This window comes from Enterovibrio norvegicus (genome assembly GCF_002876705.1).
GTDB lineage: Bacteria > Pseudomonadota > Gammaproteobacteria > Enterobacterales > Vibrionaceae > Enterovibrio > Enterovibrio norvegicus_B.
Genome location: NZ_MDAG01000057.1, coordinates 580,780 through 637,826, shown reverse-complemented (window position 1 = coordinate 637,826; position 57,047 = coordinate 580,780). Strand labels below are relative to the sequence as shown.

Below are 57,047 nucleotides of genomic sequence, written 5' to 3'. Positions count from 1 at the left end.
TATCTCGTATCTCGTATCTCACGCCAATAAAAAAACCGCCACAAGGGCGGTTTTTGAAAACATGATGATGTCGGCTTAGAAAGAAGAAGTATCTTGGAAAAGGCCGACCTTCAGGTCTTTTGCTACGTAGATTTCTTTACCGTCTACCAATACGCGACCATCAGCAACGCCCATAACCAGCTTACGGTTGATAACGCGCTTCATTTGGATTTCGTAGGTCACTTTCTTCGCGGTAGGAAGAACTTGGCCAGTGAATTTCACTTCGCCAACACCCAATGCACGGCCTTTACCTTCGCCGCCCATCCAACCAAGGAAGAAACCAACAAGCTGCCACATTGCGTCAAGTCCCAAACAACCAGGCATGACTGGGTCGCCAGGGAAGTGACAATCAAAGAACCACAAATCAGGGCTGATATCTAACTCAGCGACGATGAAACCTTTACCAAAGTCACCGCCTTCGTCAGTGATGTTGGCAATACGATCCATCATTAACATGTTTGGCGCTGGCAACTGTGGGCGACCTGGGCCAAAAAGTTCACCTTGGCTTGAAGCTAGCAGGTCTTCCCTAGTGTAAGAATGGCGTTTCATTTGCATTATACTGTTCCTTCGAAAAGATAGTGGCACTTTAGCGTACACGTGTACGCTAAACAACTCGGATCAGTGAAGGAGCCAGCTTTTAAGCTTAGAAATTAGTGATATGTGACGATGCTCACCGTGGTGAAACGCCTCAATACGCTCTGCTATTTTGTCTAACAGGGTCTCTTCTTGTTCTTCCTGTTCTTCTTGAGCACGTTTTTCTTCTGGCTGTTCATTGTCGCCACTGAAGCGAAGTCCAGTAATGAGCGGAAATGCCTCTTCAACATCTTCAATCGCCCAAAGGTGGAATTGGCCTTCGCGAATAGCCGTTGCCACGTCGTTACTTAGGCACAAAGCGTTGAGGTTCGTTTTCGGCAAAATCACGCCTTGAGAACCGGTTAGGCCACGGTTTTCACAAATGTGGTAGAAGCCTTCAATTTTCTCATTGATCCCACCAACAGCCTGCACTCGGCCAAACTGATCAACGGCACCTGTAATGGCAATACTTTGGTTGATAGGTTGTTGAGCCAACGCACTGACAAATGCACATAGCTCGGCAAGAGAGGCGCTGTCACCATCGACTTCACAATAAGATTGCTCAAACACGATAGAGGCGGCGTAAGGTAGAGGCTCATCAAGATCAAGCGCTGCGCTGACGAAGGCTTGCATGATCATCATACCTTTGGCGTGAATGTTGCCTGCCAAATCGACTTTGCGTTCTACGTCGGAGATGTCGCCATCACCAAAGTGAACCACACAAGAGATACGTGCCGGTTCGCCATACGCCATCGGGTGTCCTGGCATTTCAACAACGGTTAAGCCATTAACCTGACCAATGTGCTCACCACGGGTATCAATGAAGACTTGGCCTTTATGGATGTCGTCTACGGCGCGAAGCGGCAGGTAAGATTCACGGTAGTATTTCTCGCTAATGGCTTTTTGTACATCGTCTTCAGTGACGCTGTCACCTTTAGCTTGGTAATCGGCTTCACGAAGCAGTGACTGAATCCATAGCGGGCACAGTGGCATGCGGTCTTGGTCTTCCGTAAAGCGCACGCCTGCTTGCATCACGCGTTTTACTGCGCCAGATGTCAGAGGTTTTACCCCATAGGAAGATTGAAAGCCTTTTAACACAGAAAGGTAATCGTCGACGCTCTCTGGCGTAAGCAGCATGTCGGGTTCGTATTCGGTATAGATGCCTAAACCATGCAGTTCTGGCTCACCATCTTCGAAATCATTCATCAATGAGCGGTCACCGATAACAATCAGGCGTACTGATAATTCTGATGGGTTAGGCAGTTCGCAATAAGTGTCTGGCTTTGCGCTTTTCCAAGGTAGGTTGCCGGTGCACAATACGTGCTTGAGGCGGCTCCAGATATTGGGTTGGCTGATGACGCCTGTTAGAGAAATGAGAAGTACACCGCCATTTGCTTTGTGAAGCAGCCCTTCAACGCTCCGTGACATTGTCACATCTTCGTTGGTGGGATACACTGCGCCAAACAATTGAGTTTCATCGAAATTCTCAGCGACAACCACTGGCATATCAGTCGATGGGAGTTTGTTGACCACGATATCTTTCACAATGGAAAGGTAGTCATGGACATCTGGCGCCGTGACGAGCAGCAAACGTGGAAAGTGCACTTCATGCACAAGACGCTGAATGCTGTTTGTTAACCTTGGTTGCAACGCACAAGGGGTCATTGCGGTTAAGGCTGAGTAGTTTTCAATCTGTTGTTCAACATTCGAAAACTGGGGAACTACGGACTGCCAGGTAACTTCTTGCATACGTCTGGGATTCAACTCTTGGTGTGTTATTTACCGAGAGTATAAAGGAAGAAGACCCAGCAAAGTAGATAAGATCATCCCTTGATACACGGTTATCGCGACGTTCGGCGAAATAAGTTGCTGAACGTCACGAGTTTGAAAATGATATCGCCGAAATCAAAGGGATAAGCCAAGATGAGTTTGATTAAAAAATAATCTACTGTTACGCTGTCACTGTATTAATGTCTTTTATTGCTCTCAACTAAAAACATACTAAGAATATGAAATATCAACAACTTGAAAACCTCGAAGCTGGATGGAAGTGGGCCTATGTGGTCAAAAAGCATAAAGAAGGGGCCAACGTTACGCGATATATCGATACGAGCGAGGCGCAAGCCGCTGTTAACAGCTTGATGTCAATAGAACATGAGCCAACAAAAGTGATCGAATGGATCACTGAACACATGTCTCCTGATCTTGATAACAAACTGAAGCAAGCCATTCGTGCGAAGCGTAAGCGTCACTTTAATGCTGAACAAGAACACACACGCAAGAAATCAATCGATCTTGATTTTCGTGTTTGGGAAAAGCTGTCCATGAAGGCGCAAGACTTAGATGCGACATTGTCTGACACGATTGAATACTTGTTAGGTGAAGCTAACCGTTCTCAAAACGCCAATAAAAAGGTAGATGCGCTCAAGAAAGACTTGAGTAGCTTGTTAGATATGTAAGGTGAGATCATGGAGTATTTCTTAGCCGTTAGCTTCATTGCTTTGTTTGCGTTTATCGCGGTCGATCGTCCCATTGTTTATATTCGCTTTAAAGATGGCGAGGTGACGAAAACAAAGGGTAAAGTCCCGCACGGCTTTCTGCATGACTGTGCTGAGATCTGTAAACGCACGCCGTTCACGGGAACGGTGAAAGTGTATAGAAATCGTTTCAAACCCGCCAAATTGGTTCTCTCCAAAGGGATTGATAGCAAAGTTCAACAGCGCATCCGCAATGTTTTCCCGCATAAATCTTTCAAATGAATTCACAAGTATCTCCGATAGCCTTTCGCTTAACGCGAGGGGCTGATCTAAAACAATCCGTTCTCGCATCTGTGCAATCCAACAATATTCAGGCCGGTTGTATCGCCTCTGTTGTGGGTTGTTTATCAAGGCTCTCGTTACGCTTAGCTGACGGTCGCTCTGTTGTCACACTGGATGGCGCGTATGAAATCATCGCCGTGTCTGGCACGTTGACACCTGAACATGTGCATCTTCATCTATCTGCTGCAGATAGTGAGGGGAAAATGATAGGTGGGCATTTGATGGAAGGCAGTATCGTCAGCCATACGGCAGAAGTATGCTTACTTTCTTTTCCTGCCATGGCGTTTACGCGAGAGTATGATGATGACACGGGGTACACCGAGTTAGTCGTTAGCTAGTCATTGCCGCTGATATCACTTTTGTAGGCATGCGCTGTGTGCTAAATAGCTGTAATAAATAAAAAAGGGCGCATTACGCGCCCATTTTCGTTTTAGCTTGGGTTGTTGTTTACCCAGTCAGTGACTTAACACGGAGTAGTGCGTTATTTCACTTCCATGGATTGCGGCCTTGAGAAATCAAGATACTGTCCATTTCGTGCTTTTACCGATTTAAGTTCTTCATTTGTCATGCTTTGGCTAAAGGTCGCCGTTCGGTGGTAAGACAAGTTTGGCCAATCGCCTAAACGAACCTTCACGCCTTCGTCGGCATAGACATACACCTCGTGTTTTCTGATCCAGCTTGGAAGTGCATAACCAGAACGCTGATTGGCGGCTAGGCAGTATTGCTCACGGGTTTCTAAGCTCACAATGCAGCCAAGCGGGGTCGCGCTTTTTTCAACACGCATAGAACGTGGTGCTGAGAAATCGACGTAATCGCCACTTTGTGCAAGCACATTTGTGAGTTTGTGGTTTTCAACCGTTCCTTCAAATGCTGCAATGCGGCCGTAGGAGAGGTTCTCGTAATCAGACAACACGACTTTCGATCCTGGCTCTGATTGAACATATACCTCATGGCGTTTAATCCAGCTTGGCAATGAATAACCCGCACTTTTCCCTACCGGCAAACAATACCTAGCGCCTGATGACAGACTCACGATACAGCCTTTTGGTTTGGTGACGTTGTCACCTCCGATGGTTGTTACGGTCGGCTTCACCGTTGAAGCGTCTATTTGTCGCGTGGAAAGAGTGCGTCCATGACACCGCACTTCGGCCCTTGTTACACCAAAGGCGCGTTGAATATTCACATTGAACTGGTTCATTTGATTTGCAGAGAAACGTTTGTCTGCAAGCGCAAAGTGTCGGGTACCTTTTTTGCGTGTTTCAACGACTAACTGACACGTAGACTTCGCACCATCTTGGGCGTAAGTCATGCCATAGGCCCCATGCGTGGCCGGGTAGATGTAACTTTGCAATTTGTTCTCGGGATCGTAGTAACCAAAGAGCGTCGTAACAGGTATGCCTTGCTTTTTGGGGATGCGAGCAACACTCAAGTCTGGCTTATTTGTGCGGTTCCAAGTCTTTCCATTCGAAACATAGTGCCATGTATTGCCGTTTTGAATGGTTTCAACAGTATTGTTCACATGCACGCTAGAGGTATAGCCCGCACGGTGCGAGATACTGATCACTTTGCCGGTATTCGAGCGCTTCGCATTGGGCAGATAAATATCGCGCGTCCAATCGCCGTTGCTAAATGAAATATTGATCAGCGTGTTCGTCGATAACAGGGCGGTTAAGCTTGCTTTCGACACCTGAGAAGGACCCGCAGTTGCAGTGGTTGCATTGTCGACCTTTAGTGTCCACGCTTCCATCGCTTGGGTTTTGTTATTCCACGTTGAAAAGCCCGTTGGCGACGACGTATCAAATACGGCTTTGTTTTCGAGAAAGCGCTGAATACGCTGCGCAGTATACGGTGTATGGAGCGTGTAATTGTTATAGGTCGCATCGTAGATCCCACCGCCAGCCATCGCATCCTTATTGAATGCAAAGCCTTCAAATGCCTCTTGGCATTGATCGTTAAGGCACGTTGCTTTGTCCGTCTTCACTCGTGAAAAATTTGGAATGAACGTATTGGTATCTGCGTCCCAGCCCCATGTAGAGTTCACAGCATTTGGAGGACGGTGAACTGAACCATTAAAGCCGCCCGGATAGTGGCCCATCCCATAGTTATGGCCGAGCTCATGGCTGAATTCGTTCCCTTTACTGTTTAGCAGTGTCACGATGCCAGCACCGCCAGAAAGACCATGCACCACGACACCGTTTTCATAACGCCCTAGTGTGTTATGTGCGCTGATTTGTGCGGTAGCGTAAGGGTGGCTTCCTCCGGGGGCGGATGAATGAATGCCGTAGTTGGCGTTATTGATGCCGAGCGACATTAAGCGCTTCCCAATGGTTTCGCGCATGCTGCCTTTGTGCACGCCGCCAGTATCAGGGGCGAAATCTGTTAGCAGTGTGCCATCAGGCATCATGACTTCTTTAAAGTGCAGTGGTGTGAAATTGTTAACGATAAGCTTGCTGGTGGGCAATGTTTGGAAATACTCGCGAATCAACTCAGGCTGCGTTTGCATCTCGAATTGATCGCGATTAGGCGTCAACATACCCACATCGATTGTGTTAAGAAAAACCTGAGTCGGCGCGCCGACGTTCACACCGTTTAATGTGCCTTGCTTGCCATTGGCAGTAAACGTAAAGGAAACACCGGGCTCGATGAATTTCGCCTCCAAGGCCACTGACCAAAAATCACCGTATTTCACTCGACCAGCATTCGCGTCTACATCGCTGAACCAGCTTCCATTTAAGTAACGAAAAACGCGCGTATCGCCACGATTAACGGATAAGCGTTTACCCGAATACTTCACCGTAGAACGGTAGCCAGCATCAGAGGACACAACGACAGTGCGGCCATCAGCCACGTTTGCGTCGGGCAGTGTGAATGTGTCGACCCATGCACCATCGGCTGTTTTAAGCTGAATGGCCTTAAACTGCGCTAATTGTGCAGTGAAGAATGAGGCGTCTTCAAACTTCTTAAGGGTGCTTGTGCCTGAAAATGATCGGTCATAAGCGTTTGGTACCACAAAGTCACCAGCGTTTAGCCCTTCAGAAAGCCCACTTCCAGCGATGCTAGGAAGTGCGTCTGGAGATGCCATGTCAAACTGTGCTTTCAATGTGTTGTCTTTATCAAACACAGACACACGCACTTGATCCGCGTTGTTTCTATCGTGTTGAGATAGCTTAATCATCACCAAGGTTTTACGTGCACCAGTGAGGTGAGGTTGCGTGTCGCCTTGAATGTGTTGTTTAGCAGGAATAATGGCATGCTGCGCAAACATGACATAGCCAGGCAATGCACCATCCAAGTCGTTAAAAAAGTTGTTGTTGAATGTCGCGACTGAGCTAGTGGCCGTGTCAGCCAAAGAGTACGGAGAGGCAAAAGCGAGTGCGAAGGCTAAGCTCGTTGAAAGCGTTGTTCGGTGAAAGGAGCGTTTTCCCATGATTGATGAGCCTTATGAGAGTTAAGTGGCTCATTAATATATTCATGTGTAGTAGTGTTGTTTGCATCAATGATTGGACATGCGAATGTATTTACAGTTGCGTAGATAAAACCGTGAGTGATCTTATCTAATGTTATGATTAATAATCACTAATTTGGGTTATTCATATTAATGATTGTTTACGCATTAAAGTGAGAGAATCTTCGGGGTGAGTACAAAATAATATGCATAACCAGCCAATTTGATGAATGAAGCGCCCAAAGAGACAGCGTCTAGCACTTCATCACAGACGAATTTTTCATTCACTAGCCGTTTTTCAGAGCTTTCCAGTTTAGACCGAACTTGGCCAAGTATTTTTGAAGCCTTGAGGAATCATTGGCTTGTGTTTTTTTCGTTCGGCTAACGTTAAACAATTCTCGTCCAGCAGCTGCCATCGAATCATGCCGTGCGCAAATATCGAGGACGAACTGCAACTGGTGCTTATCGAAATCATCAAGATCCATGAGCACGTCATCCCTCAGCACGTTTAAGGAGGAAGTGGCCAATGACGGTGTATCGCTTGGTGACCAAGACGCTGTGAGTCGTTGCACTTCGTCATTCACGTCTTCGACAGAAATCCGAGAAGAGTCCGCCAATGTGCCTAAACGTGTAATGGCAGAACTCAGGTCGCGGAAGTTACCTTGCCACGTCGCCTTGCTTGAATGGGCAAATTGGAGAAAGGCATTTCTCGCTTCCTTGTTGAATCTGATCCGGTGTCCGTGGTTTTCAGAGAAAGATCGCAGCTCATATTCAAGGTTAGCGTCTAGATCTTCTTTTCTGTCTTTTAAAGCGGGGAGTTGATACGTCCAAAGGTTAATGCGCGCCAGTAAGTCATTACGAAATTCGCCACGTTCAACCATGGCTTTCAGATCGCGATTGGTACCGGCAATCAGTTGGAAATCACTTTGGGTTTCGTTGTCACTGCCTACAGGGTGGAAGCGTTTATACTCGATAGCATGTAACAGCATGGCTTGTTCTTCCAAACCCAGTTCACCAATTTCATCGAGAAACAATAACCCATTGTTAGCCCCCATTAAGAAACCGTCACGCGCTGACGATGCGCCAGTGAATGCGCCCTTGGTATGCCCAAACAAGGCAGCCATTGCATTCATGCCTTTCAACGTCGCACAGTTCACCACAACGAGTTGTCCTTTCAACATCGAGCGCATTTTCTTGAGCTGATAAATACGTTGAGCGAGCTGACTTTTCCCTGCGCCTGTCGGGCCAGTGAGAAGAATAGGGGCGGTGGAACGGATGGCCACTTTCTCAATCTGAGTAATAAGCTGATTAAAGGCGGTATTCTTGGTTTCGATGCCCGACTTGAGAAAGGTTTCGCCTTGCAGGCTCGCGTTATCAAAGCGCGTGGCGAGTTGGTCATAACGCGATAAATCCAGATCAATGAGTTGCACACGACCTATGGATTTGTCTTCCTTACTGTTGTCAGGGGCGGTTTGAATGAGCTTACCGGGGAAATGACGACTTTCCGTTAAGAGATAGCTACAGATCTGCGCGACGTGCGTGCCCGTCGTAATGTGGAAAAGATACTCATTGTTCTCGATATCAAAATCCATCGATTCACAGAAATCGTAGAGCTTGGCGTAAACCTCTTCGAAATCCCATGGGTCATGGAAGTTCATTTCGCACACATGCACTTGAGTATCACTCGACACCGCTTTAATGTCTGATGCGACAGTTTTGGCAAGACGCAGGTTGTGATTGTCATGAAGCAAGTACACTTCATCTATCGGTAACGCTTCTTGGCTGACAAGGCTCACATTCGGTCGCCAACGGTGGAGACGATCAACGTGTTTCCCAATTCTGTCTAACTGCGTCCCCAGTAAGCTCAGCGCAATCGTCTTCATTCTATCTATTCCCTTCGCCTGTCATTCAATCCTATCTATATGGATAGAAGGCATATCCGTACTAATCAAATCGTGTGTTTATTTTTGAAGGGTAAGCAGCACTCTTTTTTGTTTTTGCGTTTTTAAAGTACGAATAAACAGAGACATAAAAGTATTTCTTCGCCTTTAACCGTTTTTGGCATGCAACTTGGAATACTGAGTCTGTGATTAGCGGTGGTGACTCAAACGCTCACGCTGGTGCACATCACACTGTGACTGTGTATTCCGATCACACACCTCAGGAGAGGGACAGTTTCCACTGTTATGGGTTCGATTCCCTTATTGACTAGATAGCTCAGGGGTAGAGCGACGAAACCAAGTTTTGTGTGCGTAGGTTCGATTCCTACTCTAGTACCCAATTGGTAGCTCAGTTGGTAGAGCGGCGAAAGCAATTTCGTTTGTCGCGGGTTCAATTCCCGTCCAATAACTTTATGTATCGAACCACGGCGTAAAACGGGCTGGCCACTGCCAGTCAGATGCAAATGAAACAGCGTGATTCAGCAGGCAGGACGCCACCTGAGGCACAAGTTTGGTTTGCCCCTGAACGGCATGTTTGTCCTTTTTATGCTCAACACCTTGGCAAAATTGCTCGTGATTAGACGAATGATTTAGCACGGTACTTTAAGGAAGAAAATGATGTTTAGAAAAACCATTAAAATTGCAGAAAATGAGCGCGCACTGGTATTCAAGAACCAACAACTTAAGGATGTGCTCATGCCGGGTACCCATAAGGTATGGGATATTTCCGATGAGGTTAGCTTTCAAATCTTTGACATTGATTCGCTGTATTTCTCCCCAGTAAGTGGTGAGCGCTTGTATCAAAGCAATGCTGCGTTGCGTGACCAGATCACGCATGAAAAGCTGGACGACACGGAAGTGGGCTTATTATTTGTGAATGACATGCTCAGAGGCGTGGTTGCGCCGGGCGAGCGGCTCTTTCTATGGAAAGAAGCAGGTAATATTCGTGTTGAGCGAATCGACATTAGCACGCAACTGCAACTCGCCGAACAAACCTTGTTCCTCGTGAACAAGGCGGGCGCAAATACCGCCTCAAGACTGATTCGAAGTGCAGAGACAATCGCGATCAAGCCGATCATGAATGCCGTGGTGAAGAATAACCATGTTGGATTGCTCTATGTGGATGGCAAGCTGGTGGAAACACTCGAGCCGGGGCAATACGGCTATTGGCAGTTCAATCGCGACGTGACGCTTAAGACGTTCGATACGCGTACTCAAATTTTAGAGATCGCCGGGCAAGAAATCATGACGAAAGATCGTGTGAGCTTGCGGATTAACTTAACGGCGAGCATACGCGTTATTGATGCGAAAACGGCTGCGTGTAACGTCGAGAAGCTCGAAGACTATGTGTATAAGCTGCTTCAGCTTGCGCTTCGGGAAGCCATTGGCACCAAGACATTGGATGATCTTCTGCTGGATAAACTCTACGTCGGCGAAACAGTGAAAGAACTGGTGACAGAACAACTTGCTGATATTGGCGTCGCGCTGGGAAATGTGGGCATGAAAGACATTATTCTGCCGGGCGATATCAAAGGGATCTTGAACCAAGTGGTGGAAGCGCAGAAATCTGCCGAAGCGAACGTGATAAAGCGTCGAGAAGAAACCGCGGCAACCCGAAGCTTGCACAACACGGCCAAAGTGATGGAAAACAACCCAACGTTAATGCGTCTCAAAGAGCTAGAAGCGCTGGAAAAAGTCGCTGAGAAAATTGACAGCCTGACGGTGTACGGCGGGTTAGATGGCTTGATGCAAGGCGTCGTAAGAATAACGTAAATATTGGGCTTCTTTCTGCTTAAACAAAGAGCACCGAAAAGAAAGAAGCGCGAACTGAATAGGGAAATCATGATGTGTACTGAGAACTACATAGAAATTAAGCAAGACGATAAAACAACGATCAAAGCGTGGACCAAAGGTGTCACGTTTGAAGATAAAGCACGCGCACAGCTCGATAACATTGCCAGCATGAATATTGTGCATTCGCATATTGCCGTCATGCCCGATGTGCACCTAGGCATGGGGGCAACCATCGGCAGTGTGATTCCTTCTGTGAATGCTGTGATTCCTGCGGCAGTTGGCGTGGATATTGGTTGTGGGATGCTCGCGACAAAAACGTCGCTGGTGGCGTCACAACTTCCCGATAACCTCAGAGATATCCGACATGCATTTGAATCCGCGATTCCTCACGGTCGCAGCTTGAGCAGAGGAAAAACTGACAGAGGTGCATGGCACAACGTGCCCGACATCGTGGCGCAAGAATGGAAGAAACTGGAGGTGCGTTTTGAGGCCATTTGCCATAAACACCCAGCGATCCGAAAAAGTAATCATGTTAAACACCTAGGAACCATGGGAACGGGGAACCACTTCTTGGAGTTGTGCCTCGATGAAAACGATTCGGTTTGGATCATGCTGCATTCCGGCAGTCGTGGTGTTGGACATCGTATTGGTACGTATTTTATTGATTTGGCGCGCAAAGAAATGGAACGTCATCAAATCAATCTGCCAGACAAAGATCTCGCTTACTTGGAAGATGGCAGTGAGTACTTCAATGACTATGTCGAAGCAGTAGAGTGGGCACAGGATTTCGCCGCGAAAAACCGTGAAATCATGATGATCAATGCGATCTCTGCACTTAAAAAGCAGATACCGATGACCTTTGAGACTGTAGATGTTGCCGTTAATTGTCACCACAATTACATTTCCCGTGAGCAGCATTTTGGCAAAGCCTGCTATGTGACGCGTAAAGGGGCGGTACGGGCAGAAAAAGGCGAACTCGGTATTATTCCAGGTAGCATGGGGGCGCGTTCTTTCATCGTGCGAGGGTTGGGAAATCCTGACAGCTTCAACAGTTGCAGTCATGGCGCAGGGCGAATCATGTCGCGTACTCAAGCTAAGAAGGTGTATGACATTTCCGATCAGATTGCCGCGACAGAAGGCGTTGAGTGCCGAAAGGATGCATCGGTCATTGATGAAATCCCTCATGCTTACAAAGACATTGATAAGGTCATGGAAGCCCAAAAAGACTTGGTGGAAGTTGTTCATACACTGAAACAAGTAGTTTGTGTTAAAGGCTAAAGTGGTGGATGCGCGCGTTGAGAAAGCGCGTGTCTTCGCAGTGCTATTCATTATTTAAATACACCCTTAACGCACTATAACTTATATGTGTGAGCTTGCCACAATTTCGCCATAATTGGTCTGAATTAGCCATAATTGAACCCCAGAACAGACAGAATGATTTGATGTAATGATGCCATTCAAAACACAGAGAGGACGAAGCAATGGCATGCTTACCCAACGTCAAACCATCAGGTTTAGAGTCCAATAATGACAGTGAAAATGCTGTCGACACCAAACGTCAATTTAAGCTGTGGACATTGGCGCTGCTGCTGTTTATCGCTACACCTTTTGTTACCTTGGCCAATGAGCAAGAAGGCGGGCTATTTCTTCAAATGGTGAACAGCCATCAGAATCTATGGAGCGAAGCCCCACAGTTTTCAACCGATGCTGACATGGAAGTGAATGGGTTGATTAATCGCGTTACCGTGACGCAGACGTTCACCAACCCGACAGACAGTTGGGTGAATGCGCGGTATCTTTTCCCATTGCCACAAAACGCAGCGGTAGATCGACTGACTATTCGTGTGGGTGAGCGCATCATCGTTGGCGAAATCCAACCAAAACAAAAAGCCCGAGAGGCCTTTAACAAAGCCGCAGCAGAGGGAAAGAAAACCTCGTTGGTTGAGCAACATCGCTCGAACCTGTTTTCGACACAGATAGCGAATGTTGCACCAGAAGAAACCATTATTGTTGAAATTGAATACCAAGAAACCGTGAAGTATGAAGACGGGGAGTTTAGCCTCCGTTTCCCGACCACCTTTACGCAAAAATACATCCCTGGTTTACCAGTGCCTTCTGTTGGTCAGCTTAGTCCTGCAGAGAAAGCGATTAAGAGTGACAGTGCAAATGCCCTTGTTCATGCAGAGAATGTTGTCGGCACCAATGAGGAAGCAACTTCACCAGAGAATGCTGCAACGGCGATATCATCAAGTGATTCTGTTTCGCAAGAAACGCCTGTTTTAGCGCAAATGCACAATGGCTGGGCGGTCGCCACACCTCAAGTACCGGATGCCAACGAAATCACCCCTGAATACCGTGATCCGCTGATTGATGGTGACATTCAATTTACGCTGAGTATAGATTTGAACACAGGGCTTGAGTTGGATGCCGTCGAAAGCCCATCCGCGGCGATCAACGTTCAACAAATCTCCCTGACGCGCTATGCCGTCACGCTCAGTCAAATGGAACTCGCCAATAAAGATTTCGAATTGACGTGGCGTCCAACTGCCGGCTTTAGCCCTGTTGCCGCCATGTTTGTGCAAGATACAGCAATGGAAACCAGCGCAAATTCAAGCGTCGAACTCGAAAGTGAAACGCGTTATGGATTGCTGATGGCCATGCCGCCGCAAACGAATGAAAGAACCAGCATTCCGCAGAACATTACCTTTGTTCTAGACGTATCAGGTTCCATGTTTGGAGACGCAATGGAACAGGCAAAAGAGGCGGTTATCTATGCCTTAAACCGTCTTGATGCCAACGATTATTTCAATCTGATCATCTTTAATGATGAAACAGCATACTTGTCAGACACACCACTCATCGCCTCACTTAAAAATATCGGGGAAACCATTTCTGTTGTTGAATCACTCAAAGCCGACGGTGGCACGGAAATGGCTGCCGCCATTGAGCTTGCTTACGAATATGCGCCAAAAGAAAACTACGCGAACCAAATTGTTTTCATCACAGACGGTGCAATTGGTAACGAAGCGGAGCTCTATGCATTAATCCAAGAAGGGCTGGGAAACAGAAGGTTGTTCACTGTGGGAATTGGCTCAGCGCCAAACAGTGCTTTCATGCAGCGCGCGGCGATCAGCGGAAAGGGCACCTTTACACATATAGGCCAACTCAACCAAGTGGTCAGTGCCTTACAGCCGCTTTTCGACAAACTATCAAGCCCAGTGATGCAAGACATTAAAGTGACGTGGCAAGACGGCACGCCTGTTGATGCATGGCCTTCGCCAGTGCCGGATCTGTATAAGCATCAACCCTTGACGTTAGCTTTCAAAATCCCGTCAGAGGCAAAAACATTAAACCTTTCAGGAAAACTCAATCAACAAGAGTGGCACTACAGCATTGATTTAGAAAACGTAGGCGCCGGGCAAGCAACGGGCATTGATGTGTTGTGGGCGCGTCAACAAATTGAAAGCGTTACCTTGGATCAAACCTTGAGCGCTGACCAAAAAGAGAAACGCATTACCCAGTTGGGGCTAGACCATCACATCGTGACAAAGCACACCAGTTTGATCGCGATTGACCAAACTCCAACACGTCCTCTTGATGAAAAAGCCGCGTCGTTCAATATCAATCCACACAAGCCTCAGAATTCAGCGAATGGGCAAAATGGCGTGATGCTACAAAGCGGATTGGGAAGCACGATGGCAATGCTGCTTGGTGGCATTATCGTCATGCTGAGTGTGTTTGCATGGTGCTGGTCAGGTCGAATGCGCCAAGATCGCGAGGTGTGGGAGTCGTTGTCATGAGCGTATTTAAGGTGCGAGTCAAACCGTATGGTCACTACTTTCAACGCGTTAATTGCTTCGCCCAAATAAACCTTCGCAAAGCCGTGATCTTTTCAGTATTTATGATGGGACTCGCGCTGTTTGGACACGGTGTTTACATTCAAGCCAAGGCTGAGTTGGCACAATTACTCATCGCCCATGCATGGGAGAGCCAACAACGAACAGGGGGCGTTCATCGCCCTTGGCCGTGGGCCGACACATACCCGATTGCGAAAATGGGCGTCAATGGTGAATCTCCTCAATGGGTGTTGTCTGGTGCAAGCGCGCGAAATTTGGCATTTGGGCCCACGCTACAAATGAACACCGCCTTGCCTGGCAAACAAGGGAACATGGTGATCTATGGACACAACGACACGCACTTTGCGGGCTTAAGCCAGATTGAAATCGGTGATGATATTGCGATTGAGGACGGCGGTGGGCAACAGCGCTTTTACCAGATTCGTGATTTTAACATTGTCGACGAATCAGAAACGCAATGGATTCAAGATACGCCGGACGACCGTCTAACCTTGATTACCTGCTATCCATTCAATGCGTTAACGGTAAATGGCCCCCTGAGATTCGTGGTGATAGCAACCCCTAAGGAAGAAGAAAGTCATTCGACCACACAAGATGAAACATTGCAGGACATAACCCGTGATGTGTTATATTCCGGCGTTAATTCAATAGGATACTGGTTATAGACTAGATAAGAATATAACAGTGTAACGCACTATAACTTATAAATTACCCTCAATTAAGTCACTCCAATAGTGGAATTACCTATAGAGAAAACACCAGGATTCAACTAACGTCAATTGGTTACGCAGAGACAAAACCAATGAATTCAAACACGAATGACAAAAAAAAGGACGCTTAGTTAATAAGCGTCCGAAGGGAGGCTTTGAGGCAGTGTTGTTATTGTTAAAGCAGGCAAAGAGCAACTTTTCTCAAGCAGTGAAATACTGATGCAGTGCCTTATTGCGTTTGAAGCGAGTGACGGGTATCGATGTTTAGCGTGTCACTCACGTTTAATAACGCCATATCAGAAGGTTAGTGCAACAGTGAGAGCCTGCATGGTCGACATGTAATAGTTAGAAAGTGGTCAACAGCATTCCAATTGAGAGGCAACTCAGTTACAGATTTTGGCGGTCTAAGAGGGCTGAAATCACACAAATCATCGGCCATGGCGTCTTGTCTGATGGGGGGGGGTGTTTGCCACATTTTAGTGCGCGTTGATATGGATACGCCCAAAAAGTCGGCAGACTAGAAAGGGATAGTGAGAAAGGCTGGGCGTTAGCCGTCAGAAAATTTTACGCTATGGCGAACATTATGTGCTTAAGATCTCATAATTTTTAACCTATTGATATTGTTAGGTAATTATAAGCCCCTAACATTAAGGGTGTCAGTGTATTTTACACTGATGATTCACTTACAATACGTATGGTTTATAAAAGCGGAGAATGTATTGGCAATAAACGGTGCACCTGCTTCATTCAAATGACATACAGAAATATTGACAAAAAGTTTCGCAGAGGTGTCGAGAATGAAAGTATCCCACAGAGTCGCACTGGTATCGACGGTGATTGTTGTTATCGTCTTATCGTGCTTGTCATGGTTTCAATACGTAAACGTAAGAACGGAGCATCTTGAAAATAAGGAACAAAGCGTAAGTGAAGCAACCTCGGTCATGGGGGACCAAATTACTTATTGGCTTAACGGCAAACTTGCCATCATCAATATGATGTCTGAATCCATTAACGCAGACTTTAGTGAAACGACAATACAAGACACCTTTAATCTTCCTTTATTAAAGAAAGAATTCATTCTTATTTTTGGTGGCTTAGAAACAAATGGAGAGAGAATCACCAACGATCTCTCATTGAGCCCAGTGGGTTGGGATGCCCGTAAACGTCCTTGGTATCCCGTTGCACGTCAAAACCAAACAGCAGTGCTGACAGACCCTTACCCTGATGCCGGTACAAAAGAGATTCTGATCTCAGCGGTTGCCAACCTCTATGACGACGGAGAGTTCAAAGGCGCATTTGGCGGTGATTTAAGCCTGAAAAGTGTATCTGATGCCTTAAATACGCTGAACTTCCGCGAAACCGGTTACGCCTTTTTACTCAGTGGTGACGGTAACATCATCAGCCATCCAAACGCCGAAATGAATGGACAGCCTTTGTCAGCATTGTTTGATGGAAGCATCCCTGAGATAGAGTCACGCTTCAACGAAACCACAGTTGCAGGTCTGCCAGTGTTGACGTCATTCGACAAATTAGAAGGGTTGAACGGCAATGATTGGTTGATCGGTGTTGTCTTGGACCAATCAAAAGTGATGGATCATACCGATGCATTTGCGTATACCGCCGCAGGTGCGACGGCATTTTGTGCCGTGCTCATAGGGATCTTGCTGAGCATGGTGATTTCAAAGCAACTTAAACCGCTTGATACACTTCGCCAAAGTTTGCAAGAGATCAACAGCGGCGATGGCGACCTAACAAAACGCGTTGCGATAAACAGCAAAGATGAGTTTGGCGGTCTGTCTTCCGATTTCAATGGGTTTGTCGCTTACCTTCAATCCTTGATCGGCCAGATTAAAAACACCTCAACAGAAATACGAAACAGCAGCGAACTCAACGTGAGCAACGCGACGGCATCTTCATCAGGGATTGAAAACCAGCTACAAGAACTCAACCATGTATCAGGCGCGATGGCTGAGATGGCGAGCATTTCTGAGATCGTTGCTGATAGCGCGCAGCGCGCTTCACAATCTGCCATAGAGACGGACCAGGTTGCGGAAAAGGGCGTTGATGCCGTAAATAAAACCGCTAGATCGATTTCTACCTTGATGGTTGAGATGGAGCAATCCGTCGACAAAGTGAAGGCATTGGCAGAATACAGCGCCAACATTGAATCAATCCTAACGGTCATCACTGGCATTGCAGAGCAAACAAATTTGTTGGCACTCAATGCGGCGATAGAAGCGGCGAGGGCAGGTGAAATGGGCCGCGGCTTTGCCGTGGTTGCGGATGAAGTACGTGCTTTAGCGTCTCGCACACAGTCATCGACAGAAGAAATAAAAACCATGATCCATCAACTTCAAGACGGCGTGCGTGAAGCTGAAACCGTGATTTTGGGGAGCAGAGACACGGCCAGTAATGCTCAGAACATCGCCCATGATGCGGATGACGCATTGAAAAACATTCGCGACCACATCACCGAAATCAATATGCTCATTGCTGACATTTCGGGTTCATCAAGCAAACAAAGCAACACCGCCGCTGAGATAAACCAAAATACCGCAAACCTCCGTGCCATCAGCGAAACGCTCTCAAACCAAGCGAGAGATCAACAACAACGCTGCATCGGCGTCGCGGAACTCACCGGCAAACAAGACGACGAACTCGGGAAATTTAGGGTGTAGTGTCTTCGTTAGATTAAACGAAAAAATGAAGCGGGCTCTTATGAGCCCGTTTTACATTACATTCGGCGTAGGCAAACGCGTTAAACTTAAAATGTAATATTCAGTTTTCCAGATGGGGAAACAATCCAATTCACACAGGGCAAATTCTTCGTCTTTGGGTGTAATGATAACAGCGCGGCGTTCGTTGATTCGAAATCTTGGTCAATGTGAATCATTCGGCAAGTAACCAGGTTCGATGGTGAGTAGATTGTCTGATATTGAATTGATCAGCAGAATCTAGATGAACAATGAAAGATATAAAATGATGCTCTGTGAATTCTGGCAAATGCATGTGATTTGTTTGACGAGACTTTTCGAAGCAACAAAGTAAAGTGTGTCGACCATGAACCGATCGGATAACGTAAAGTGGTGAATGTGATTAAGCCAACGAGCGTTGTAGATTGAAAGAAGTCATCTTTGGCAGAGACGTTTAAATGGTATTTGATGTTTTGTAATTGGTGCGGTTTGGGATGGCTAACAATAGCAGTGAGAACACAGGCCACATAACGGATAGTTTGAATCAGTCAGAGACACAAGTTTCCTTGTTAACATCCTATAGTTTTAGTTCGCATTATGTATATTATGTTAAATAGGGTGTGCGGGAGAATGAAATCTGATTATCTCACGCCCCTAACCACTCTCTTCTCTCTATCTTTCTATTTAAAATCAATCTATTGAACGTAATTGGCTATTTACCATAAAGTATATAATTACCAGTTTACTAAGATGCCTTTCACGAAACATGGTTTCCTGAAGCCTCTTCATCCTCTGGGAATTATAGTTGAGCGCTTTGGTGCAAATCCCATGCGTGTTTTCGATACGCATGCGACATTGTTAAATCATAACAATGGTTTGATGACTGCAAACTTTGCCCGCCAATCCTTTTCGCGCATTACCTTGGACCTTCCATCACTTAAACAAGCGCCGAGAGCTGAATAAAAAAAGCCAGCAGTCTTTAACTGCTGGCTTTATGGATGTACGTCTGCCCAGTTTGGACAGACTTTATCTGACGATTAAGGTTGAACTACGCTGCCGAACTCATCGACATGCACAACATAAATCGATCTGTCATTGCCATTTGCGGCTGAATCCTTGCCAGTAAAGGTAATGCTGAAAGCACCGTTGTTACCGACTGGTGTGATATCGAAACCAAGACTGTTGTCATTGACACCATCTTGACCGGTGAATATCATTTTTTCACCGACTTTCACGCCCATTGAATTGAATTTCTGAACGTTAACTTCATACCTGACATCGCCAACTTCAGCCCAAACCAGCACGTAGTCTCCCGCACTGCCTACACCAACAACTTTAGCTGGGCCATGTCCACCATTCACATTGAATTTTTCAACGGCTTGAGTAGCAACACCATTTGAATCAAAGTGTTGGGTGTAGTTGAGCCATTTATTGTTTTCTATGCCACGCCAGATAACAACAAACTTACCTTCGCTTCCAATCGGAGCAATTGATGGATAACTGTTGCCTGTCGTGCCAGACAAACTTAGCGTCTGGATAGAATTAGCCACTGGTGTATTGTTGGTTGCATCCATCAGAGCCATTTTAACTGTGTTGTTTGCTGCGCCCACAATCGCGTATTTACCGTTACCAATACTGACAACATTGGTTTCCAAATCCCCAACGCCATCGGTACCACCGATACTCAGTGTTTGGGTGTTGCCAATCTTGCTGCCATCAGAAGAAAGCATCACGATGTTAGTCGCTGTGGCTGTCGAGCCATGGTTCCAAGAAATGATGTAGTTACCGTTATCTAAAACGCTAATTTCAGGTTTTGCCTCAATGGAGTAACCATTTGAGTTGGTAGAAACAGAGCCGACGACTGTCGCTGTTCCTACTTTGTTTCCGACTAAATCAAGTTTCTGCATGTATACCGAGAAACCGTTTTGCCAAATGATCACACTGGTGTTACCAGAATGCTCAGAAGTGACAGACCTAAGAGCAGAAGCACCCAAATCCATAACAGGTCCCATCGTTGCACCATTGTGTTGGCTTGGATCAGCGTAAATCACTTGTGCATAGGAATGTGTGTTGAGGCTAGTACTGTTGTTATAGCCTGTCCACGTTGCCAACATATCACCATTGTCATTTAGCATGGTTATCTGAGGTGACTCAATTCTTTGTCTGGTGCCAAACGTGAGTTCTTCGCCTTTGAGCGTGCCGTCAGCGTTAAAGCTTTGCAGATAGACTTTGTTGTTTCCGTGATAATCAGTGCTCCACCCTCTCCAAACCACGGTGTAACTGCCATCAGCATTTGTTGTGGTGACATAGGCAGAGTCATCAGCAGTATTGTCGCCACTGCCTTCCAAGTTTTGTTCGACAGAACCTGAACCGTCGTTATCAGCAATAACGATAGATGCACTGCTCTGGTCGCTCTTGTCATCTTTCGTCCAAGCCGCGATGGAGAAATTCTCGCTATTTTCCGCTGTATCATCATTCACAGTTGGAATACCAATGCGAACAGACGTGATGCCTTGTGGCAACGTGATTTCTGTTAGCGTCGATGAAATAGTCGCAGTACCGGTTGTTCCGTCAGAATAAAGCAATGAAACGGTATTGAGATAATCGCTGTTTAGTGCGGCAGTACCATCCGTGAGTGACAAACGAAGCTTGGCTGCGGCCGATGTTTCGCTATCAAAATTGACAGTGGCGTAAGCCACATCACCTTCGCTCACAGACGCTGAGGAAAGTGTAATTCCAGTGACTTCAGGACTTAGCTCACTTGGGAATATAGTTTTCGGATAACACGTGTGATCTTCTGAAGTGACGGTTCCCATCGCACTGATACGACTTGGGAAGAGCCCTACTTTCACTCTTTCACCCGTCGATGGATTCACGCGAAACAGGAAGTTACTGTTCACATTGCCAGAAACATTCTGGTTTTTTGCTGCTACCAACAATTGACCGTTCTGATCCAAGGTCGCTGACGTTACGAAGTCGATAAAGTGAAATGCTTTTAGTGTTTGTGCACCAGTGGTGGTATCGATTTTGAATGAACGACCGTTGGTGACAAACAGAAGTTCGCCTTCATAAAAGACAAATGAACCCCAGTTAGTGAAACCACCAAAACGTAGGTTGTTATCAAAACTACCAATTTCAGTCGTTTCCCCTGTTTCTGCGTCTATTTTAAATATCGTTCTCGCATCAGAGGCAAACAGTTCACCCGTATTCGGCTGGAAAGCCATACGCAAGATCTGCTTATTTACTATAGGTCCAGCAACATGCTCTCCAGTCGTCGGATCCATATAGGCAAGTTGGTATTGTCTGTATTTGTTGCCATGGAGATCAAGGCCCAAAAACTCTTCCGGTGTGAAATCACTTTCTGGGATCTCAACATGAAACCCAGTCGGTTGTGACGCATTGGTATAATAGAGGCGATCGGTGATTGGGTTATACGACATCCCAGGCCCACTGAACATGGCGCGAGAATGATAGGTAGAACGATTCACGGCATCAGCAGCATAGATACCCGTCATCTTTTCCAGTTCTTGGACATCCAAAAGAAGGCCCACATGGTTACGCCCTGCATTCATTGAATAAACGTTACCGGCACAATTCGCTATTGCTTGTGCTGATGTGAGTGCTCCAGCCAGGATGGCCACCGAGATCAAAGTTTTTCTCATTGTGAAAGATACCTATCATCCATAATTTTTGATTAGTGTTTGCGTCCCACTGATTGAGCCTTTTTTCAATGGAGTGGTAACGCTTTGAAGAGCCTACTTCTCAAAACTGAAAAAAAACACCTTGTTTTTGAGAGGTATTTATTTTTCATGATTTTTAAGGATAAACGCCCCCCTAAATGAGACGAGAGAATGAGATACGAATGGAAGAGTAAATAAGCAAAGCATGAGTAAGGAATGAAGATGTTCACTGAGGCTGTGAGTCAGGGTTTTCGCGCTTGGTCAAACTCCCCTGTTTTGACTGAGCGTAAACATGCCGAGTATCGAGTTTTTGGCAGCAAAGCATCCCAGATATGACCGACACACGATGGGCATAGCAATGATACAAAACGTACCTGCAGAGTGTTGTGTCTAGTGCGTAGTGGCTTGTTTTTTGTAAGCACTATTAGCGAGTTAGTCTAAAAAATTTAAGTGTTACAGTGTCACTATATAAATCGAAACACACTGATTGGATAATTAACACACAAGGGGCGATTGATTTTTAAGCGCGCTTTGCCTTTCGTCTATTGGCTTTGCCGTAGTTTGACGGATGCATGCTTAAATCATCCGCATATCGGTGCAATTCCAACCACTCTCACCATGCTTTATACAGTCTGTAATTGGATGCAGCCACAACAGATCGCGGTGACAAATTCATGAAAACCAATGCCTCATTATCGAGTGTTGATGATGCGCCTCCAGCCTCCTCTAAGATCAAATGCCCAGCAGCGTAAACCAAAGCATTTGCTTTCCATGTAAGGAAAGTTGACAGCGTCCCGTTGCAATCCAACACCAATCGAGCGCACTTGCACCAAAGCTTTGTTCTGATCGATAAGGAGCTGAAACAGTGAGTTGGGTTCTAAACATCAGTGCGGAAATGAGTGCCAGTGAAGCCATCAAGCAAGCAGTATCAGCAGGTTTATGTTTTGGGATTGTGTCTAAGCACACCATTGAATTGGAACTTGAAACAAAGAGATTATGCGTGTTGGATGTGGAGGAAATGCCAATAATTCGGCATTGGTATTTAGTACATCGAAAGGACAAAAAGTTATCGCCGATTGCCCAAACGTTCATGACCTTTCTGTTGAATGAATGCGGTGATTATCTTAGTTAACATATATTTATTTTATTTTCAGCGAGTTAGTAAAAAGGCCAAGATGTGACATCGTCACTTCTTGGCCTTCTTCTTTGTGTTTGAATGATTAGAAATGGCGTGTGCCTTCCTACTAATGCGTAATGTATTTCGAGTGACGCTGTAACGTTTGCTTTAACACTACCGCTCGGATGGGTTTGGTGACAAAGTCGTCCATTCCTGCATCAAGACACTTCTCTTTGTCTTCGTTCATGGCATTCGCCGTCAATGCGATGATCGGGAGTGCATGTCCGTGAGATCGTAGATACTTCGTGGCTTCAATGCCGCACAAAACCGGCATCGACATGTCCATCAAAATCAGATCAAACTGTTCCCGTTTCTCTTCAATAATATCGATCGCTTCTTGGCCATTATTAGCAACAACAACCTGATGCCCTGCTTTTTCAAGCATGAGTTTCACTACCATCTGGTTAGCTTTGCTGTCTTCGGCGACCAATACCTTGAGTGGCTGAATCACGTCATCACTCGGTTTGTCTTTTTTCACCAACTCATTGGCGGCAGGTTTAATTAACGGAATGTTAATTCTAAAACGGGTACCCACGTCAGGCTCACTTTCAAATGCTATTGTGCCATTCATCATGGACACGAGTTTCTTACAGATAGATAGCCCTAAGCCTGTTCCACCATATTTTCTTGTAATGCTTCCATCCGCTTGTGTAAACGGTTGGAAGATGTCTTTTTGACGATCTGGATGAATACCAATGCCGGTGTCTTCAACGGCAAGCTCCAACCAATCGCCATTGGTCCACATCGAGACTTCGACGCGTCCTGATTCTGTAAATTTCACGGAGTTTCCGACCAGATTCAACAGTATCTGAGTGAAGCGATTTCCGTCTTGGTAAATCAGGTCTGGCACATTTTCCGCAATGTCCGTACGCAGCTCGATGTCTTTTTTCGAGGCGTTTTCTTTCAATTGATTGAATACAATAGTGACACTGTCACGCGGGTTGATATTTTCAGGCGATAGCGAGAAACGCTCAGACTCAATACGAGAAATATCAAGTACATCGTTTATGATGATCAGCAACAACTGTGCGGATTTATCCATCTGCAAAACCCAAGATTCTTGCTCGCTGTCGAGGGGGGACTGCTCCAAAGTATCGAGCAACCCCATCACGGCATTCAGTGGTGTTCTGATTTCATGGCTCATCATTGCTAAAAATTGGGATTTGGCTGCGTTTGCTGATTCCGCTTGTTGTCTGGCTTGTTGCAGTTCCTGCAGCCTTTGCTTACGCGTTGTGATGTCCTTTGCTGTTCCTCGAAAACCCAAACAATTGCCGCGCTTATCGTAATAAGGACGCCCAGACAAGCTTATCCACTTCACTTTGCTATCGCGTGAAATCTGCCACTCAACTTCAGAAAAGGTTTCTTCAAGTTGGATTAAGTCGAGCAGCTTATGCTTCACCTCGGGTTGTTTATTGAGGTGAGCAATAATGGCGCTTGGTTCTGTCGATAAGGCTTCATTTGACGGTGACGACAGATAAGTAAATTGAAGGTTGTTGTCGATTTCCCAGAACCAATCCCCCGCTGTTTTAGCAAAATCGCGAAAGCGTTGGCGGCTCGCCGTGAGCTCTTGAGTTTTGACGGAGACCAAACACTGAAGGCGTTCGCGGTAATCGATGTCGATAATCGTGCGTTCGATTAAAGGGCGAAAACGTTCGATAACTTGCTGTGCTTTGGTATCGAAACCGCCTTTGCTTGCTGAGAACAGCATGAGAATGGATTCACTCGCATTGACTGTCATGCCTGTTATCAATGCAGAATGGCAGCTTTCAAAATCAATGCTATCCAACAAAGAGAATTCACTGACGCGCTCTGGCGCATAGAGGATGACAGTTTGCCCGTTCACGCAACGTGAAAATGTTTTCCCGTCTTTCCATTGCAGATCTTCAACTTGTTGGGATGTGGACACTAAACAAGAAAACTTCTCTTCTGTGTCTTTGTTTCGAATAAGTACTAGTGCATCGTCAAAAGAGACATAGCGTTCGATAACTTTAAGCAGCGTATTGAAGACTTCAATTTTGTTGCTCGCGCCAGACATAGCGGAAATCGCTGACAAAATGGCGCGGTTTTCTTCCTTGAACTTCTGCTCGCGTTCTTCAACACGATTAAGTTCAAACAACGTTTCCTGAAGTTTCTCTGAAACCGCGTTTGTCATAGCTCTTCCTTGTGGAACAAAACAGCAGAGATCATGAGGTTACCGTGGGCGATTTCTCCGCCCAAAAACTGGCCTTGTTCACCAAAGGTAAACGGGCAAATAAACGGTGCGTCATGCATCGAGCGGCTCATGTTTATTGCCACGTCATGCAAAGACGGTTTTACATGCAGCATACAGCCAGCACAATAGATTGCGATACCGCCTACAGGTACATCGGCATTCTTGTCATGTTCATTGGCGGAGTTGACGACTCGCCCTGCCCGCGATACAAGCATTTCCGTGGTGCCGGACATGAAATGCACGGTCTCGCCTTCGAAGATGCTACAAAACATTTGAATGCCACCATCGTCTGAGACCTTTGATGGGTGCGAAAGACTGTAATAAGGCATGCCATGAATTTCACCGGTTTGACGCCCGAGCGGGAACAAGGTGGATTGAGCAAATAATTGTGCAGGGTCGATTTCCAATCCTGTGGCGTCACGATACCAACGAGAATAAACTTTAGCCGCGGGCTCGCCGTTCAATTCAACTAGTGTGCGCCCTTCTACTTTGGTGGCAATGGCATGTGGTCCCATTGCGGCATATCCGCTGTGGAATGAATAACTGATACGACCTGATGGGAAATACACTGCCATACCAATGCCGTCAGCCGTGATTCTTTCACGGTCGAACAAAGACCAGTTACCACAGATTTCATCATCCGCGGCTGTACCGCCGATGATAGGGACATTGACACCAAGCTCGCTGCGGATGGCACGAAGCACTGTTTCTTCATGACCCGGCGTTGTATGGAGTGTTATAAGCGCAGGCAGTTCTCCTGGGCGGCCACTGTCGTCAATGGCCTTTTGCAACACAGCTTTGGCTTGCGTGAGCACATCTAAGCCAGGGTCGAGTTGGACGACTGCACTACCATACGCGCCCTCTTTGTCTTGAATTGACCAAACCGCGAGGTTATGACCATTCACATACCCTTTGTCTGTCATCGTGCCTTGGCAAGACGAACAACCGAGCACATGTGAATTGGGGAAATGTTTTCTAAGTTCGCTTTTGATGACGTCAACATCTTGCGTTTCTGTGTAGTACGCCAAAATAAGATCAGGCGACGAGTTGGTCGCGCAGATTTCCACCGCAATTTCTTCAACGGCGGTGATGGCGTTAGCATTTGATGACGAAGATGTTGCTATTCTCATTAGCGTTTGGCTATCGAATTTACTGCATTGACCTCAATAATAGCGTTCTCTCTTTATCAAACTCCAGTGTTTAGCCGTTTTCTTTACGTTTAATCACTGAATTCTCTATTGATAGACGATAGAATCATCACATTCGAGATGAATTTACCGCTTGCCATGGATAGCCAGCTTTATATTGTCATACCCTCTCAAGAGCCTTTAAGTCAGATCATCAGTAAGCATCTGGCAGAAAAAGGAAACTCCATTGTCTACTTAACCGACAACGAATCGGAAGGCTATGCCATTGCAGCAGAAGAACCACGCGTTCGTTATCGCTTCTGCTCACCTCATGATCTCAATGCCATAGAACACGAGCTTTATTGGGTTGAAAGGAACATTTCTCCAATTAATAGCGTAGTGGTAATGATCAATGAAGAAGATATCGAACAGGAAAGAATGCCTATCTCAGAGGATATTTTTTCGTTATATGCATCCCGTCTTAGCGAAAATCAGCCTCACCTGTCACTGACCTATGTGATCACCCCTAAATCCAAAGAAAAATCATCAGATTCATTGGTGGCTCTCCATCTAAAGCTATGTGAATTGGCGCACAAAGACCAAAACGGTTCAGGGATAAAAATCAATCACGTTGTCCTGTCTCCTGGTCAGGAAGCCCTTGAAGGTGTATGTAGCAGCATTGCGAGGGATGCTGCTGATTTGATTCACTTCCTGTCAACTAATCGTGCCAAAGCGATGCAACAACAAGCCTTCTATTTTTCAAACTGAACCATAAAAATGCCAATAAAAAAGCAGCCTAGGGCTGCTTTTTTATTGAATTATTCAGTTTCATGCGCAATTTATTCTCAAACGTTGAAATGTTAATGCCTTTCGCATAAATATTAATTTAAAGTTAAAAGTTAATTGCTATTTGATCTTGATCAATGAAGAGAATCAGTTTCTGGTTTGGCCCTGTTTTAACACTCTCAGGCAAAACATAAATATAAGTCGTATCGGAATTATCCCGCGCTATTTCTTGTTGCAGTATGACGTTATTTCCCCGCTCTGAATCAACACGTAAATTGATGGGTTTAACACGGGAGGTAACAGCAAGGCTTTCTTCTCCATCTTCTTGTTTTAAAAGATGTATGTCTACAGTGTGACTCTCTAAAGACACACTGCATGCCCCTACTGATATTTGACAAATCAAGGCAGTCTCATTTGAAGAGTAATTCATTGTTCGCCAAATAAAAGCTGTGATAAGTACAGACATAACGACTAATATTTGTACAAGTCGACCTGTGGTTAATTTTTCTGCTGCCATAATTTACTCGGTATTCCCGTGTTACAGAGCTCAAAGTTTTAGTAGAAATGTTACTCAAGGGTAAACCGTCTGTGGTTAGAACCCTGTATTTCACTGTTTAAGTGAAGTATCATCGGTGCCGAAAATGCCACTTTTACAATGAAATAGCAATGGAATGCATTAAGTGGACAGAAAACAAGCACTATTCGCATTGCATTGCTTCTGGGTGGCATTGTGACATTTTTGTCACTATGTATACGTGAGTGTAGTAATCAAAAAAAGTGGAAGCATGCAATATGAGCCAAGATAAGCAGCTTGAACTGGACTACAACTACCGCGTTGTCCGTCAATTTACCCTAGTAACAATCTTGTGGGGCATTGTGGGCATGGGTGTTGGTGTTCTAATTGCCGCTCAGTTGGTTTGGCCCGCACTAAACTTCGATATTCCTTATCTGACTTATAGCCGACTAAGACCACTGCATACAAATGCCGTGATCTTTGGTTTCGGCACAAGTGCGCTTTTCGCAACGTCTTATTACGTTGTGCAGCGTACTTGTCAGACACGTCTATTCGGGGGCAAGCTGGCTGAATTTACCTTCTGGGGATGGCAAGCAGTTATTCTTTCTGCAGCGATTTCTTTGCCGTTGGGTTATACCACCAGTAAAGAATACGCAGAGTTAGAATGGCCAATTGATATCGCAATCGCCGTAGTGTGGGTAGCTTATGCCGTGGTGTTCTTTGGAACCATGATTAAGCGAAAGACCTCCCATATCTATGTCGCAAACTGGTTCTTTGGAGCCTTCATTCTTACTGTCGCTGTTCTTCATATCGTTAACAGCATGGCAATACCTGTTAGTGGAATGAAGTCATACTCCATTTATGCTGGTGCCATCGATGCGATGATTCAGTGGTGGTATGGACATAACGCCGTAGGTTTCCTTTTGACCGCAGGTTTCTTGGGTATGATGTATTACTTCGTACCAAAGCAAGCGGGGCGTCCGGTTTACTCTTACCGTTTGTCTATTGTTCACTTCTGGGCGCTGGTTTCCCTCTATATCTGGGCGGGTCCACACCACCTCCACTACACTGCACTTCCTGATTGGACGCAGTCTCTGGGTATGGTGATGTCGATTGTTCTGTTCGCACCTTCTTGGGGCGGTATGATCAACGGTATCATGACCTTGTCAGGTGCATGGCACAAACTACGCTATGACCCAATCCTACGATTCCTGATTGTTTCTTTGTCCTTCTACGGCATGTCGACGTTCGAAGGCCCAATGATGGCAATCAAAACGGTTAACGCCCTCTCCCACTACACAGACTGGACAATCGGTCACGTTCACTCAGGTGCACTTGGTTGGGTTGCGATGGTTTCTATCGGTGCGGTTTACCACTTGATTCCGAAATTGTTTGGTCAAGAACGCATGTACTCTCTGCGCTTGATCAACATCCACTTCTGGCTGGCAACAGTTGGCGTTGTGCTTTACATCGTCGCAATGTGGATTTCAGGTGTTATGCAAGGCCTGATGTGGCGCGCGGTAAACACAGACGGTACGTTAACGTACAGCTTTGTTGAGTCTCTTGAAGCCTCTTACCCGTTCTACTTCGTTCGCTTTGTTGGTGGCGCAATCTTCCTGTCGGGCATGCTTTTGTTGGCGTACAACGCTTACAAAACGATCTCTGCACCGAAGGCAAGTTTGAAAGCCATTGAACAAGCAGCATAAGGAGACCAACTAATGAGTTCTAGTCGTCATGAAATTGTAGAGAAGAACGTTGGTCTTTTTGCAATCTTAACGGTCATTGCGATCAGTCTTGGAGCCTTGGTGGAAATCACACCACTGTTGTTCCAAAAGCAAACAACGGAACCTGTCGATAACCTTCGTCCTTATACGGCGTTGGAGATGGAAGGCCGTGATATCTACATCCGTGAAGGGTGTAACGTATGTCACAGCCAGATGATTCGCCCATTCCGTGCTGAAACTGAACGTTATGGTCACTACTCAGTCGCTGGTGAAAGCGTATGGGAACACCCATTCCTATGGGGTTCTAAGCGTACCGGTCCTGATTTGGCGCGTGTTGGCGGTCGTTATTCTGATGAATGGCACCGTGTGCACCTTATCGACCCTCGTGCCGTTGTTCCAGAATCAAACATGCCTGGCTTCCCTTGGTTGGCAGAGAATGTTTTGGATGGCCGAGACACTGAGAAGAAGCTAACGATTTTCAGAGATATGTTTGGCGTACCTTACACCGATGAACAAATTGCAAATGCAAAAACGGACGTGGAAGGTAAAACTGAGATTGAAGCGCTTATTGCATATCTGCAATCTCTCGGCCATGCAATGAAGTAAGGGACTGTTATGGAAATTGTATCGTTCCACAGTATCTGGACACTCGTTATTTTTGTGTGCTTCATTGTTATTGCGCTTTGGGCTTACAGCGGTCGTCGTAAAAAGGATTTCGATGAAGCTGCAAACCTTGTCTTTGCCGATGAGGATAAGAGCCAAGTTAAGACAGGAGAAGATAATAAATGACTACGTTTTGGAGTCTATTCATCACTGTCATTACCCTCGGAACCCTCGCTGGTTGTGCTGCACTTGTAATCTGGTGTAGCAAAGATCTGAAAGGCATTTCTGATGGTGAAGATATGGGTCACGAATACGATGGTATCCGTGAGCTGAACAACCCACTGCCAAAGTGGTGGTCCTATATGTTCTGGGCAACCATTGTTTTTAGCTTGCTCTACTTGGCGCTCTACCCTGGCCTTGGTAACTTTAAAGGCCTGTTTGGATGGCAAAGTTCAGCACAGAACATCAGTAACGTTGAGGATTCACGCCAGCAGTTTGGTGATGATTCAGGGATTAACCAATATGCACGTGAGTTGGCTCAAGCCAATGCCATTTTTGGTGAGACCTTCCGTAAGCTTGCTTACAAGCCTGATTCGGATGAACTTCTGGATATCCCAGAAATCGCGAAGAACCCTGAGGCGGTAAAAGTGGGTCAGCGTCTCTTCATTCAAAACTGTGCTCAGTGCCACGGCTCAGATGCGCGCGGTCAAGCTGGCTTCCCGAACCTTACCGATAAGGCATGGTTATACGGTGGCGAGCCTGACACCATTAAGGCAACTCTCCTTCACGGTCGTGTCGGTAACATGCCAGCATGGTTAGATGCACTTGGCGAAGATGGCGTTAAAGAAGTGACAACCTATGCATTGAGCCTTTCTGGCCGTAAAGTGAACGCACAAGACGCAGCGAAAGGTAAAACCCGTTTCGTTGTTTGTGCGGCATGTCATGGTACAGATGGTAAAGGTAACCCTGCATTTGGTGCACCTGATTTGACTGATAACGTTTGGCTGTTTGGCGGTTCGAGAAAAGCCGTTGAACAAACCATTCTTTATGGTCGTCAAGGTGTGATGCCTGCTTGGAAAGACATTTTGGACGAAGATAAGATCCAGCTTCTTTCTGCTTATGTTTGGCAGTTAAGCGAAACAGAAAATCAATAATTAGTTAGTAAGACTTAAGCCCCTGCCTTGCAGGGGCTTTTTTACCCAAGAACTCTGTAAAAACAGGAAAGCAAAATGAACAAACCTTGGTATAAGCAGTTCTGGCCTTGGTTCCTGATTGCCCTGCCTGGCTCGGTCGTAGTGGCGAGCTTCTTCACCGTCAGCCTATTAACTGAAAATAAGGTTTCCTTAGTTTCTGAAGACTATTACAAAGACGGCAAAGGCATTAATCAGGACTTTTCCCGCCTTCGCAAAGCAGATGAACTGTCCGTATCTGCCATGCTTTCTGCTTCTGATGAAACAGCGATGTTTACGCTAGAGAAAGGTAAGCTTCCCCAGTATCCAACTCTGAACATTACGTTTCAGCACCGTACACTGCCAGACAAAGACATTGAGACCATTGTTAATGCTGACGCCAATGGGCGTTACCGCATTGCCCTCGTAGAGCCTTTACAAGGTCCATGGTACGTTGAGGTGAATGCTTTCGATGGTAGTTGGGCGCTAAACCGCAAGATCAACTTCCCTTCATCTGACCCAGTTAAGTTGTATGGCAAGAGCAAGGAATGACAAGAGAAGATTGTTACCACTGTGGAGAGCCAGTTCTCACTGGCGACTCCTTTCACGTTGAGATCCTCGGCGAAGAAAGAACAATGTGTTGTCCGGGCTGTGAAGCCGTCGCAACCACCATTGTCGCTAGCGGCCTAACCTCTTATTACGAATATCGCACCGCCCCAGCAGAAAAAGCCTCGCTCATTCCCGATGAACTTCAAACCCTTTCACTCTATGACAACGATGACATTCAGCAAGAGTTCGTTCGCCATGAGGATGGGATAGACGAAGTCGTATTGTCTGTTGATGGCGTATCTTGCGCCGCGTGTGCGTGGCTGATCGAAAAGCAACTTGGTAAAGAAGTGGGTGTTTCCCGTATTCAAGTGAATACCACAACCAACCGCGCCACGCTGCGTTGGGATCCTTATGCAACGAAACTCAGTATTCTGCTGAGTCGCATTCACGCCCTGGGTTACAAAGCTGCACCTTTTGAAGCAGACAGCCAAGAGCACCAATACCACCAAACCATGAAACAATACCTCTATAAATTGGGGATTGCGGGTTTGGCGACCATGCAAGTGATGATGCTTGCTGTGGCCATGTATTTCGAAGTGTTCGGAGACATGGATGAATCATTTCGAGATTACTTTCGTTGGGTGAGCTTAATCTTTGCCACGCCAGTACTGCTTTATTCCGCGATGCCTTTCTATATTAACGCATGGCGTAATTTGAAAGCACGAACGTTAGGCATGGATGTTCCAGTGTCTATCGCGCTGTTGTTTGCATACTTCGCGAGCTTGTACGCCACAGTAACTGGCGTTGGTGAAGTGTTTTTCGAATCGATCGCGATGTTCACGTTTTTCCTTCTTCTCGGGCGATTCCTCGAAATGCGCGCGAGACGAACGGCAGCCGCAGCCAGCGCAAACTTGCTTAAATTGATTCCCCGCTTAGCAACGTTGCAATCGGGAGAGCAAATCCCTGCGAAATCTCTCACCGTAGGTCATATTGTGCGCGTCCTCCCTGGAGAACCTTTTCCGGCGGATGGCGTGATATTGGAAGGCATCACAACGGTAGATGAATCCATGCTGACAGGCGAATCCATGCCTGAATCACGCAAAGTGGATGACGCTGTTTATGCCGGTACCATTAACATCGATGGTAATGTCGATGTGCACGTAACGGCAGAGAAGAAAGACTCGCTTATTGCGCACATCGTTCAGCTGCAAGATGCTGCACAATTGGCAAAACCGCGTGTCGCAGAGATAGCGGATATCGTGGCGAGATACTTTGTGTCAGCCATTTTGATCATCTCGGCGTTCACATGGTGGTATTGGCAAGGTCATCGTCCTGACGATGCATTTTGGATCATGCTGTCTGTATTGGTAGCAACGTGTCCGTGCGCCTTATCTTTGGCGACGCCTACTGCCCTAACCTGTTCAACGACGACATTCGGACGACTCGGTATTTTGCTTCGTCGTGGCCATGTTTTCGAAGCCATTACCAAAATCAATCGACTGATCATCGATAAGACGGGCACGTTAACGGAAGGAAACATCTCGCTCAAGGAAACCAGTACGTATGCGTCGTACTCTGAGAAAGATGTTTTATCGATTGCGGCCGCACTTGAATCTTATGCGAACCACCCTATTGCAGAGGCATTCGGTGAATGTGACAAAATGCAGGGTGTTACCAACGTCGAGAATGTCATCGGCGAAGGCCTTATCGGTCAATACGACGACGCGATGTGGCGAATCGGGAAACCGGCGTTTTCACTTGATGACCCATCAGACATTGGCGAGTCTCTTCACCAAATCTGGTTGTCGCGAAATGGCGAAAAAATTGCCTCATTTCGCTTGATCGATCCTATTCGTGAAAGTAGCCAAGCGCTTGTTGACCAGTTCCATCAAGCGGGCATTAAAATCACCATGCTGACGGGCGATAATTTCCACTCAGCACAGGCTGTTGCGAATCACCTTGGCATCGACGACGTCGTGTCGGATGTGTCTCCGAAAGGAAAGCTTGAGTATCTCCAGTCTCGTCCGAGTGATGAAGTGACCATGATGATTGGCGACGGCGTTAACGATGCGCCGGTTTTGGCTGGCGCTCACCTTTCTGTCGCAATGGGCAGTGGAACCGATGTAGCAAAAGCGTCTGCGGATATGGTGTTGCTTGGTGATGATTTGAGTAAATTACTAGAAGCACGCAAGCTCGCCGCATTTACGCAAAAAATCATTCGGCAGAATCTGGCCTGGGCGCTAGGATACAACCTCATCATTTTACCGCTTGCGGTCATGGGTTTTGTTGCGCCGTACATTGCAGTAGCCGGTATGTCAGGCAGTTCTGTTATCGTAGTAACCAACTCTCTGCGCCTGTTTAAGAAAGACGTCATTGAAAAACTAAGGGATGCCTAATCATGGAAAGTCTCTATATCCTCATCCCTATAGCCATTGGTCTCGTGTGTATTGCGGTTGGCGTGTTTATTTGGGCGGTAAAATCCGAACAGTTTGAAGATCTAGAACGTCAGGGAATGAACATATTGCTTGATGACGATGAGAAACCTTCAATACAAGGCAAATCTGCATCATCAGATAAAACGGAAGATTAATCATGTTGTCGGCTGAAGTGTTTGCCGCGTTTACGGTTGGCCTGCTCGGAGCAGGCCATTGCTTAGGCATGTGTGGTGGCGTTGCGGCTGCCGTTTCATTGAGTACTCCTCAGCATCAAAAGAAATGGCCATTCTTACTCTTTTATAATGGTGGCCGACTTCTTTCCTATACCCTTATCGGCGGTATTGCTGGCGGCATCGTTTCTGGCCTCACTGACATAGCACAAGTTTCTCAAGGCTTATTATGGTTACGGTTGTTCACTGCAATCATGATGATTCTTTTAGCACTATATATAGGTAGGTTCTGGAATGGACTGGCGCATATCGAGCGAATCGGACATGTGCTTTGGAAAAGAATATCTCCGCTAAGTGCTTCATTACTCCCACTAAAACACCCAATCGCAGCATTGCCTTTTGGCATGCTTTGGGGGTGGCTACCTTGTGGTCTAGTTTACTCGGCATTGACCTGGTCAGCCGTCGCTGGAGACGCGATAAATGGAATGTTGATAATGCTCGCATTTGGTTTAGGAACTATGCCGGCAATGTTACTGATTGGTAGCGCCGCCGAATCCATGAAGCATTTTCTTAACAATCTGATTTTTCGACGCTTATCTTCGGCAATTATTTTACTGTACGGATTAGTTACCGCTTATTCTGTATACAATCAGTTCTAACAAGGCTCGATTTCTACGTTAGAAATGGTAAAATATTGACTCAAATCAATTTGGTTAAGCAGGCTCATGATTCAAGACAAAATCATCACCAAACGCGTTCAATCAGGCGGTTGTGCAATTCACTGTCAAGATTGCAGTATCAGTCAGCTTTGTATTCCTTTTACGTTGAGCGAGAGTGAGCTGAATCAGCTTGATCAAATCATAGAGCGTAAGAAACCAATTCAAAAAGGTCAGCCTCTTTTCCAAGCGGGTGATCAACTGCGTTCTTTGTATGCCATTCGTTCTGGCACCATTAAGAGCTACACCATTACCGAGCAAGGTGATGAGCAAATCACAGCCTTCCACCTCGCGGGTGACTTAGTCGGGTTTGATGCCATCAACCAAATGTCCCACCCTAGTTTTGCGCAAGCGCTCGAAACGTCAATGGTGTGTGAGATTCCGTTTGAAACCTTAGATGACCTTTCCGGTAAAATGCCAAAACTTCGCCAGCAAATCATGCGCCTTATGAGCAATGAGATTAAAGGCGACCAAGAAATGATTCTTCTTTTGTCGAAGAAAAATGCTGAGGAACGTCTTGCTGCCTTCCTACACAGTCTTTCTACTCGCTTCTCTCAGCGCGGTTTTTCTCCAAAAGAATTTCGTCTAACCATGACACGTGGTGACATTGGTAACTACCTTGGCCTTACCGTTGAAACCATCAGCCGTTTGCTTGGCCGTTTCCAGAAAAGCGGTATGCTCAGTGTGAAAGGCAAATACATTACTATTCTTGACCATCTAGAACTGAGCCGTCTTGCTGGTGTGAGTAAGTAACTTACTGCCCGAAACCTCATCCAATGAAATGGCGCTTTACGCGCCATTTCTCTTTTTTTACATCTATCTGCCTGAAATTATCGCCCCATCCCGCAAGTTTGCGTTACATTAAAGTATCAGCAACACATAGCTGGAGGTTGTTATGAACAGATACACAAACTTGCTCGTCGCAATCGATCCCGACCACGAAGATCAACCTGCTTTTACGCGGGCCCTTGATATTGCGCATAAGTCGAGCGCGTCGGTCAAAATCACACTCTTCCTTGCCATTTACGATTTCTCCTATGAAATGACATCCATGCTTTCCGCTGAAGAACGTCAAGCCATGCGCGCTGGCGTATTGCGTCAGCGGGAAGAATGGATTGCCTCTCTAGTGGCTCAACAAGACACCACTAACGTTGATATCGTGAAGCATGTTGTTTGGCATAACCGCCCATACGAAAGCATGATTGCTCAAGTATTCGACGGCGAGCATGATCTCTTGATCAAGGCAACGCATAAGCACGACAAGTTGGGTTCGGTCATTTTCACACCGACTGATTGGCATTTGCTGCGCAAGTGCCCTTGTCCTGTTTTGCTGGTTAAGCAGCACGGTTGGCCTGAAAACGGAAAGATCCTCACTGCAGTGAATGTGTCTTCCGAAAACGAAGAGCACATTCCTTTAAACGACAAGTTGATTGATGAAGCGAAAGCAATGAGCAAGTTGCTTAACGCCGAAGTGAATTTGGTTAACGCCTACCCTGCGACACCGGTCAATGTAACGATTGAGTTGCCTGAGTTCGATCCCGCGTCTTATACAGATGCCGTTCGAGGTCATCACCTGCTTGCAATGAAAGCACTGCGTCAGAAACACACTATTGATGAAGCACAAACCTATTGCAGCGAAGGGTTACCTGAAGATGTCATCCCTGCCGTTTCGAAAGAGCTGGATGCTGAGCTTGTGATACTGGGTACAACAGGTCGTGTTGGTTTGTCTGCTATTTTCATCGGCAACACAGCTGAACACACCATCGACCAGTTGGATTGCGATGTACTGGCCATTAAACCTGATGGTTACGTGAGTCCGTTAGCTCCAAACTCGAATTAACCATCAACACGTCGTTAAGCAGCAACGCGAAGTGTTATTGACATGCTAGATAGAAGCGCCTTTTCGGCGCTTTTCTTTTTTCTGGATGATAAAACAACCGCGCAAAGTGAAATTCTGCCGATATTGAGGCTGTTTGGCATAGAGAGAAGTGCGTCTTTCTTTGTTCGAGACTAGCATCCTGCCGCGAAATCCGTATCATACGCGCCAAACCTTCGCATCGAGGATCGATGTGCTAGATACGCCAACAAATGCTGAATGCGAAAATATCGCAAATAGCTGGGTATTTAAGAGTCGCCATCGATTGGCATTGATTGCGTTGAGAAATTTCAGAGGCACCAAATAGAAACATGTCGAATCAAGAACTGACCAAATCACAGAAGTACAACCTGAATAAGTTGCAAAAGCGCATACGCCGTAACACTGGCCAAGCAATTGCTGATTTCAATATGATCGAAGATGGCGACCGCATCATGGTTTGCCTAAGCGGTGGTAAAGACAGCTACACCATGCTGGAAATCTTGCAAAGCCTTCGAAAGAGCGCGCCTATTTCTTTTGAACTGATTGCCGTAAACCTCGATCAGAAACAACCAGGTTTCCCTGAGCATATTCTGCCAGAGTACTTAGATAAGTTAGGTGTTCAATACAAGATTGTAGAAGAAGACACCTACTCTATCGTGAAAGATAAAGTGCCAGAAGGTAAAACGACATGTTCACTTTGCTCTCGCCTGCGCCGTGGTATTTTGTACCGTACGGCAAAAGAGCTAGGTGCAACAAAGATTGCGCTGGGTCACCATCGCGATGACATTCTAGAAACCATGTTCTTGAACATGTTTTATGGCGGCAAACTAAAAGGTATGCCACCTAAGTTGGTTTCTGATAATGGCGAACACGTTGTTATCCGCCCGCTTGCTTACTGCCGTGAAAAAGACATTGAGCGTTATGCAGAAGCATCAGATTTCCCGATCATCCCATGTAACTTGTGTGGGTCACAGCCGAACCTTCAACGTCAGGTGATCAAAGAAATGCTGCGTGATTGGGATAAGCGTTTCCCTGGCCGTATTGAAACCATGTTTACTGCCATGCAGAACGTTGTGCCTTCACACCTGGCTGACTTTGAATTGTTTGATTTCAAAAACATTGATAAAGATTCTGGCGTGATCAATGGCGGTGATACAGCCTTTGACAAAGAACAATTTGCAGATGTTACGCCGTCACAAGACGATGTTGTAGAAGTCGACCCTGCACTTGCTCTGAACGTGGTTCAAGTTAGCTAAGCTACATCAATTTTTCTGCTATGAATACAAAAAGCCCGCTGATAAACAGCGGGCTTTTTTTGGTTTCATCTGTGTATCTGAACCCAATAGAAGGTTAGCTTTGTGGTATCCAAGGTGTCACTTTCAGTGGTTGAGACGCCCAGAAAACACGCTCACCTTTTTTCAAATCAGCAAGGCGAAGTGTGGCAACACTGTTCTCAACAGGAATCGAGCGGCCTTCTGACGTCGATAACGAAGAGACAGGCTGTTCAAAATGCACCATCACGCCTTCAACATCTGGCATGAACCAAGAGGCGAACATGCCACCAAGGTCTTGCATCATTGCCGACATTTGCGGGACTAAGACGGCAACAGAATCGGTAGATATTTCGCTCTCAAAGTCTGTTTTAGCCAGTACTTGGAATGAAATGTCACATACGTCGTCACCGGCAGTTTGAATAAACACATCCGGATTCACTTTGCGTAAATTGCTATCCAGTGGCAATGGAAGCTCTTGAGACGCTGGAATGACAAATTCTTCATAATTCTTCTTTTTTGCCATCCATGCTTTGGTTATCTTGCAGGTTTTTCCCGTCGTAGGTGAAACCATAAAGTATCCAATCTTAACGTCAGGGTGACTTTCCCCGGCGTTATGCTTCAACTGGCTATAAAGTTTGCTGTAAGTAAATTCAACCTGCGCAGCGGCAGCAGGCATTGAAATTACAGCTGCCATCAGGGCAGCCGTAAGTCCTTTGATCATCCTTGGCTCCAATATTTCTCGTTAAAGCGAATCATGCTTTGCACTTCATCGACATAAGCTTGCCCGCGCTCAGAGTAACTGAGGAGTCCTTTCGCGAGGGCTTCGCCTGTAATAGGTTGTCCAGACTTTCTAAGTGCTGCTCGAATGTTTCGCAAATCTTCATAAGCAGCATTGCGATTTACATTCAAGAAGTAAGCGCGGATCGCTTGGAAAGCATCTTTGAATGCAGCAACTTCATGCGTCTGTCCTTTGTCTCGTGCGCTAGGCACCAAGCCACAGCCAGGAGTGTAACACCACTGCCCAAAGTAGTTATTCCCTTCACGAGCGAAGCGTGATGTGCCCCACCCAGATTCTTTTGCGGCTTGGGTCAGCACCAGGTCTGCAGGAATAATATCCACGCGCTTTAAGGCTTCATTGAACCATTTGGCATCCGCACCTGTTTCTGGCTGTGGCAACTTGAACAACTCGGCCACCTTTGCCAAAAACGCTTCGTCATCTGAGGTCATGGTAGCTGTCGAAGACAGCGTTTTTAAGCGAGTACGCGCATTAAGGATCAAGTCATTAATGTACGTCACGCCAGGTTTTAGGAAAGAGACAAACGCCTTTTTCTTTTCATCAACGATTTTATAAGAGGCGAAATCCGGCACTTGCTCCATGGAAGGCGGAGGCGATGCCGGTTGAAGTTGACTCACATTGGTGATGGATTGTGGTGCATCGCTACACGCTGAAAGAAAAAGAGCCGAAGCCAGTACTACACGGGAAAGCTTCATTACGCGTTGAAAACCTCATTATTACCGCCACCAGAAGAGGAATCATCATCCCCCTCTTCAGCCACGGTTACTTCTATACCTACACCGAACATCTCGCGGTACAACACCCCTTTTACATTAAACATAAAAGGCAGTGCCCAAATGAGCGCGATTCCCGCGGTTGCGTAAGAAAACACAAATAACACGGCGATGACAATGTAGACCAGCGATAATGGTATCAGCTTTTTTGTGATCGCTCTAAAAGAAACAACCATGGCTTCAACGGGCCTCAAGCGCTTTTCGCAAATCAGCAAGGTGGTCATCGAAAAGGTGACGCCTAGGAACATGCCTAGCAAAGGCAGAATTTGATTGCCGATACTTTGTAGCGTGGAGACAAAACACATTCCGAGCGTAACTGCCATCGCAAAGGCCATGCCTTTCACTATGTGTCTGGGTTTTGTTCTAAAGCCAATGGCATGACTTAATCCCATCAAGCTTGCACCGGCATAGATGGGCGCACTTAACACCGTCGATGCAAACAAGGCGATACGCCCTGATGCGAGCAGATCGTCAGTCATGACCGTTTTCCCCACAAACGCATCCATCAGTTCTCTGGGTGAATCGAGTAAGACTGAGAGCACGACCATAAAGAGTGCGACATTCACAGCGGAGAGAAACAATACGGCAGGAAGAAAACTCCAGAAGTTCTTCTTCGTTAGCTGCATGGCCTCTTCGACCACGCTGGTCGCATTTAACGTATATTTGCCGGTAAGCGCATTTTCTAATGTACCGCCGACATGAAGGGCATTATTTAATTGTTGTTTATTCATATCTAAGTAACTTTTGTCTTTTGGCTGCGAAATTTCCCCATAAATAAAGTTATAGGTGATATTTTTTGCGCACGTCTCAAAGAGGCGTATTTTTAGCCAACAAATAAAGGGTCTATACTGATCGGCGCTCGTTTGTCGAACACGGGAACAAGCGAGGCTGGCTGCGGAATCCAACGCCGATTTCCGCCCTCATCGTCATCAAGTGGTTTTCTGATGAAAATAAGCCATTAAAAAGGAAAAAAACGCTTTAACTTCATGGTTCGCACGTCTATCATGCGCCGTCTACTTTTTAGGGGAATTTTCTAGCTAATCGCCCGTGGTGTAAGGAGTGAGAGTAGAATTGAACGCAACACAACCAAACAAGAAACCCGTTGTTCAACTTAAAGGTCTTTGTAAGAGCTTTGACGGTAAAGAGATCATTTCTAAATTTGATCTTGAGATTAACAACGGCGAGTTTTTGACAATCTTAGGCCCGTCAGGTTGTGGCAAGACCACAGTACTTCGCTTGATCGCTGGTCTTGAAGATGCAGACGATGGCCAAATTATCCTCGATGAGCAAGATGTCACTGCTATCCCCGCAGAGCATCGTCACGTCAATACCGTATTCCAAAGCTATGCGCTTTTCCCACACATGACGGTTTTCGAAAACGTTGCATTTGGCCTGCGTATGCAGAAGGTCAATGAAAGCGAGATCGAGCCGCGCGTGATGGAAGCATTGCGTATGGTGCAACTTGAGAAATTCGCTCCGCGCAAGCCGCATCAACTTTCTGGTGGTCAACAACAACGTGTCGCAATCGCACGCGCAGTTGTTAACAAGCCAAAAGTCCTGTTGCTTGATGAGTCTCTCTCAGCGTTGGATTACAAGCTGCGTAAGCAAATGCAAATGGAGCTCAAACAGCTTCAACGCAAGCTTGGTATTACGTTCATCTTCGTTACTCACGATCAGGAAGAAGCCTTGTCGATGTCAGATCGCATCATCGTGATGCAATCAGGCAATGTCGTGCAAGACGGTACGCCGCGTGAAATCTATGAAGAACCAGCAAACTTGTTTGTTGCGCGCTTCATCGGTGAAATCAACGTGTTCGATGCAGATGTGATTGCTCGTATTGACGAACAACGCATCACAGCGACTGTTGAAAGCCGTGAATGTCAGGTTTATTGCAAACTTGATGTAGCGAAAGGTGACCGCATTAAAGTTCTTCTTCGTCCTGAAGATCTTCGTATTGAAGAAATTAACAGCAGTGAATCTGTCAACAGCGCTGGCGAAACCGTTAATGGTATCGTGGGTTACGTTCGTGAGCGTAACTACAAAGGCATGACGCTGGATTCTGTGCTTGAGCTTGAATCTGGCAAATCTGTCATGGTGAGCGAATTCTTCAACGAAGACGATCCAGACGTTGACCACTCATTGGATCAGAAAGTTGCAATTACCTGGGTTGAAAGCTGGGAAGTGGTACTGCCTGATGAAGAAGCTTAATCTCCAAAACGCCATAATTGGCGTCATTGTGAGTTGGTTGCTGTTGTTCGTGTTCATTCCGAACTTGATGATTATCATCACCAGTTTCCTGACTCGCGATGATGCAGACTTGATTGAGATGACCTTCACCTTGAGCAACTATGCCAAGCTGTTGGACCCTCTCTATGCAAAAGTGGTTTGGCATTCGTTCTACATGGCTGCCATCGCCACCCTGCTCTGTTTGTTGATTGGTTATCCGTTCGCTTACGTTATCGCGCGTATGCCGGAGAGGATGCGTCCGTTCATGCTGTTCATGGTGATTGTTCCGTTTTGGACCAATTCCTTGATCCGTACGTACGGCTTGAAAATCTTCCTCGGGACACGGGGTTTGCTGAACGAAGGATTACTAACGCTGGGTTTGATCGAGAAACCTCTGCGCATTATGTACACCGAATATGCAGTCATGATTGGCTTGGTTTATATCCTACTGCCGTTCATGATCCTGCCGTTGTACTCAAGCATTGAGAAACTTGATAATAGCTACCTAGAAGCAGCAAAAGACCTCGGCGCCAGCAAGTTCCAATCGTTTGTGAAGGTCATTCTTCCACTGACAACACCGGGTATTATCGCGGGTTGTTTGTTGGTGCTACTGCCTGCACTTGGCATGTTCTATGTGTCCGACCTGCTGGGCGGCGCGAAGAACCTACTGATTGGTAATGTGATTAAGAGCCAAATCCTCAACGTACGCGACTGGCCATTTGGTTCAGCAGCGAGTATTTCGTTGACGGTACTAATGGGTCTGATGCTCTTTGCCTACTGGCGTGTTGGTAAGCTGATTAACAAGAAGGTGGAGCTGGAATGAGTCGTTTTTTCAAGACTGGCTTCATGTCGCTGGTCTATGCGTTCTTATACATCCCTATCATCATTCTTATCGTTAACTCGTTTAACGAAAGTAAGTTCGGTATGGAATGGAAAGGGTTTACCACCAAGTGGTACACCCAACTTCTAAGCAACGACAGTTTGGTGCAAGCGGCCGGTAACTCGCTAACCATTGCTATCTTCTCTGCAACTGCAGCAGCAGTTATTGGTAGCCTGACAGCGGTCGCGCTTTATCGCTACCGTTTTCGTGGCAAAGGCTTTGTGAATGGCATGCTATTCGTGGTTATGATGTCACCTGACATCGTCATGGCGATCTCATTGCTGGCACTGTTTGTGTTGTTGGGCGCGCAATTGGGTTTCCTTACCCTTCTGCTTTCTCACATCACCTTCTGCCTGCCGTTTGTTGTGGTGACCGTATACAGCCGGTTGAATGGCTTCGACCTTCGCATGCTTGAAGCGGCGAAAGACTTGGCCGCAAGCGAATGGGTAATTCTGACAAAAATCATTCTGCCTTTGGCGGCCCCTGCGGTTGCTGCGGGATGGTTATTGAGCTTTACCCTTTCTCTTGATGACGTAATCGTCAGTTCGTTTGTGACTGGACCAAGCTACGAAATTTTGCCGTTGAAAATCTACTCAATGGTAAAAGTTGGCGTTTCTCCAGAAGTGAACGCACTCGCAACCCTTATGTTGGTTGTCTCTCTTGCGCTGGTAATTTGTTCGCAATTACTGGCTCGCGATAAGGTGCGCTAACAACGACTGAACCTCAAGATTCAGCATTGTTTTTGCATTTTTCAGTCACGGGTGGAGTTTTCCACCCGTTATTCTTGTTAATCAATCCAAAGTAAAACTACAGGAGTTATCGATGAAACCCTGGTCTAAGTTTGTGCTAGGAAGCTCTCTGGCCGTTTCTCTCTTCTCTGGTGCTGCATCTGCTGCAGACAATGAGCTGTATTTCTATAACTGGTCAGAGTACATCCCTACCGAAGTACTCGAAGAATTCACCGAAGAAACTGGCATCAAAGTCATTTACTCAACCTATGAGTCAAATGAAAGCATGTATGCCAAGCTAAAAACCCACCCTGAAGGCTACGACCTTGTTGTTCCTTCAACCTACTATGTTGCGAAAATGCGCAAAGAAGGCATGCTTCAGAAAATCGATAAGACGAAGCTAAGCCACTTTGACGGCCTTGATCCCAACAACCTGAACAAGCCTTTCGATCCGAACAACGAATACTCAATCCCTTATATTTGGGGCGCAACGGGTATCGGCGTGAATACTGATGTGATGGAAACGAGCAGCGTGCATGCATGGGCTGATCTTTGGAATCCGGAGTATGAAGGCCAGTTGCTGATGATGGATGACGCACGTGAGTTCTTCCATATCGCGTTAACCAAGCTTGGCTACTCTGCGAACACCACTGATCCGAAAGAAATTGAAGCGGCATACAAAGAGCTTCAAAAAATCATGCCGAATGTGCTTGTGTTCAACTCTGATTTCCCCGCTAACCCTTACATGGCGGGTGAAGTAGCACTCGGTATGTTGTGGAATGGTTCTGCTTATATCGCACGCAGCGAAGGTGCACCAGTCGACATCGTTTGGCCTGAAGAAGGCGCGATTTTCTGGATGGACAACCTTGCGATTCCAGCAAACGCAGAAAACGCAGAAGCGGCACACAAGATGATTGACTTCTTGTTGCGCCCAGAGAACGCAGCAAAACTTGCGATTGAAATTGGTTACCCAACACCCGTGAAAGCCGCATACCCTCTGCTTCCAAAATCGTTCAAAGACGATCCAAGCGTCTACCCACCACAAGACGTGATGGAAAAAGGCGAATGGCAAAGCTCTGTAGGTGAAGCGAACGTGCTTTATGAAGAGTATTTCCAAAAACTAAAAGCCGGTCAGTAATCTCATTACACCACCAGCAAAATAGAAAAAGCGGCTTTTAAGCCGCTTTTTTGTTGTTTGAAGTTCGCCAAACACGAATATGTTAATGTAAATCCTACACTCAATCACTCAATGCAAGCAGTTCTTCCACCAGCGCAGGAACAAGCACACTTGCCTTTCCGTAGCGTTTTTCATCAAATTCGCTTTCTACTGCACTCGGTTCAAGATTGATTTCTATTGTTCTCGCGCCGTTAATCGCCGCTTCATGAACAAACCCTGCAGCGGGGTATACTGCCCCTGACGTACCAATGGAAATGAACAGATCAGCCTGTACCAGTGCTGTGTGAATACGATCCATCGCAATAGGCATTTCACCAAACCAAACAACATGAGGGCGAATCGGTGAAGGCATCTGACAACAATGACACATTTCGTCTGTTGCGATGTCTCCTACCCAATCCAAGACTTGATTAGAGTGACTACAGCGGGCTTTTAGCAACTCGCCATGCATGTGGATCACGTTCTCGCTGCCGCCACGTTCGTGGAGGTTATCGATGTTCTGCGTCACGATCGTGACGTTACCATCAAGCTCTTTCTCGAGTTTTGCGAGTGCTTCATGAGCAGGATTTGGCGATACGCCTGACTGCAATTGCTTACGACGTTGGTTGTAGAAGTCTTGAACCAAAGCCGGATCGCGCGCAAACCCTTCCGGCGTCGCCACGTCTTCAATTCTATGCTCTTCCCATAACCCATCTTGCGCGCGAAACGTTCGAATGCCTGATTCGGCTGAAATCCCCGCTCCTGTTAACACCACAATGTTTCGATGTGGAAATTGCATCTTGAGCTTCCTTTCTCGTTATCGTTTAAAACCTTTATAACATTGTTAGATTTAGCAAAACAGGATCTAGACGGTAGACCATAGTCGAACATTAAAACGCACAGTGAATTAACGAGAAAAAATCTAAAAATGTCTTATATTTAAAAAATGTATCAAATTCGATAAATCCTTTATGCCGAGCCGAAAACGCCTACTCACATTGCCATGTTTTGCACTTGCAGGATTGCTAGCAGCACCCGTTGTTGCGAAAGACGCTGTGCGCGTGAGTGGATTTGGTACGGTCAGCGTCATTGACTCCGGCACTGATAACCTTGGTTTCAAATATGATCTCTCCAAAGAAGGCTTGTATGGAGAATCGAGTTTGAAGCCTGGCTCTGCGCTCGGTTTGCAAATCAACGCAACTATTACAGACAATATTGACGCGGTTGTACAAGGCGTTCTGCAAGATCGCATTGAAAATGATATTGATAAATCAATCTCATGGGCGTTTCTTCGATACAAGTTCTCTCCCAATGTTTCTATTCGTGTGGGCAGAATAGCAACGCCTATCTACATGCTGTCAGAATACCGTGATGTGGGTTTTGCGTACTTATGGACAAAACCCATCACAGATTTCTATTCCGCAATTCCTATTGCATCCATGGATGGTGCAGACATTGCTTTTCGTTATTCACTTGGCGATGGAATATTGGAAACCCGCTTTTTTGGTGGGCAATCCAACGTAACCATAGAAACCATTACTGACCCCTACGAAGTGACCTTGGGTTCTTTGTTCGGCACCAAGTTAACGTATGAAGTTGATAATTGGCTTTTCTCTGGTTCAGCAACCACAACAAAAGTGAAAGAAGGCGATCCTTCATTATCCATCACTTCTGACCTTTCAGCCGTTCCAGAGTTTCTATGGCCAAGCCTTCCTTCCACATTGGAAGACTTTAGGTTCGTAGACAAACGCATTGCGTATTACTCACTTGGAACGTCCTATGAGTCTGGAGATTGGAACGTACAAGCAGAATTGAGTTACACCGACACAGACTGGCCATTCTTCCCCGATTTGGCGGCGGGTTATACCAGTGTCGGTCGAGTATTTGATAGCTTTGCCGTGTTTGGTTTCTTATCCAAAGCGAAATCCGTCGGCGGATATTACGAACTTACCTCTCCCCCTGCTACGACACTCGCCATCCCTGATATCGCTGCTGGATTTAACCTTATTGATCAAAACCTAAAAGCACGGGTTGTTAATCAAGAAACGCTGGGATTTGGTTTGCGTTACGACGTAAACGCAAACGTGGCTTTGAAAGGACAAATTGAAAGAACGTGGTTGATTGACGACCGCATTGGTGGGTGGTCTACAACAGCGAGTGGATTAACCGCTTCTGTGCCTGACTACATTGATACTTACTCTGTTAGCCTGAGCTTTGTGTTCTGATATGACGAAATATCTAATAGCACTACTCACAATATATTGGCTAGCGTGGCTTCCATCAGCACACGCAGGGTTAGTTGTGGTTGTTAATAAAGACAATCCCGTTGCATCGCTTTCAACACGACAAGTCATCGATCTCTATATGGGGAGATATACCTCTTACCCAGACGGTCGCGCCGTCAATACCACAGATCTCCCTGACAATAGCCCTGAACGTGAAGATTTTTACCGTCAATTGGTGGGCAAGTCAGTCGCGCAAATCAATGCGTACTGGGCAAGGTTGTTATTTACCGGCAAAGCTGAGCCTCCTTCGGCGAAATCTTCTTCAGAAGATGTAGTGATGTATGTGGAAGGAAATTCCAACGCCATCGCTTACTTGCATGAAAACAGCGTCACGCCAGGACTTAAAGTGGTATACAGATTTGACGATCCTCAATAAGAAAATTCACATACGCGTTGCAGCAGGTGTTGCTAGCGGCGCAATGATATTTGCCGTGATTGCCTCGGTGGTTTGGTTCTACCTCTCTTATCATCAAGAGGTTGACCGTTCCCGTAGCCAAATTCGACAAATCATCACAACGGTAGAACAAACCGCATCTATTGCGCTTTATCTTGGAAACAGGGAACTTGCAGAAGAAGTGCTTCGCGGCCTCGAGGCGAATGACATTATTTCAGCGGCACGGTTAACGAGCCAAGACGGACTGTCAGCGTCATTTGAAGATCCATCAACAAAATCACACACAGAAACGGCCGTCATCTTTCCCATTATGTCCCCCTTCGACTCGACAGACGTTGTTGGTGATTTACTGGTATACCCAAATCAAGATTACATTGAAGACAACGCCGTCTCTCTGGCAAATATTCAAGCAACAGTGTTGGTCGTTTACTCTGTGTTGATTGCGCTTCTTACCTTGGTTATCGTCAACCGCATTTTGACTGAACCTATGAAGAACATTGCAAACCGATTTCACCAGATCACGCCAGGCGATTCATGCCGAATTGACGTCCCTTCCGCGCACAAGCGAAACGAAATTGGTGCGTTGGTTGATGACATTAACGTGCTGTTAGATGCCGTAAACAACCAAATTGACAATGAGAGAGAACTTCGTGCAGAAACAGAGAACCTTTCTAAGAAGTTTCGTTTTATCTTTGAACGCGCGAGTGCAGGTATTGGCTTACTCAATGCTAACAATCAACTCATTGTCGCGAACCCCGCGTTGCTGAGATTGTTGGGACAGACCTTTATTGTTGATACCGACAGATTCACGAAAACAGATTTCACCACCTACTTCAATGACCCTCAGGAAATTCAGGAGTTCATCGAAGAGTTTTGGGTGAAACCGGGCAATCAATTCTCCGCCATTGATATCCAGCTAAGGCACAAAGTACGCGCCGCCGATCGTTGGGTGCATTGCTTGTTCTCGAAAGTGGAAGACATTAATAATCCCGATGACAGCTTGGTCGAGATCGTTTTGTATGACATTACAGAACGTGCTGAGCGTGAACAGAACATAATTTATGAAGCTGAGCATGACCCTATTACCCAATTGCTTAACCGTCGCGCAGGCATGACCAAACTCGAAAACTCTTTGATTGATGCCGATAAGAAACAACGGTACTTCGCAATCCTCATGATTGACCTTGATGGCTTCAAACGCGTGAATGACACCTATGGGCACGATGCTGGTGACAAAGTCATTATTGAGGTGGCTAACCGTATTAAACAGTTCTTCAGAGGGTCTGACGTGGTGGCACGTTGGGGCGGCGATGAGTTCTTGATAGGATTCTCCTATAACCCAACGTATGAGACGGCAGTGAGTGATATTGCTTCTGACTTACAACATCAAGTTCAATTGCCTATCGATATCGGCCATGAGCAAACCACATCCGTAGGGTCTAGTATCGGCATTAGCTTATACCCTCAAAATGAACAAGCGGTAGGCGCACTGATTGAACAAGCAGACGAATCCATGTACTACGTGAAGAACAACGGCAAAAACTTCTATCGCTTCTACCAGAAAGAAGAAAGTACCGCTTCAGTAAGTAAATAGCGGCACAGATAGCCTTCATTGATTCGGGCTATCTGTGCCGCTGTTCCATTTCAATCTCGTGCTCCTGCGTTAATAGCAAAAACGGCTAATTAGATAGCGAGCACCCTCACCTTTCTATCTACTTATCTACCTTTCTATCTACTTATCTACCTTTCTATCTAACGAGATACCCTTTCATCTTTCGTCCGCTTCAAACGTGACCAACGTATAGATGCGCTGTTTAACAAAAGGATTGCCTTCTCTTTCTTTTGGTCTTGGAATGTTTCTTGTGTAACAGTAAGGACAACGTACACATGCAATTGAAAGGACTCAGGGATGAAATCACTGCGGGTATCGGTCAGAGCCGTTTGCTATCAAGACGATAAAATTTTATTGGCAGAACATAGAGATGAACGCGGCCTTTGGTACATCATTCCCGGTGGCGGCATCCAACACAATGAAACACTGGATCAGGCGTTTGCGCGCGAACTTCTTGAAGAAACAGGCGGTACAGCCACAATGGGAGATATTCTCTTTGTACGTGAGGTCATTGCTGACAAACTGGAGACGACCTATCTGCCTGAGCATCTGCATCAAATAGAATTGTTTGTGGAAGCAAACGGATTCCAAACAATAGAAACGCCGTCTCAATTAGACAAAGATCAGATAGGCAGTGTTTGGATGCCTTTAGACCAGCTTCAAGACCTGTTATTTTTCCCTCAATCCATGGTGTCTGCTTTCCAGAAGAGGGAATTTAGCGGGATATACCAAGGCCATATTCTTTAACTGACGCTTACAACGCCTATCAAGTCTTACAATATGTACAGATTTATAACGATAATGCCGTCAGCCTATAGGTATCCGTAACTGGCTAGACCATTCATGTCTTATCACTCAGTTACAATGCCCGACAAGATTAACAAAGGAAGATTTAATTTCTTTATCATGCAGCTAACTAACTATTACAACTTAGAAAACGGTCAATTTGTTTTCACTCGCCGTCAAGCAAGCCATTTCGCCAAATTGGTTGCGGGTGACTTCAACCCTATCCACGACGAAGAATCAAAACGCTTCTGTGTCCCGGGTGATTTGCTGTTTTCTGTATTACTTGCGAAGGCGGGTATTAGTCAGAATATGCACATTTCGTTTGCAGGCATGATTTCAGATAACCTCGGCCTTGAAATTAAAGAAGGCGACTGCGGAAACCTGTCTGTGGTTGACTGTAACGACAAATGTTATCTCACCATGGCACGTTCTGGCGAAAACATTAAAAACGAAGTACTTGCCGCGAAGGTTGCAGAAAACTACGTGAAGTTTTCAGGCATGAACTTCCCTCACATCATGGTGCCTTTGATGGAAGAGTCCGGCATGATGATTAACCCTGACCGCCCGCTCGTGATTTATGAGAGCATGGAACTGAGTTTCCACCATCTTGATTTCCAATCTCCAACGGTTGAGTTGACCGACTCTCGTATGGATGTGGCGGGAAAGCGCGGCACTGTCACCCTGTCTTTTTGCTTTAAAGAAAATGGTGAAGTCATTGGCGAAGGCAGAAAGAAAATGGTGTGTAGCGGATTAAAGGCGTTTGAAACTGAAGCCGTTGAAGGTTTAGTCGAGAAATTTAACAGCCGCAAATCAGAGTTCCTCTCAGCACTTCCTGCCTAAGTATTTGTTTTAACGTATTGAGCCCCGTATAATACGGGGTTTTGTTTACTGTTCAATGTCTTACTTTTGAATTGTGGCTAACATTTCTGAGACGATGTTCTATATTTAACTTAAGTTACCCGCGCTGGAGTTGAATATGTCTAACCAATCGTTACTTTCCCATGTAGATAAGCTTCCAAAAATCCCCAAAGTCGTTCAAGAATTAATGGACTTGGTGAACAGCGACAGTTCAGATATGAACCAGATCGCTAGCAAAATTTCTCTCGAACAAGTCATCAGCGCCCGTGTGCTGAGAATGTCTAATTCCGCCCACTTTGGACGAGGCAGAACAGTGTCGTCTGTTGATGATGCAGTTGTTCGTTTAGGTCTTGGCCCTATTCGTACCTTGGTGACGGCATCCGCCTTAATGAGCGCCTTCCCAAAAATTGACGGCCTTGATCTGAATGCTTTTTGGGGCACCACGTTTGAAGTTGCAACCCTCAGTAAAGTGATTGCAAAAGAACTCAAAATTGATCAAAACGAAGCGTTTACTGCTGGCATGTTGCATAACATCGGTGATCTCCTGATTTATACCGTATACCCAGACAAAGCACAGAAAGTTGAGCTACACATGGAAGCGGGTAAAACCAAGCCAGAAGCACAACAAATCGTGTTGGACACCGACAGTGCACAACTTGGCGGTCAACTCGCCAAGACCTGGAAGTTTTCAGATATCTTGATAGATGCCATTGAAAATCAATTTGGTGCTGTACAAGGCGATAATTTCTCACAACTTGCCGCGATCATTAATCTGTGTAGTAAGGTTGACCAAGAGTGGGATGAGCTGATGGAAGGTGATGACAAACGCACATGGCTCAATCATCAGCTTGAATACAGCATGCTTGGATTGAATGAGGACTTAATTGAGCTCCTTAATAACAATCGTGGCATCGGTAAGGACATGGCGAATCAATTGCTTTAAGACATTCAGTCACGCAATCGTTGCCAACGACGAAAAAACCGCCTTATTGGCGGTTTTTTTAATGGTGTTTTTCGCTTAACGGCGTGATGTGCTCATAAGAAGTAATGCGACATAGATTGGTATTTGTCGCGAACATGTTCAATCAGCATTTTTACCTTGTTAGAAGGATGGCGCGTAAATGGGTAAATGGCATAAATCCCTAGCCGCTTGGCAACGAGTGATGGGAAAATATCGATCAAATCGCTGTTGAGTAAGTCGTGATACACCAAACACCTTGGCACATAGACTATGCCATACCCTGCCAGCGCCGCCTTGCGTAACGCAGCCGCGTTATTTGTCGAGAAATTACCGGATACCCTAACAATGCGCTTCTCTTTCACCTGACCTTTATAAGCGGGCTGAGAGACGGTGTTATCCATTTCATCGTCTGAGAAGAATTCCCAATCCGCTGCGCCAGTAGATTGATAGGTGTAATGCAGACAATTATGATCCACCAGCGCATCAGGGCTTGATGGCTGTCCGCACCGTTCCAAATACGTGGGTGACGCGCATACAATCCATTGGGAATCGATAAGGTGACGCGCGATCAAACTGGAATCTTCGAGATAGCCCGTTCGAATGGCAAGGTCGAACCCTTCGTCGATCAAATCCACAAACCGATTACTCAAAGTCACATCAATGTTCAGGCCTGGATGTTGATGGCAAAAATCAGCAATACATTCCGCCAAGAGTAAATCACCAGAAATGGTGGGCACTGAGACCTGTAAGTGCCCTTTCATTGTCTCGCGTATCGTTGATACGGATTGAACAGCATCTTGTGTGAGGAGTGCCATCTGCTTTGCGGTTGGAAGCAGTGAAACACCCGCTTCAGTGAGAGAAAGTTTCCGGGTCGTTCGATGCAATAACTGGACGTTCAGATCCTCTTCCAATCGACGAATACGCTTACTGACAACGGAATACGCCAAATCGTATTTTTCAGCTGCCAACTTGAATGAGCCAAGCTCGGCAACGTTGGCAAACAAAATCACATCATCTGCTTTCATTTATTATTCGCTTTTTGGAAAGAATTAATTCATTTAATGCCATTTATTCGCCAATGCCAATCTTCTAAGCTGAATTGATCGTATGAAGCCGCGCTCTGTCACAGCACGTAACTATCAAACATGAACAATAAAGGTTCAGGCTGTTTGGGTATAAATGTTTAGATGTATAAGGATGATACATGCACATTTCTCGGATCTATCCGCATAAACCTAACAAGGTCTATCTCTACGCAACATGTCTTGTTGATATGTTTGACCCCGAAACAGGGATTGATGCCATTGCACTGCTTGAGCAGTTTGGCATTGAGGTGGAATATGTGCCTAAACAAACCTGTTGTGGTCAGCCTGCTTACACGTCAGGTTATACGGAAGAAGCACGCACTGTCGCTGAGCATCAAATGTCGTTGTTTCCCGAGCCGATTCCTATCGTCATCCTTTCTGGCTCATGTGGCGGAATGATGGTGCATCATTACCCGAGGATCTTTCGTGATCATCCCCTGCACCAGAACGCTATCGCCTTTTCAGAGCGTGTCTTTGAATTTACCGAGTTTCTTACCAGCGTATGCCATGTTCAATTAGCGGATAAAGGCGACGCCACATCTGTTGTTGTGCATACCTCTTGCGCAGCGCGGCGTGAAATGAACGTTCACACGCATACAGCACATTTACTCAGTCAACTCTCTAACGTGAACGTGAAGTCGGCAGATTATGAAGAAGAATGCTGCGGATTTGGTGGTACGTTTTCTATCAAGCATCCCAATATCAGTGAAGCCATGGTGGATGATAAAACCCGACATATTCTCAACACGGGTGCACAGCAACTTGTCAGTGCTGATTGGGGATGCATGTTGAACATCAACGGTGCGCTCGAATACCAGGGACAACCATTCAAAGGAAAACACATCGCCCGTTTTCTCGCTGAGCGATTAAAAAGCCATGAAGCTTCATCAGAGGTATACAGCCAGAACGCAAATCACCTTGGAGTGAACGCATGAGTCATTCCCAACCTGAGATGTTTCACCCACAAGCAATAGATGCCCTCGCCGATAAGGAACTCCGTCAAAACTTCCGTGGCGCGATGGATTACCTTCGACATAAACGCAAAGACGCGTTCCCTGACGCTGACGAAGAGAAAGCGGTGCGCGATCTCGCCGAATCGATTCGACAACGTTGTCTGAAAAAGCTGCCTGAACTGTTGGAACAACTCGAAGCCAACTGCATTCGAAATGGTATTCAGGTGCATTGGGCAGAAAATGCAGAGCAAGCAAATCATATCTTTGCGGAAATAGCCCAAGAACAACGCGCGCAATTGCTCGTAAAAGGAAAATCCATGGTGAGTGAGGAAATTGGCCTTAATCATGACATGGAAAAACGCGGTATCCGCTGTTTAGAAAGCGACATGGGCGAATACATTGTCCAACTCGATGGCGATACGCCTTCACATATCATCATGCCTGCCATCCATAAAAATAAACAACAAGTATCAGACACGTTCGAACACAATATTGATGGTTTTGCTCCCACGACAGACGTTGATTCTCTGATCCAAACGGGACGAGAAATGCTTCGTAATGCCTTTGAAGACGCTGAAATTGGCGTGTCAGGCGTTAACTTTGCTGTCGCTGAAAGCGGCACACTGTGTTTAGTTGAAAATGAAGGCAATGGACGGATGTGTACCACGATTCCTGACGTTCATATCGCTATCACAGGTATTGAGAAGGTCGTGGAGTGTCTGAGTGACATTCCCCCGCTCTACAGCGCATTAACACGTTCAGCGACAGGACAAGCCATCACAACCTATTTCACTATGATCAGTGGGCCCCGTAAACATCACGAGCACGATGGGCCTAAGCAGGTGCATTTGGTGTTGCTTGATAATGGTCGCTCTCAGGCTTATCAAGACGAGGAATTGCGTAAAACCCTGCAATGTATCCGCTGCGGCGCGTGCATGAATCATTGTCCCGTGTATACGCGCATTGGCGGTCACGCATATGGGACTGTGTATCCGGGCCCGATCGGCAAGATCATCTCTCCACATCTGATAGGCATCAAAGAAACCCAGTCTTTGATTACCGCATCCAGCCTTTGCGGTGCATGTGAAGAAGTGTGTCCTGTTCGTATTCCTATCCCTGCATTGTTACAACGGTTACGTCAGGAATCGAAAAACAAAGCCCAAGCGAACCACGCGCCGCTGAAAGGACAAGACGCGGCAAAGAACGCCATAGAAAAAGCGGCCATCAAGGGATTTGCATTTGCTGCGACGCACCCTTCCGTTTATCACGGCGCATTAGATACAGCCCGTCACATGAATGGCTTGATTCCGCATCACATCGGGAATTGGACGCAATGCCGTGTGAAGCCAACACTCGCCAAAAGGTCATTGAAAACCTTGCTTGCGCAAAAGGCAAAAGCGAAAGATGAAGGAGACACGCAATGAGTTCGTCAGCATCATCTAAATCAGCATCTATCGCATCAGAATCAACGGCGCGTGCACGTATCTTTTCTCGTTTAAATGCCAGCAAGTCAGCCTTCATCGATAAGCCTACTGATGAAGCATCTCAATGCGCCGAACAATCCATCAACTGGCAACCTTGGCATTCGGATAATCGTGACATGTTAAGCGCGCGCTTGAGAGATACAATCGCTGCTAGCCATGCTGAAGTGCATCACATTGAAGCGAACGCATTAGAATCTGCGCTCGTTGACTGTTTGAATACAGAATCGGTATCTCGATTGGTGGTAGGGAAAACAAATCCATTGGCCAGTGCCCTCGATGCGGCTTGTCCTACCATGACTGTGACGAAATATGACCAAGACATAGAGACCTTTAAATCGGCCTTGTTTCATGACATCGACGCAGGTTTGTCTGTGTGCCCAGCCGCGATTGCAGATACAGGTACCTTGGTATTGGTAACGGGCGAAGAAGAACCGAGAGCTTTATCACTGGTTCCGCCTATGCACATTGCTATCATCCGTGAGCGCGACATCGTCGCAAATTTTGGCGCACTGATGGAAACCGCCACTTGGACAAGGGCAAACTGGCCAGAAGATCCATTGACCAACCTTTTACTGATTTCTGGGCCATCAAAAACAGCAGACATACAACAAACGCTGGCCTATGGCGCACACGGACCCAAGCGCCTCATTGTTTTTGTGGTGAAGGAGCAACTATGAGTAACACGCGAGAATCGCAAAAAGAACAAGAACAACAAAGCAAACGTGCCCTCGCACCCTTGCTCACCACGTTACGACAACGCTTACCTGAATCTCGTGTCATTACAGATGAAGCAAAGCGATTAGCGTATGGCACGGACGCAAGCTTCTATCGATTAGTGCCGCAAGTGATCGTTCAAGCAGACGACCTTGGCGATATTCTGTTTATCATCAAAACCTGCAGCGATTTTGCTTTTCCTTTTACTTTTCGCGCTGCGGGAACAAGCCTGTCAGGCCAAGCAGTCACAGACTCCGTATTGATTACACTGACGGACAATTGGCGACATTATGACATTCTCAATAACGGCGATCAGATTCGTTTGCAACCCGGTGTGATCGGTGCGGATGCCAACCGCTATCTTGCGCCCTTCCAACGAAAAATCGGTCCTGATCCTGCGTCCATCAACAGTTGCAAAATTGGTGGCATCGCCGCCAACAATGCCAGTGGTATGTGTTGCGGCACGGCGCAGAATACGTATCGAACCGTCGAAGCGATGAAGATCGTATTTCAAGACGGCACGCTGTTGGACACGGAAAACCCCGACTCTATCGACGCATTCAAAACATCTCATGCCCATCTGATTAACGGCATTCAACAACTGTGTACGGACGTATCAAACAACCCAGAATTGAAAACCCGTATTGCGCACAAATACAGACTCAAAAACACAACAGGCTATGCGCTCAATGCACTGATTGATTTCAGCGACCCGATCGACGTGTTAACCCATTTAATGGTCGGTTCTGAGGGAACACTCGGGTTTATCGCAGACATTACTTACAACACCGTGATTGAGCATCCGAACAAAGCGTCCGCGCTAATGGTGTTTGAAGATATTGAAAGTGCCTCTCGCGCCGTGACAGCCTTATCGCAATGCCCCGTCTCTTCCGTCGAAATGATGGATGGGCGCGCCCTTCGATCAGTCGCCGATAAAGCCGGCATGCCTGACTTCATGCCGCTGTTGAATCTTGAACATTGCGCCCTGTTGATTGAGTCGCGCGCCAGCGATGAAAACACGCTGAAGACGCAATGCGAGCACATCGTGGATGTATTGACGGCATATAGTATTCCCTATCAAGTGGCGTTTACGTCGGATGCGCATACGGTTGGCACGCTTTGGGGGATCCGAAAAGGCATGTTCCCTGCCGTCGGTGCTGTAAGAGAAGCCGGCACCACCGTCATCATTGAAGATGTGGCCTTTCCCGTTGAACACCTTGCAAACGGAATACGTGAGCTACAAACCTTGTTTGACGACTTTGAATACCATGAAGCCATCATTTTTGGTCATGCGCTTGAAGGGAATTTGCACTTTGTGTTTACCCAGGGGTTTGATGAGCAACGTGAAATAACACGCTACGGTAATTTCATGGATGCAGTGGCACAACTTGTCGCTGTGAAATACCAAGGCTCTCTAAAAGCAGAGCATGGCACTGGGCGCAATATGGCACCCTATGTGGAGTTAGAATGGGGCTCAGACGCTTACGGCTTA

At 46.3% G+C, this 57,047-nt stretch carries 48 protein-coding genes and 2 tRNA genes (1 of these 50 running past the window's edge); 37 read left to right on the top strand and 13 right to left on the bottom strand.

Translation table 11 applies throughout. The features are described from left to right. Positions 1–75 precede the first annotated feature (75 nt). Together fabA and BCT27_RS22160 are read right to left on the bottom strand one after the other, a co-directional pair. Positions 76–594, bottom strand: a complete 519-nt coding sequence (fabA, locus tag BCT27_RS22165; protein ID WP_017011043.1) for a bifunctional 3-hydroxydecanoyl-ACP dehydratase/trans-2-decenoyl-ACP isomerase — start codon at positions 592–594, stop codon at positions 76–78. 63 nt (positions 595–657) lie between these two features. Continuing rightward, positions 658–2,361, bottom strand: coding sequence for an AAA family ATPase (locus BCT27_RS22160; RefSeq protein WP_102396786.1), 1,704 nt, complete (start codon positions 2,359–2,361; stop codon positions 658–660). Positions 2,362–2,621: 260 nt separating this feature from the next. Here BCT27_RS22160 and matP point away from each other — a divergent pair, with 260 nt between their 5' ends. From matP to BCT27_RS22145, 3 genes are read left to right on the top strand one after another with little or no spacing between them, the layout of a single operon-like run. Continuing rightward, on the top strand, positions 2,622–3,071 hold the full coding sequence (gene matP, locus BCT27_RS22155) for a macrodomain Ter protein MatP (RefSeq protein ID WP_102316515.1): 450 nt from the start codon (positions 2,622–2,624) through the stop codon (positions 3,069–3,071). 9 nt (positions 3,072–3,080) lie between these two features. After that, positions 3,081–3,371 carry a DUF3634 family protein gene (locus BCT27_RS22150; RefSeq protein WP_017011046.1) on the top strand — a complete coding sequence of 97 codons (291 nt, stop codon included), beginning with the start codon at positions 3,081–3,083 and terminating at the stop codon, positions 3,369–3,371. Then, on the top strand, positions 3,368–3,769 hold the full coding sequence (locus tag BCT27_RS22145; RefSeq protein ID WP_102396785.1) for a PPC domain-containing DNA-binding protein: 402 nt from the start codon (positions 3,368–3,370) through the stop codon (positions 3,767–3,769). Before BCT27_RS22150 ends, BCT27_RS22145 begins: the two co-directional genes overlap by 4 nt. 143 nt (positions 3,770–3,912) lie before the next feature. Here the strand turns inward: BCT27_RS22145 and BCT27_RS22140 are convergent, their stop codons facing one another. Both BCT27_RS22140 and rtcR read right to left on the bottom strand, forming a co-directional pair. Next, positions 3,913–6,858 (bottom strand): M66 family metalloprotease, encoded by a 2,946-nt coding sequence (locus BCT27_RS22140; RefSeq protein ID WP_102396784.1) that lies wholly within the window; start codon positions 6,856–6,858, stop codon positions 3,913–3,915. A 305-nt stretch (positions 6,859–7,163) separates the two neighbouring features. After that, complete coding sequence (gene rtcR / locus BCT27_RS22135; protein WP_102396783.1) at positions 7,164–8,759, bottom strand: RNA repair transcriptional activator RtcR; 1,596 nt, start codon at positions 8,757–8,759, stop codon at positions 7,164–7,166. A gap of 322 nt (positions 8,760–9,081) precedes the next feature. Between rtcR and BCT27_RS22130 the strand changes: the two genes are divergently transcribed. The 7 genes from BCT27_RS22130 to BCT27_RS22100 all read left to right on the top strand — a co-directional run bounded on the left by BCT27_RS22130 (position 9,082) and on the right by BCT27_RS22100 (position 17,855). Then, positions 9,082–9,156 (top strand) — tRNA-Leu (locus BCT27_RS22130). Beyond that, a tRNA-Cys gene (locus tag BCT27_RS22125) sits at positions 9,155–9,225 on the top strand. The genes BCT27_RS22130 and BCT27_RS22125 overlap by 2 nt, the downstream gene beginning before the upstream one ends. A 206-nt stretch (positions 9,226–9,431) precedes the next feature. Next, positions 9,432–10,589, top strand: a complete 1,158-nt coding sequence (locus BCT27_RS22120; RefSeq protein ID WP_241908626.1) for a slipin family protein — start codon at positions 9,432–9,434, stop codon at positions 10,587–10,589. A gap of 69 nt (positions 10,590–10,658) precedes the next feature. Beyond that, a complete protein-coding gene (locus BCT27_RS22115; RefSeq protein WP_277872033.1) occupies positions 10,659–11,888 on the top strand; it encodes an RtcB family protein in 1,230 nt (409 codons plus the stop codon). A gap of 203 nt (positions 11,889–12,091) precedes the next feature. Next, complete coding sequence (locus tag BCT27_RS22110) at positions 12,092–14,410, top strand: marine proteobacterial sortase target protein (RefSeq protein WP_102396780.1); 2,319 nt, start codon at positions 12,092–12,094, stop codon at positions 14,408–14,410. Beyond that, positions 14,407–15,132, top strand: coding sequence for a class GN sortase (locus BCT27_RS22105; protein ID WP_102396779.1), 726 nt, complete (start codon positions 14,407–14,409; stop codon positions 15,130–15,132). Before BCT27_RS22110 ends, BCT27_RS22105 begins: the two co-directional genes overlap by 4 nt. A gap of 842 nt (positions 15,133–15,974) precedes the next feature. Next, a complete protein-coding gene (locus BCT27_RS22100) occupies positions 15,975–17,855 on the top strand; it encodes a methyl-accepting chemotaxis protein (RefSeq protein ID WP_102396778.1) in 1,881 nt (626 codons plus the stop codon). 1,052 nt (positions 17,856–18,907) lie between these two features. Here BCT27_RS22100 and BCT27_RS22095 read toward each other — a convergent pair. Then, entirely contained in the window at positions 18,908–21,532 is a 2,625-nt protein-coding gene (locus BCT27_RS22095; RefSeq protein WP_102316507.1) for a hypothetical protein, read from the bottom strand. A gap of 883 nt (positions 21,533–22,415) precedes the next feature. Between BCT27_RS22095 and BCT27_RS22090 the strand changes: the two genes are divergently transcribed. Beyond that, positions 22,416–22,682, top strand: coding sequence for a LysR substrate-binding domain-containing protein (locus BCT27_RS22090; protein ID WP_241905248.1), 267 nt, complete (start codon positions 22,416–22,418; stop codon positions 22,680–22,682). Between the two features lie 112 nt (positions 22,683–22,794). Here BCT27_RS22090 and BCT27_RS22085 read toward each other — a convergent pair whose 3' ends face one another. Both BCT27_RS22085 and BCT27_RS22080 read right to left on the bottom strand, forming a co-directional pair. Next, complete coding sequence (locus BCT27_RS22085; protein ID WP_102396777.1) at positions 22,795–24,879, bottom strand: PAS domain-containing hybrid sensor histidine kinase/response regulator; 2,085 nt, start codon at positions 24,877–24,879, stop codon at positions 22,795–22,797. Next, complete coding sequence (locus BCT27_RS22080; RefSeq protein ID WP_102316505.1) at positions 24,876–26,069, bottom strand: FIST signal transduction protein; 1,194 nt, start codon at positions 26,067–26,069, stop codon at positions 24,876–24,878. The genes BCT27_RS22085 and BCT27_RS22080 overlap by 4 nt, the downstream gene beginning before the upstream one ends. Positions 26,070–26,177: 108 nt before the next feature. On the opposite strand from BCT27_RS22080, the gene BCT27_RS22075 reads away from it, so the two are divergent. After that, the gene (locus tag BCT27_RS22075) at positions 26,178–26,834 is read left to right on the top strand and encodes a hypothetical protein (RefSeq protein WP_241908625.1); all 657 of its coding nucleotides are present in this window, start codon (positions 26,178–26,180) and stop codon (positions 26,832–26,834) included. Positions 26,835–26,958: 124 nt separating this feature from the next. On the opposite strand, the gene BCT27_RS22070 is transcribed toward BCT27_RS22075, so the two are convergent. After that, positions 26,959–27,369 (bottom strand): hypothetical protein, encoded by a 411-nt coding sequence (locus BCT27_RS22070; protein WP_102316503.1) that lies wholly within the window; start codon positions 27,367–27,369, stop codon positions 26,959–26,961. Positions 27,370–27,644: 275 nt separating this feature from the next. Between BCT27_RS22070 and ccoN the strand changes: the two genes are divergently transcribed. The 11 genes from ccoN to ttcA all read left to right on the top strand — a co-directional run bounded on the left by ccoN (position 27,645) and on the right by ttcA (position 37,846). Then, positions 27,645–29,072: a cytochrome-c oxidase, cbb3-type subunit I gene (ccoN, locus tag BCT27_RS22065; RefSeq protein WP_102316502.1), complete on the top strand. Its 1,428-nt coding sequence runs from the start codon at positions 27,645–27,647 to the stop codon at positions 29,070–29,072. Positions 29,073–29,084: 12 nt separating this feature from the next. Next, a complete protein-coding gene (gene ccoO / locus BCT27_RS22060) occupies positions 29,085–29,696 on the top strand; it encodes a cytochrome-c oxidase, cbb3-type subunit II (RefSeq protein WP_017008424.1) in 612 nt (203 codons plus the stop codon). A 9-nt stretch (positions 29,697–29,705) separates the two neighbouring features. Beyond that, a complete protein-coding gene (locus tag BCT27_RS22055; protein WP_017008423.1) occupies positions 29,706–29,879 on the top strand; it encodes a CcoQ/FixQ family Cbb3-type cytochrome c oxidase assembly chaperone in 174 nt (57 codons plus the stop codon). Next, entirely contained in the window at positions 29,876–30,847 is a 972-nt protein-coding gene (ccoP, locus tag BCT27_RS22050) for a cytochrome-c oxidase, cbb3-type subunit III (protein ID WP_102396775.1), read from the top strand. Before BCT27_RS22055 ends, ccoP begins: the two co-directional genes overlap by 4 nt. A gap of 75 nt (positions 30,848–30,922) precedes the next feature. Beyond that, the gene (locus BCT27_RS22045; protein ID WP_102316501.1) at positions 30,923–31,414 is read left to right on the top strand and encodes a FixH family protein; all 492 of its coding nucleotides are present in this window, start codon (positions 30,923–30,925) and stop codon (positions 31,412–31,414) included. Continuing rightward, a complete protein-coding gene (locus tag BCT27_RS22040; protein WP_102396774.1) occupies positions 31,411–33,807 on the top strand; it encodes a heavy metal translocating P-type ATPase in 2,397 nt (798 codons plus the stop codon). Before BCT27_RS22045 ends, BCT27_RS22040 begins: the two co-directional genes overlap by 4 nt. A 2-nt stretch (positions 33,808–33,809) precedes the next feature. After that, positions 33,810–34,001: a cbb3-type cytochrome oxidase assembly protein CcoS gene (gene ccoS, locus BCT27_RS22035; protein ID WP_102396773.1), complete on the top strand. Its 192-nt coding sequence runs from the start codon at positions 33,810–33,812 to the stop codon at positions 33,999–34,001. 2 nt (positions 34,002–34,003) lie between these two features. Further along, positions 34,004–34,675 carry a sulfite exporter TauE/SafE family protein gene (locus BCT27_RS22030; protein WP_102396772.1) on the top strand — a complete coding sequence of 224 codons (672 nt, stop codon included), beginning with the start codon at positions 34,004–34,006 and terminating at the stop codon, positions 34,673–34,675. 66 nt (positions 34,676–34,741) lie between these two features. Next, positions 34,742–35,485: an FNR family transcription factor gene (locus BCT27_RS22025; RefSeq protein ID WP_017008417.1), complete on the top strand. Its 744-nt coding sequence runs from the start codon at positions 34,742–34,744 to the stop codon at positions 35,483–35,485. 142 nt (positions 35,486–35,627) lie between these two features. Further along, positions 35,628–36,572: a universal stress protein UspE gene (uspE, locus tag BCT27_RS22020; protein WP_102316499.1), complete on the top strand. Its 945-nt coding sequence runs from the start codon at positions 35,628–35,630 to the stop codon at positions 36,570–36,572. Positions 36,573–36,919: 347 nt separating this feature from the next. Further along, the gene (gene ttcA, locus BCT27_RS22015) at positions 36,920–37,846 is read left to right on the top strand and encodes a tRNA 2-thiocytidine(32) synthetase TtcA (RefSeq protein ID WP_102316498.1); all 927 of its coding nucleotides are present in this window, start codon (positions 36,920–36,922) and stop codon (positions 37,844–37,846) included. A 94-nt stretch (positions 37,847–37,940) separates the two neighbouring features. Here the strand turns inward: ttcA and BCT27_RS22010 are convergent, their stop codons facing one another. Genes BCT27_RS22010 through BCT27_RS22000 form a run of 3 tightly spaced genes read right to left on the bottom strand, consistent with a single transcriptional unit; the run spans position 37,941 to position 40,164 of the window. Further along, on the bottom strand, positions 37,941–38,585 hold the full coding sequence (locus tag BCT27_RS22010; protein ID WP_102396771.1) for a DUF2987 domain-containing protein: 645 nt from the start codon (positions 38,583–38,585) through the stop codon (positions 37,941–37,943). Beyond that, positions 38,582–39,355 carry a glucosaminidase domain-containing protein gene (locus BCT27_RS22005; RefSeq protein ID WP_102396770.1) on the bottom strand — a complete coding sequence of 258 codons (774 nt, stop codon included), beginning with the start codon at positions 39,353–39,355 and terminating at the stop codon, positions 38,582–38,584. The genes BCT27_RS22010 and BCT27_RS22005 overlap by 4 nt, the downstream gene beginning before the upstream one ends. Continuing rightward, positions 39,355–40,164 (bottom strand): hypothetical protein, encoded by an 810-nt coding sequence (locus BCT27_RS22000; protein WP_102396769.1) that lies wholly within the window; start codon positions 40,162–40,164, stop codon positions 39,355–39,357. The genes BCT27_RS22005 and BCT27_RS22000 overlap by 1 nt, the downstream gene beginning before the upstream one ends. Before the next feature lie 340 nt (positions 40,165–40,504). On the opposite strand from BCT27_RS22000, the gene potA reads away from it, so the two are divergent. From potA to BCT27_RS21980, 4 genes are all read left to right on the top strand, one after another. Continuing rightward, positions 40,505–41,641: a spermidine/putrescine ABC transporter ATP-binding protein PotA gene (gene potA, locus BCT27_RS21995; RefSeq protein WP_017011562.1), complete on the top strand. Its 1,137-nt coding sequence runs from the start codon at positions 40,505–40,507 to the stop codon at positions 41,639–41,641. After that, on the top strand, positions 41,628–42,482 hold the full coding sequence (gene potB / locus BCT27_RS21990) for a spermidine/putrescine ABC transporter permease PotB (protein WP_102316494.1): 855 nt from the start codon (positions 41,628–41,630) through the stop codon (positions 42,480–42,482). The genes potA and potB overlap by 14 nt, the downstream gene beginning before the upstream one ends. Then, on the top strand, positions 42,479–43,249 hold the full coding sequence (potC, locus tag BCT27_RS21985; protein ID WP_102316493.1) for a spermidine/putrescine ABC transporter permease PotC: 771 nt from the start codon (positions 42,479–42,481) through the stop codon (positions 43,247–43,249). The genes potB and potC overlap by 4 nt, the downstream gene beginning before the upstream one ends. 112 nt (positions 43,250–43,361) lie before the next feature. Continuing rightward, positions 43,362–44,405, top strand: coding sequence for an extracellular solute-binding protein (locus BCT27_RS21980; protein ID WP_102316492.1), 1,044 nt, complete (start codon positions 43,362–43,364; stop codon positions 44,403–44,405). Positions 44,406–44,505: 100 nt separating this feature from the next. Here the strand turns inward: BCT27_RS21980 and cobB are convergent, their stop codons facing one another. Then, a complete protein-coding gene (gene cobB / locus BCT27_RS21975; protein WP_102392213.1) occupies positions 44,506–45,222 on the bottom strand; it encodes a Sir2 family NAD+-dependent deacetylase in 717 nt (238 codons plus the stop codon). Between the two features lie 172 nt (positions 45,223–45,394). Between cobB and BCT27_RS21970 the strand changes: the two genes are divergently transcribed. From BCT27_RS21970 to BCT27_RS21945, 6 genes are all read left to right on the top strand, one after another. Further along, on the top strand, positions 45,395–46,648 hold the full coding sequence (locus BCT27_RS21970; RefSeq protein WP_102396768.1) for a hypothetical protein: 1,254 nt from the start codon (positions 45,395–45,397) through the stop codon (positions 46,646–46,648). Between the two features lies 1 nt (position 46,649). Further along, the gene (locus BCT27_RS21965; protein ID WP_241908623.1) at positions 46,650–47,084 is read left to right on the top strand and encodes a type 2 periplasmic-binding domain-containing protein; all 435 of its coding nucleotides are present in this window, start codon (positions 46,650–46,652) and stop codon (positions 47,082–47,084) included. Next, positions 47,068–48,696 carry a diguanylate cyclase domain-containing protein gene (locus tag BCT27_RS21960; RefSeq protein WP_102396767.1) on the top strand — a complete coding sequence of 543 codons (1,629 nt, stop codon included), beginning with the start codon at positions 47,068–47,070 and terminating at the stop codon, positions 48,694–48,696. Before BCT27_RS21965 ends, BCT27_RS21960 begins: the two co-directional genes overlap by 17 nt. A 315-nt stretch (positions 48,697–49,011) precedes the next feature. Beyond that, positions 49,012–49,461 (top strand): NUDIX domain-containing protein, encoded by a 450-nt coding sequence (locus BCT27_RS21955; protein WP_102396766.1) that lies wholly within the window; start codon positions 49,012–49,014, stop codon positions 49,459–49,461. 159 nt (positions 49,462–49,620) lie between these two features. Beyond that, the gene (locus BCT27_RS21950; protein ID WP_102392215.1) at positions 49,621–50,340 is read left to right on the top strand and encodes a DUF3581 family protein; all 720 of its coding nucleotides are present in this window, start codon (positions 49,621–49,623) and stop codon (positions 50,338–50,340) included. Between the two features lie 136 nt (positions 50,341–50,476). Beyond that, positions 50,477–51,301 (top strand): HDOD domain-containing protein, encoded by an 825-nt coding sequence (locus tag BCT27_RS21945; protein ID WP_102316486.1) that lies wholly within the window; start codon positions 50,477–50,479, stop codon positions 51,299–51,301. A 92-nt stretch (positions 51,302–51,393) separates the two neighbouring features. Here BCT27_RS21945 and BCT27_RS21940 read toward each other — a convergent pair whose 3' ends face one another. After that, on the bottom strand, positions 51,394–52,344 hold the full coding sequence (locus BCT27_RS21940; protein ID WP_102392217.1) for a LysR family transcriptional regulator: 951 nt from the start codon (positions 52,342–52,344) through the stop codon (positions 51,394–51,396). 179 nt (positions 52,345–52,523) lie between these two features. Between BCT27_RS21940 and BCT27_RS21935 the strand changes: the two genes are divergently transcribed. The 4 genes in view from BCT27_RS21935 to BCT27_RS21920 are tightly spaced (each overlapping or abutting the next) and all read left to right on the top strand, a layout consistent with a single transcriptional unit that may run on beyond the window. Next, entirely contained in the window at positions 52,524–53,339 is an 816-nt protein-coding gene (locus BCT27_RS21935; RefSeq protein WP_102396765.1) for a (Fe-S)-binding protein, read from the top strand. Further along, the gene (locus BCT27_RS21930) at positions 53,336–54,781 is read left to right on the top strand and encodes a LutB/LldF family L-lactate oxidation iron-sulfur protein (RefSeq protein WP_102396764.1); all 1,446 of its coding nucleotides are present in this window, start codon (positions 53,336–53,338) and stop codon (positions 54,779–54,781) included. Before BCT27_RS21935 ends, BCT27_RS21930 begins: the two co-directional genes overlap by 4 nt. Beyond that, the gene (locus BCT27_RS21925; RefSeq protein ID WP_102396763.1) at positions 54,778–55,518 is read left to right on the top strand and encodes a LutC/YkgG family protein; all 741 of its coding nucleotides are present in this window, start codon (positions 54,778–54,780) and stop codon (positions 55,516–55,518) included. The genes BCT27_RS21930 and BCT27_RS21925 overlap by 4 nt, the downstream gene beginning before the upstream one ends. Further along, positions 55,515–57,047: the 5' portion of an FAD-binding and (Fe-S)-binding domain-containing protein gene (locus tag BCT27_RS21920; protein ID WP_102396762.1), read on the top strand. The gene runs 1,371 nt beyond the window's last position; 1,533 of the gene's 2,904 nt are visible here — the first part of the coding sequence; its start codon is at positions 55,515–55,517; its stop codon lies beyond the right edge, outside the window. Before BCT27_RS21925 ends, BCT27_RS21920 begins: the two co-directional genes overlap by 4 nt.

Excerpts from the sequence above, each read along its gene's own strand:
- fabA (WP_017011043.1), bottom strand. The coding sequence starts at position 594 with ATGCAAATGAAACGCCATTCTTACACTAGGGAAGACCTGCTAGCTTCA.
- BCT27_RS22160 (WP_102396786.1), bottom strand. The coding sequence starts at position 2,361 with ATGCAAGAAGTTACCTGGCAGTCCGTAGTTCCCCAGTTTTCGAATGTT.
- matP (WP_102316515.1), top strand. The coding sequence starts at position 2,622 with ATGAAATATCAACAACTTGAAAACCTCGAAGCTGGATGGAAGTGGGCC.
- BCT27_RS22150 (WP_017011046.1), top strand. The coding sequence starts at position 3,081 with ATGGAGTATTTCTTAGCCGTTAGCTTCATTGCTTTGTTTGCGTTTATC.
- BCT27_RS22145 (WP_102396785.1), top strand. The coding sequence starts at position 3,368 with ATGAATTCACAAGTATCTCCGATAGCCTTTCGCTTAACGCGAGGGGCT.
- BCT27_RS22140 (WP_102396784.1), bottom strand. The coding sequence starts at position 6,858 with ATGGGAAAACGCTCCTTTCACCGAACAACGCTTTCAACGAGCTTAGCC.
- rtcR (WP_102396783.1), bottom strand. The coding sequence starts at position 8,759 with ATGAAGACGATTGCGCTGAGCTTACTGGGGACGCAGTTAGACAGAATT.
- BCT27_RS22120 (WP_241908626.1), top strand. The coding sequence starts at position 9,432 with ATGATGTTTAGAAAAACCATTAAAATTGCAGAAAATGAGCGCGCACTG.
- BCT27_RS22115 (WP_277872033.1), top strand. The coding sequence starts at position 10,659 with ATGATGTGTACTGAGAACTACATAGAAATTAAGCAAGACGATAAAACA.
- BCT27_RS22110 (WP_102396780.1), top strand. The coding sequence starts at position 12,092 with ATGGCATGCTTACCCAACGTCAAACCATCAGGTTTAGAGTCCAATAAT.
- BCT27_RS22105 (WP_102396779.1), top strand. The coding sequence starts at position 14,407 with ATGAGCGTATTTAAGGTGCGAGTCAAACCGTATGGTCACTACTTTCAA.
- BCT27_RS22100 (WP_102396778.1), top strand. The coding sequence starts at position 15,975 with ATGAAAGTATCCCACAGAGTCGCACTGGTATCGACGGTGATTGTTGTT.
- BCT27_RS22095 (WP_102316507.1), bottom strand. The coding sequence starts at position 21,532 with ATGAGAAAAACTTTGATCTCGGTGGCCATCCTGGCTGGAGCACTCACA.
- BCT27_RS22085 (WP_102396777.1), bottom strand. The coding sequence starts at position 24,879 with ATGACAAACGCGGTTTCAGAGAAACTTCAGGAAACGTTGTTTGAACTT.
- BCT27_RS22080 (WP_102316505.1), bottom strand. The coding sequence starts at position 26,069 with ATGAGAATAGCAACATCTTCGTCATCAAATGCTAACGCCATCACCGCC.
- BCT27_RS22070 (WP_102316503.1), bottom strand. The coding sequence starts at position 27,369 with ATGGCAGCAGAAAAATTAACCACAGGTCGACTTGTACAAATATTAGTC.
- ccoN (WP_102316502.1), top strand. The coding sequence starts at position 27,645 with ATGAGCCAAGATAAGCAGCTTGAACTGGACTACAACTACCGCGTTGTC.
- ccoO (WP_017008424.1), top strand. The coding sequence starts at position 29,085 with ATGAGTTCTAGTCGTCATGAAATTGTAGAGAAGAACGTTGGTCTTTTT.
- BCT27_RS22055 (WP_017008423.1), top strand. The coding sequence starts at position 29,706 with ATGGAAATTGTATCGTTCCACAGTATCTGGACACTCGTTATTTTTGTG.
- ccoP (WP_102396775.1), top strand. The coding sequence starts at position 29,876 with ATGACTACGTTTTGGAGTCTATTCATCACTGTCATTACCCTCGGAACC.
- BCT27_RS22045 (WP_102316501.1), top strand. The coding sequence starts at position 30,923 with ATGAACAAACCTTGGTATAAGCAGTTCTGGCCTTGGTTCCTGATTGCC.
- BCT27_RS22040 (WP_102396774.1), top strand. The coding sequence starts at position 31,411 with ATGACAAGAGAAGATTGTTACCACTGTGGAGAGCCAGTTCTCACTGGC.
- ccoS (WP_102396773.1), top strand. The coding sequence starts at position 33,810 with ATGGAAAGTCTCTATATCCTCATCCCTATAGCCATTGGTCTCGTGTGT.
- BCT27_RS22030 (WP_102396772.1), top strand. The coding sequence starts at position 34,004 with ATGTTGTCGGCTGAAGTGTTTGCCGCGTTTACGGTTGGCCTGCTCGGA.
- BCT27_RS22025 (WP_017008417.1), top strand. The coding sequence starts at position 34,742 with ATGATTCAAGACAAAATCATCACCAAACGCGTTCAATCAGGCGGTTGT.
- uspE (WP_102316499.1), top strand. The coding sequence starts at position 35,628 with ATGAACAGATACACAAACTTGCTCGTCGCAATCGATCCCGACCACGAA.
- ttcA (WP_102316498.1), top strand. The coding sequence starts at position 36,920 with ATGTCGAATCAAGAACTGACCAAATCACAGAAGTACAACCTGAATAAG.
- BCT27_RS22010 (WP_102396771.1), bottom strand. The coding sequence starts at position 38,585 with ATGATCAAAGGACTTACGGCTGCCCTGATGGCAGCTGTAATTTCAATG.
- BCT27_RS22005 (WP_102396770.1), bottom strand. The coding sequence starts at position 39,355 with ATGAAGCTTTCCCGTGTAGTACTGGCTTCGGCTCTTTTTCTTTCAGCG.
- BCT27_RS22000 (WP_102396769.1), bottom strand. The coding sequence starts at position 40,164 with ATGAATAAACAACAATTAAATAATGCCCTTCATGTCGGCGGTACATTA.
- potB (WP_102316494.1), top strand. The coding sequence starts at position 41,628 with ATGAAGAAGCTTAATCTCCAAAACGCCATAATTGGCGTCATTGTGAGT.
- potC (WP_102316493.1), top strand. The coding sequence starts at position 42,479 with ATGAGTCGTTTTTTCAAGACTGGCTTCATGTCGCTGGTCTATGCGTTC.
- BCT27_RS21980 (WP_102316492.1), top strand. The coding sequence starts at position 43,362 with ATGAAACCCTGGTCTAAGTTTGTGCTAGGAAGCTCTCTGGCCGTTTCT.
- cobB (WP_102392213.1), bottom strand. The coding sequence starts at position 45,222 with ATGCAATTTCCACATCGAAACATTGTGGTGTTAACAGGAGCGGGGATT.
- BCT27_RS21970 (WP_102396768.1), top strand. The coding sequence starts at position 45,395 with ATGCCGAGCCGAAAACGCCTACTCACATTGCCATGTTTTGCACTTGCA.
- BCT27_RS21965 (WP_241908623.1), top strand. The coding sequence starts at position 46,650 with ATGACGAAATATCTAATAGCACTACTCACAATATATTGGCTAGCGTGG.
- BCT27_RS21955 (WP_102396766.1), top strand. The coding sequence starts at position 49,012 with ATGAAATCACTGCGGGTATCGGTCAGAGCCGTTTGCTATCAAGACGAT.
- BCT27_RS21950 (WP_102392215.1), top strand. The coding sequence starts at position 49,621 with ATGCAGCTAACTAACTATTACAACTTAGAAAACGGTCAATTTGTTTTC.
- BCT27_RS21945 (WP_102316486.1), top strand. The coding sequence starts at position 50,477 with ATGTCTAACCAATCGTTACTTTCCCATGTAGATAAGCTTCCAAAAATC.
- BCT27_RS21940 (WP_102392217.1), bottom strand. The coding sequence starts at position 52,344 with ATGAAAGCAGATGATGTGATTTTGTTTGCCAACGTTGCCGAGCTTGGC.
- BCT27_RS21935 (WP_102396765.1), top strand. The coding sequence starts at position 52,524 with ATGCACATTTCTCGGATCTATCCGCATAAACCTAACAAGGTCTATCTC.
- BCT27_RS21930 (WP_102396764.1), top strand. The coding sequence starts at position 53,336 with ATGAGTCATTCCCAACCTGAGATGTTTCACCCACAAGCAATAGATGCC.
- BCT27_RS21925 (WP_102396763.1), top strand. The coding sequence starts at position 54,778 with ATGAGTTCGTCAGCATCATCTAAATCAGCATCTATCGCATCAGAATCA.